This is a genomic window from Longitalea luteola, assembly GCF_017356035.1.
Lineage (GTDB): Bacteria > Bacteroidota > Bacteroidia > Chitinophagales > Chitinophagaceae > Niastella > Niastella luteola.
This window is the reverse complement of the sequence record NZ_JAFIQX010000005.1, coordinates 390,054-447,724: the sequence shown is the minus strand read 5'-3', so window position 1 is coordinate 447,724 and position 57,671 is coordinate 390,054. Positions and strand designations below refer to the sequence as shown.

The following is a 57,671-nucleotide window of genomic DNA, read 5'->3' as shown; positions in this document are numbered from 1 at the left end:
GGTTCCTGGAATTTGTGTTTTAGTATTTATTATTTGGTTCTTGGTGTTTGGTTCTTGGTGTTTGGTTCTTGGTGCTTGGTTTTAGTGAATTGATAGCAACCGCCCCCGCATTTTTATCGTATTACCACACACTAAACGCTATATAGTGCAATTACCCGCCAATCGAAAATTGGACAAGTTCCTTGGTTACTGCCTGATCGCTTTGTTGCTGCCGGCAACCCGGTTGCTGGGTAATATCATGCGTAGGGATCACCAACTGCAGGAACCGCCCCGTTACCTTTTATTTATTAAACTATTGGGTCTCGGCAGCCTGATAGTGGCCACAGATCCCATTCAGACACTTCGGCAAAAAATGCCGACCACCCGTTTCATCCTGTTAACCGATTCCAATATTGCCAAAGGCATTGAACCATTCCACGTCTTTGATGAAATATGGCCCGTTGACACGAACAGCCTGGCCATCACCATCCGCAAATCCTTAAAGTATATCTTGTTCTCATGGCGGCTGAAAAAATTATGGGTAGCCGACCTGGAAGTGTATTCCAAACTCACAACCGTGTACGCCTTATTCACGCTGGCCAGAAACCGCTTTGGATTTCATTTACGCCCGGTATTCTTCCGGAAATTCCTCAACACCCATAACATTCCTTTTAACCAGGGCGCCTGCCTCGAAGATAATTACTGGCGTATGGCCCAGGTGATCGCCAATACCGATGATCTATCCATAACCGGACAACCTCCCACTGTTCGTTCAAACGAATGGGAAAAGCCATACATCATTTTAAATAATACCTGTAGTAATCTGGCGCTGGTACGTAAACTGCCCGATAAAACGGTAGCAGCCATTTGCACCTGGATCCTGACGTTTACTCATTACCGCATCGCTTTTCTGGGCACCATCAACGACAAAACCGCCATCAACCGGTTCATTGATCAGTACCTGCCGGCATATAAGCAAGAAGGCAAATTAACCAACATTGCCGGCACACTCGATTTTGAAGCATATTACCACTTTATAGCCGACAAAGCCGCCTGTATGGTGACCATTGATAGCGGCCCTTTACATATTGCCCGTAAACTCGGTTTGCCTACTATTTCTGTATGGGGCCCCACCAACCCCGGGAGTTATCTAAAAATTCCACCTGGGCAGGAAAAAAGACATCTGTATTGTTATAATAAAATCGCCTGCTCACCCTGTGTACATCATCATGAACAATTACCCTGCGGCGGCAACAATGTCTGTATGAAAAAAATAGCTGCTGAAGAAGTCATTGAAAAGATCAGCCGGCTGCTTGCATATCATTCTACAACAGTCAGTCTTCGCAGTGTATAAAATCCAAAACCGCGGTTTTTATCCGAGAGATAGATAATGTCCCTTCCATTTACCAGCATAGCCTGCCGTTTACGATCAGGCGTAGCTGTAAGCTGTTTATTGCCGAAATACACCTGGTTGTTTTGTATGTGCACCTGTTGTGTTGAATAACTGTTTACAATATAATTAGTAAACGTTTCATGTTTTCCTTTATCATCCCGGTAATAATACATCAGTTTATTGTTTGCAATGGTATAATCATAAACCAGGGGTAATTCTTCGGTCAGTAAATAGTGGCTGTTATCCGGGCGACCGATCATTTTACCCGCATCTGCCAGTAATAACAATGCGGCCACTATAAAAAATGGCTTTATTGGAAACCGCATACGGGCTTCCAACATTAATACACCGAACAACAACAGCATCAAATACAACCGGGGAAATTGCAGCAAAACCGGCCAGCCCCTTAACGCCTGTACCGGAATAACGCAAATGAAAAATACCAGCACCATACCAGTGTATAAATAAACGCGTTTGCTGTTGGCCAAAGCAAGCAATGGTATCAATAAAAGGATCAATGAATAAGTGCTGCCATTCGGCGACAACAGTAAGCTGCCAGTTATCCAGGCGGCAAATGCGGCCACATCGGTTACTTTTCTCTGTACTGTAATGCCAATACAGCAAGCCAGGATCAGCGCTTTAAATAAAGCCATGCATACGATAAACAGTGGCGTACTATTAATAACAGCGTGCGGATTTTGAACAGGATCAAATACCAACAAATTCTTCAACAACATAAAAGCCGATTGAAACAGCCATGTATAACTATCATTCAATTCACCACTGTTCGCCCGTGGCAATATAGTAAACACATAATACTGCCACGGCGCCCACCCGTTTATTGATAAAGTGACCAGCGCCAACAACAAACATGCAGCTATACAATACAGAAGCTGCCTGTATTGTTTCTTTGCCAACAGGAATAACAGGATCACCAGGGGAAATAATTTAAAACAAATGGCCCCTGCCCACAAAAATGCTGCCCCCACCATTTTCCCCTTTTTGTAAGCCATGCAGCCTTCGAGCAGCAAGGCGGTCAACAACAGGTAGGCCTGTCCAAAAAAAATGTTATTCCGCAAAGGAATAAAGAAAAGCACCGGTATCAGCCAGCTTATCCACACGGGAACAGCTAAATATTTAATCGTTCGCGCCGCAGCAAATACAAACAGGGCGGCTGATACGATATTAAAAACGATCCTCGCCATCCCTACCGGCAACAACAGGAAAGGCGCCAGCACGATGGACGTAAATGGCGGGAAAGGCGTGTATGATACAAAAATGCCGGTGTAACCTTCGCGGGCGATCAATGCGTTCAACGCCCATGTTTCATAAACCGTGGTATAATTCCCCTTCAACAATTCCCTGCTCCCGAAATAGTAACCGGCAAAATCACCAAATGGCGCATCAGCCGCCTTATAAATAAAATATCCCAGCAATGCCGCCAGGAAAAAGACCGGGTAATATGGAGTGGATGGTTTAATGATTATCAATACGAAGAGCTTATCCGGAAGGTTGTTTGTTGCTGTAGATATCAATGGGTCAATGGCGAAATTAGTTGCCGGTCGCCGGGCTCCAGTTCCCAGGGATCAGCCCGCATTGTCTGTGGATTGCCGGTAACGAAGGCAAAGACAAAGCAACGTTAAACCAACATTCGTCGTACTTCACTAAATGGTAAGCGTCATTCTCACCACATACAACCGGGCGCACCTGGTTATGGAAAGCATTTACAGCGTGCTGCATCAGACCTATGACGACCTTGAGCTCATTATTGCCGACGATGGTTCTGAAGACAATACCGAAGAGCAGGTACGTGCCATTCCCGATCCCCGCATTCGCTATTATAAATTGCTCCATACCGGCCGCACCGCTATCCTGAAGAATTTCGCCATCCGCCAGTCAAAAGGCTCGCTTATCGCCTTTATTGATTCCGACGACTGCTGGACCGAAAACAAACTGGAAAAACAGGTGCAGTTATTGGCAACCCATCCTCAGCTGGGCTTTTCCATTACCGACGCTATCACCTACAAAGCGGGCGAAGTGATATCGCCTCGTACCTATATCAACCGGCAGGGCATAGAATGCGCGAATATTTTCAATCGCCTGAAAGAAAACCGTTTTGTGGTGTATAATCCTACACTGGTGTTGCATCGCTATTGTTTCGAGCAAACCGGCTGGTTCGATGAAAAAATGCCATTCGGCTCGGATTATCATTTCAATATGCGACTGGCCTGGCATTATGATGTAGGAATCATTTACGAATCGCTGTTATGGCGCCGTCTCCACGAGACCAATGAAAGCAGCCAGATCCCGGTTGAAAACTATAAAGGATATGTTGATACTTTTGAATACCTGTACCGCCATAAAATGGTGTCCAGGAAATACCTGCACAAAGCCAAAAGTATCGCCTACCTACATATAGGTCATGTTTTTAAACAACAGCACAACCTGCCGGCTGCCCGCCATCATTACCGCCAGTCTTTGAAATATAATTTATTGCAGCCCTCCTGCTACTGGACCTTATTAAAAACATACGCTTTCATGTAGCCTCATAGCGGATCTTTCCCTGCAAATCATCTACACATCAAGGCATCAACATGCAAGGCTGTACAGCTGATAAGGATAGGTATTGGCCGATCAATAGTGTACCCCGTACATAAGCTATCGGTAACATACAGGCATTTCCGAGATAATCCGGATCTAATAAGAGCTGGAGTATCTCGGAGTCATCTGCGGGATATCTCCGGGATATCTCCGGGATATCTTATTTTCCTCTATGAAAAGAAGCAAAGGTTACCATAGCGTGTAGTAGCATTATGGATACTCAAACCATATTATAAGCCGAAGAGACCGGCATTTGCTTCTTTTTGCCTACAGGCAACTTCACCAGTCAATTATTCGTATGATTCTCAATGACCTGACGGCCTGCCATACAAGCCGGTGGGTCAAACCGGTTTCACATGAATAAAGTATTATTGTTCAATCCGCGCAGCGCTAAAACCAAGCCCAGGATTCCCAACTCCATTCTTTCCATAGCAGCCGCTATTGAAGGCCTGTACGGGTATGCGATCGTTGATGGAAATCTGGAAACTGATCCCTGGCAAAAAATAAGCAGTTACCTGGCCACCGGTGACTTCGGCTATTTTGGCTGCACCTGCATGCCGGGGCCGCAATTGCGGCAAGCCATTCCGATTTCAAAACAAATCCGGGAACTATATCCCGCGGTCAGGATTATCTGGGGCGGTTACTTTCCATCCAATCAGCCAAAGGTGGTCTTGTATTCAGGCTTTGTTGATTTTATTGTAAACGGTCCGGGAGAAAAGTGTTTCCCTGCTTTGTTAAATGCATTGGAAAATAATCAGCCATACACAACCATTCCCAACCTCATTTATCGCGGCGAAAACGGAATGATCAAAACCGGCAAAGACGATTTATACGACCAGGATGCACTTCCGCGCCTGCCGTATGAAACGCTCAACAGTTTTTATCCGGTACGGCGTTATTTGGGCAAGACCTATCTTGGCACCCGCACCATCGCCTATCACAGCAGCATGGGCTGCCCGTTCAAGTGTTCATTTTGTGCGGTGGTACCCATTTACAATGCACGATGGCGGGGCAAAAGCGCCCGATTGATCTACCAGGATATTAAATACCTGAAAAACACTTATGGCGGCAATGCCATCGAGTTCCATGACAACAACTTTTTTGTTTCTGAAAAAAGGACCGTCGAATTCTCCCAACTCATAAAGGAAGAGAACATGGTATGGTGGGGCGAAGGCCGAATTGATACGATCGATAAGTACTCAGATCAGTCACTCGAACTGATGCGAGCCTCCGGTTGCAAAATGATCTTCTTTGGCGCTGAGACCGGCAATGATGAAATCTTAAAACGGATGGATAAAGGCGGCACACAAACCAGTGCACAGATCAGGGCTTTTGCCGCCCGCATGGCCAAATTCGATATCATACCTGAATATTCATTTGTATTAGGCACACCGGCCGATACGCCAGAACAGGTGATGAAACAGATTGACCAGGACATTGCCTTCATCAAAGAGATCAAAAGCATCAATCCAAAGACCGAGATCATTATTTATTTATACAGTCCGGTACCAACGGAAGGTTCTGAACTCTATAAAAAAGTGCTGGAGAGCGGGTTCCATTTTCCCGAAAAACTGGAAGACTGGATCAGTCCGCACTGGGAAAATTTCGATCTGCGCAAGAACCCCTTAACACCGTGGTTAACGTCTGACATGGTTGACAAAATAAAAGACTTTGAAACCGTACTAAACGGTTACTACCCTACGGTGTCCGACATCCGATTAAGCGCTTTTAAACGCGGCATCATGCGCAGCGTGTCGGCCATTCGTTACAAGACCGGATTATACCGGAAGCCTTATGAATTAAAAGTGTTGCAACTGTTATGGAAATACCGGCAACCGGAGATTGAAGGATTTTGACCTATTAGGAACAAACTGATACTTTGAAACAAACCATAAAACAAATAACAACGCGGTTTTACAAACCATTGCTGGTAAAATACCTGTCATCCACCCGTGTATACACGTACAAAGGGATCAGACTGGTAATACCGCCGGCCGTATTTCATCCGGGCTTTTTCTTCAGCACCCGGCTACTGCTACAATACATTGCTTCGCTTCCATTGAAAAACACATCATTTCTCGAACTGGGAGCCGGCAGCGGACTCATTGCTTTATATGCTGCCCGGGAAGGAGCAATGGTTACAGCAACAGATATCAATTCTGTGGCGGTTCATGCCCTGGAGATCAACCGGCAAAACAACCGCATTCCACTTACCGTCATCCAGTCTGACCTCTTTATGAATATTCCCCAACAGGCTTTCGACCTTATTGCCATTAACCCGCCCTATTATAAAAAACAACCGACAACACCGGCGGAGTACGCCTGGTATTGCGGCGAACAGGGGGAGTATTTTCAGCAATTGTTCAGAGGTTTAGAAAATTATATACATGCAGGCTCTGTAGTGCTGATGGTCTTATGCGATGGCTGTGACATAACGATGATAAAAGATATGGCGGCAGACAACGGATTCAGACTGAATTGTGTGGTTGAGAAGAGGAATTGGTTAGAAACTAATTACATTTTTAGCATTCAGCATTTGACGGGTTGATAAGGGTGATTCAGTTATTCAGTTAGTAATAAATCTTCGAACAGTAGCGGAAAATAGTAAGTCATAAGTTATGAGCGACTCACCATTGACCATTCACCATTGACCATTCACCATTGACCATTCACCATTGACCATTCACCATTGACCATTCACCAATGAAGCTAACCCAACTATACCACACCTACCAGCGTTACAGGATACTGCAAACCGATGTGATCAGCGCATTTCCGGTGGTGATCCTGATGCCGCACAGCGCCTGTAACTGCCGTTGTGTAATGTGTGATATCTGGAAAGGTAATAAGAACCTGAAGCAACTGACTGAACACGATATTACCGCAATGCTCGGCACCTTCCGTCGATTCGGCACCCGGGTAGTTGTGATGTCGGGCGGTGAAGCGTTATTAAACCCCCATTTCTTCCGCTTCTGCGAAATATTGAAACAGGAAGGCATTGCAGTTACCTTGTTGTCGACCGGCATTGCATTGGAGAAAAAAGCAGACCAGCTATTACAATGGGTGAACGATATTATTGTTTCCCTTGACGGCGATGAAGTTTTGCATGACCATATCCGGCAGCTGCCCGGCGCCTTTCAAAAAATGCAGCAGGGCGTGCAATTGATCAAATCCATTGAGCCCAAATATCGCATCACCGCCCGCACTGTGATACACCGGTTAAACTTTCATCACTGGATATCAATTGTAAACAGTGCTATGGAAATGGGGCTCGATCAGATCAGCTTTTTACCGGCCTATGTAAGCAGCCATGCGTTCAACCGTTCAACGCTGTGGGAAAAAGACCGGCAAGAGGAAGTACTGGTACATGAAGTAGAATTACCGGCTTTACAGGCAGCCGTAAATGAACTGATCAGGTATCACCATACAGCGATTGATGAACATTTCATTGCCGAGCCGCCGGAGAAATTGCAAAAGATCTATGGCTATTATGCGGCTTTTTATGGTAAGAATCCATTTCCTTATAAAAAATGCAATGCACCCTGGGTATCCACGGTAATAGAAGCAGACGGTAATGTAAGGCCCTGCTTTTTCCATGAACCCTATGGAAATATTCATCAACAGCAACTGGATGCCATCGTCAACAGCCAGACGGCGATCGCGTTCCGAAAAAATTTAGATATGAATAAAGATGAAACATGTGTGAAGTGCGTGTGTTACCTGAATCTTTCACCACGTGCTAACCTGTAAAGGTACCTCGTTAGCGTTGCCTTGCAGTGAGTCGATAGGCACCTGACAGGCCGGCGCAATCATAGTTAGCAACCAAAGCAACAACATGAACAACAGCATACTTTTTTCGCATTCATATTTCCTTAGGTTCGATCCCAAACAATGGGCTACCGGGCAGCCCTACCCTCCGCTGGGCACTTTGTATGCCGCGGCCCTGTTACGCAACAATGGCTATTCCGTGTCATTATTCGATACTATGTTTGCTCACAGCGCCCAGGACCTGCTGCCTGCCCTTACCCAGGTTCAGCCGCGCTTTTTTGTATTGTATGATGACGGCTTCAACTACCTTACTAAAATGTGCCTCACCAATATGCGGGAAGCTGCTTTTGCCATGATTAAACTGGCCAAAGCAAACGGCTGCATGGTGATCGTATGCAGCTCAGACAGTACCGATCATTTTGAAGAATACTGCCGTGAAGGCGCCGACTTCGTCATTATCGGCGAAGGCGAATTGACCTTGCTCGAACTGGTGCAGGCGATGGATAAAAACGACAAGAACTTTCAGGATATACCCGGACTGGCATTTTTGCACCAAGGCGCGGTAACTAAAACACCACGCCGCCTGGTCATAAAAGACCTCGATGTTTTGCCGTTACCCGCCTGGGACCTGGTAAATATTACTCCTTACCGCTCTATGTGGTTAAAAAGTACGGGTTATTTCTCCCTGAATATGGTCACTACCAGGGGCTGCCCCTACAAATGTAACTGGTGCGCGAAACCCATTTACGGTAACCGCTATAACGCCCGGTCGCCCGAAAAAGTAGTGCAGGAACTGGTATGGCTTAAAGAAAAATTCCAGTTTGATCATATCTGGTTTTGCGACGACATCTTTGGCCTGAAACCTGGCTGGGTGCATGCTTTTGCCGATCAGTTGCAACAGGCGCAATTGTCGTTCCGCTTCAAGATCCAGGCGCGGGCCGATCTGTTGTTGCAGGAAGACACTATCAAAGACCTGGCCCGTGCAGGCTGCCATAATATTTGGATGGGTGCAGAAAGCGGTTCCCAAAAAGTACTCGATGCCATGGATAAAGGCACTACCGTAGAACAAATTTACAAGGCTACCGCCCTGTTAAAACAACATGGCATTCATCCGTCATTCTTTATACAATTTGGTTACCCCGGCGAAACCAGGGAAGATATCGCCAAAACTATTCGCATGATCAAAGACCTGCTGCCCTTTGAAATGGGCATCTCGGTCTCCTATCCATTACCGGGAACGCCATTTTACGAACGCGTAAAAGCGGAACTCACTACCAAAACCAACTGGACCGATTCTGACGAACTGCTGCTGATGTTCCGCAATACCTATCCTCCTCGGTTCTATAAAAAACTGCACCGTTATGTTCACCACGTATTCCGCAAACAACAGGGCTGGATAGCTTTCCGCCATGCATTAAAAAATCCATTCGCGGTATCGATCAGTGATTATAAAAAAATAGCGGCTGCCTGTTGGCACCTGCCATCCCTGCTGATAGAAAGAATGCAACTAAACCGGTATGCACATGAGTAAAGCAACTCCATTCGATGTACTGGCCGGCGATTATGATGCGGTGTTCACCGGAAGCCTCATTGGTGAGGCCCAACGCCGCACGAGTCACACCTGGTTGCGTCCGCTGTTCACCGGCAAAACCGGATTGCAGGTGTTGGAGATCAATTGTGGCACAGGCGCAGATGCCTGCTGGATGGCTGAACATGGACACTTCGTAACAGCTACTGATGGGTCACCCGCGATGATCGATAAGGCCAAACAAAGATCAGCTACAACTGCTTTGCCCCATCCACCGGTATTTATAACAGCTGCTTTCGATGAATTGCAGACTATATTCCATGGCCGCCGGTTCGATCGTATTGTTTCCAACTTTGCAGGATTGAATTGTATATCTCCCCCGGCGATGAAGAAATTATCGAACCAATTACAACAGCTGTTACAACCGGGCGGTTACCTGGCAGTGGTGGTGTTTGGGAAATATTGTTGGTGGGATACATGCTATTACCTGTTGAAAGCCAGGCCCCGCCAGGCATTCAGACGATGGACTAACAAAGAAGTGGTAGTACCGCTTTCGCCGCAGGCAAATCAACCGGTCTATTACTATTCCATTAAAAACTTTGCCCGGCTCTGGGCGCCCTTACAGCTCGTTGAAAAAAAACCGGTGGGATTATGTATTCCACCTTCCTGGATGGAAGCTTACATGCAGCAACATCTCAATTTATTTCAAACGCTGGTGCGCTGGGAAGAAAAGTTGGGCAGCAAGTCTGTTTTCACCAGCCTGGCCGACCATGCTTTCCTGTTATTCAAAAAAGATGCGATATGAGGATCCTCTTAACACACGGTTATTTTTTAGAAGAAGATGCCAAAGAACAAGCCATCATGCGGCCTTATGTACCGTTGGGCATTCTGTATATTTCGGCCTACCTCGAACAGCATGGTTATGATAACGAGGTATTCGACAGCACATTTTCTTCATTCGATAAATTATGCGCCCGGCTCTTGCAGCAATCACCGCAGGTCATTGGCATTTACACCAACCTCATGACCAAGTTAAATGTGCTGCGCATCATCCAATTTATTAAAGGCACTACCGAACTACAACATACGAAGATCATACTTGGCGGTCCGGAAGTAAGGAATCATGCATTGAAATTCCTGGAGCATGGAGCCGATTTCATTGTTTCGGGCGAAGGTGAACAAACCATGCTGGAGCTGGTGCAATTTATAGCCGGTACATATACCGGTACGGTAAGCGACATTGAAGGCGTATCGTTCCTCGATACAACAAACACCCTGCAACAGAATAAAGAACGCACTAAATTAAAGAACCTCGATGTATTGCCTCTGCCCAACCGCCATAAAGTAAACCTGTCACGCTACTTCGATGCCTGGAAACACCGCCATGGCACCAGCACCATCTCGGTAAGTACCATGCGGGGTTGTCCGTACAGTTGCAAATGGTGCAGCCGGGCCGTGTACGGACAAAGCTACCGGCGCCGCACACCGGTAAAAGTAGTAGACGAAATTGCGCATATAAAAGCGAACTACCCCGTTGACAGCCTCTGGTTCGTGGATGATGTGTTCACTGTTAGCCATATTTGGCTCGAACAGTTCACCCGGGAGATCAACCGCCGGAACCTCGTAATGCCTTATGAATGCATAACGCGGGCCGACAGACTGAATGAAGAAGTGATCATCAATTTAAAAAAGAGCGGCTGTTTCCGGGTATGGATAGGCGCAGAAAGCGGTTCTCAAAAAGTTATCGATCTTATGGATCGCCGCGTGGAAGTAGAACAGGTACAGCAGATGATACAACTGGCCCGCAAACACGGACTGCAGGCCGGCACTTTCATTATGGTAGGTTATCCCGGCGAAACCCAGGAAGACATCTATGCTACTGTACAACATTTAAAAAATGCCGATCCCGACCTGTTCACTATAACAGTGGCCTATCCTATTAAAGGAACACCATTGTATACAGAAGTGGAAGACCGCTTCGTGACCAACTTGCCCTGGGAAACCAGTACCGACCGGGACATTGACTTCACAAGGACCTATAACAGGAAATATTACGATTACGCCATACAAATGATCAACCTCGAAGTACATTTTCACAAGGCCCTGAAAAAACCGGTTGCTAATTTATTCAGGTTGCCCCTATTGAAATTGCGATCAACATTGGCTAAAGGGCATATGTGGATGGAAGCGAGGAAACCAGCAAATTAGCTAATTTGATAATTTGATAATTTGATAATTAACTCAATAACGAATAAACCAAGAACTATGAACTGTAAACTTTGAACTTAAAACTATGAACTATGAACTTTAAACTTTGAACTCGTTCAACTTGGAGGCGAACAGATCAAGCACTTTTTTTTGAAAGAAGTCAGGATTGGGTTTTGAAAAATGTTTACCGGTTTGTAAACCCATGCGATCACCATGTGTGTTGGTCTTATTCAATGATTCTTTCTTCTTCCATCGCCGGGCAGTGATACGCATTAACAGAGTATCAAGGGCGTTGCCCGCCCGATTATCCAGCAACCATTCCAGCGCTTTCTTCAGCCAGCTGCAACGGGCCATTAACATCGATTGCCTGGTGACAGCCTGATTGGGAAAATATTCCACAGTCCAGTTATTCTGATTGTAGAACCTGTCCATAGTACCATTGCCACAAACCGGCAACAGGGTAATCAATTCAGTGGCGGTAAAAATATTTTGTTCTTCAATGCGTAGCGCGTCTTCATCAATATAATAGTTCATGCAATACCAGTGTTGATGGCCTGTGATAAAGGTCAGTTTTTTGAAAAGGTGCATGAATGTGCGGGCCAGCCACAACCGGTTACTGCGGGTGATAACAAAGAAATCAATATCCGTTTCGTTATCAGCAAAGTTCTTTGATAAAGAGCCTGAAATGCCAATCCCCCGTACAAAGGGAAACTGATATAAGAATCGTCCGACCCGGTAGGCCGTTCTTAATAATTGTGCAGCTTTATGATTACCATCAGTCCTTCTGGTACACAAAGCAGGATCGGGTTGCAAAGAGTAAAAATCACCCAATTGGAAAAGGCGCTGATCGTTCACCAACCGCTGCAATACCGGTTCTATAGAATGCATTTCTACCTGCTGATCGAGAAAATGAAAGATCTCCTCCCTGGTTAGCGGATAATTAAAAATATCAAAATAGGCTAATGCCTTTAATATACTTTGATCAGGTTGTACAGGCATTCAGGAAGTATTGTTAATTAAAAAGCAACTGTATAAATATATTGGCCGTATAGTTGTATTAAGAATACTATGATTCGTGAAAAAAGGTTGCCTTTGTTGAAAAGGACCATCCTGCGCAAATACGTTGATACCAAAAGAGGGTATTTCGTTTGTAAACGAATACTGGATGTATTGTTTGCAACGGTCATAATTATTACGGTATTAAGTTGGTTATTACCGCTGCTTGCTTTATTGATAAAACTTACATCGAAAGGTCCTGTATTCTTCCTGCAAAAAAGAACCGGCCGGGGAGGAAAATCATTTACCTGTTATAAGCTGCGTACGCTCATTCATAACCCGGTCGAACATCCCAAGCACATGCCTATACTTGAGGAGCCTGTTACAGCCCTGGGGCGGTTCCTGCGGCAGTCGAACCTTGATGAACTGCCCCAGTTTTTTAATGTATTGTTCGGCTCAATGAGCATTGTAGGCCCGCGCCCCCATATGCATGCCGATTGTAACGCTTTTGGGGAATTAATTCCCGGCTACAAGTTCCGCAACCTGGTAAAACCGGGCATTACCGGACTGGCGCAGGTAAAAGGTTACCACGGCAAGGTGATAAGCCGGGAATGTATCATTAAAAGGTTTGAATGGGATGTCTGGTATGTTCGCCACGCCGGCTTTTCATTAGACTTATATATAATAACTACTACCGCCTTGAACCTGGTGCTTTTTCTGGTGGGCATGAAAAAAAGGACGGCAGAGCCACTGGCCACCGGCCAGGACAAGATGCTGCAAACCCCGGGTTTTAAACCCACCCTGGTAAACCGCCCGGACGGGCTGCAGGCCATTGCCGAAAAAGAACTGCAATCCCAAAACACTGGGCTTTCCAACTTAAATTAGTGATTACCTACATGCATTAAGCCGCTTTACCCCGGAGCGTGGCCGGTATGCGAACGGCTTACTGTGGTATCACCCAGTTTCCGATTATATGTTCAGGGAATAACGAACAAGTGCATTTTCTCTAATGCAAATGATTGGCTGTTGGTTTTGAGGCTGGTAATTGGGAAGAACCGGCAACTGGCAACGTAAACCGGTGACTAAGCACTTAAAACCCATTCATTTATAGTAACTTTAGCCCGATAACCGGGATTGCCAGGTAAAATTCTGCATATATGGTATATGTTTTTGCCATTTTTTTGAAATAAGCCTTACCTGTTTGCCTGAGAATCCCTACCTTTGCAAACTCTTTAAAAGGGTAGTTCATGAATAGCCGTCGGAATTATGATATTGCTTTTGTAGGATTGAAACCGGGCAATCATGAGTTTGAATATACCGTCGATGACAAGTTCTTTGTAGAATACCAGGAGCAGGATTTCCGGAATTGCACCGCGCTCGTAAAACTGGCACTGGAAAAACAGAACGGTTTTATGCTGCTGAAATTTGAGATCGGTGGCAAACTGGAAGTTACCTGTGACCGCTGTGGCAACAACCTGCCACTGGAATTGTGGGATGAGTTCAACATTGTGGTTAAAATGGTAGATGAACCGGATGTAATGAATGAACAGGAGGAAGATCCCGATGTATATTACATTTCAAAAGGGGAAAGCCATTTACACATTGCCGACTGGATATATGAATTTGTGAACCTGAGTATTCCCATGCAAAGGATGTGCTCTGATGATGAAATGGGCGGACCGCACTGTAACAAAGAAGTGCTGGAAATGCTTAAAAAACTCGAGGAGCAGAAACAATCATCCAACAATCCACTATGGAAAGGATTGGAAAAGTTTAAAGACCTGGAAGACAGTTGATTTTTTAAAAATTGAAGTTATAAATCTGAGTGTATGCCTAATCCAAAACGGAGACATTCCCAACAACGGGGTGCTAAAAGAAGAACACACTATAAGGCTGAAAAAGTAACCTTGAGCAAAGACAGCACTACAGGTGAAACGCATGTACGTCATCGCGCTCACGTAAGTGAAGGTAAGTTATATTATAAGGGAAAAGTAGTTATTGAAAAGGCTTAATGATCAAGCCCGTTTATAATCTCCTTTATTATTATAATATAATAAGCCTCGTTGCCGGAAAATGACTATCTGTTTAGACATGATGGGCGGAGACTTTGCACCACTGGAAGCAGTAAAGGGCATCCGTGAGTACCTGACAGAAGCTGATGATCCGGCTCTGTTATTTCTGGTGGGTGATGAAGCGCAGATCAATCCATTGCTGCAGCAACATCAGATCCCGGCCGATAAGGTTCGTGTCTTTCACGCCCCTCAGGTAATTGATTATAATGAATCTCCTACCAAAGCACTGAAAGAAAAGCAGCAATCATCAATTGCTGTAGGCTTTCACCTGCTGGCATCAGGAAAAGCGGCCGCTTTCATCAGCGCCGGCAATACCGGAGCCATGCTGGTGGGTGCTATGTATAGTATCAAACCCATAGAAGGCGTTCAGCGCCCTACCATCTCAACCATTATTCCCAAAGACAACGGGAACACCGGTCTGTTGCTCGATGTTGGCCTTAATGCCGACTGTAAACCCGAGCACCTTAACCAGTTTGCCCTGCTTGGTTCGCTGTATGCGAAACACATCCTTGGCATTGATAATCCGCGTGTTGCTTTGCTGAATATTGGTGAAGAAGAAGGCAAGGGTAACCTGCTGGCTCAAAGTACCTATCCCCTGCTGAAAGAAAATGAGCAGATCAATTTCGTAGGTAATGTGGAAGGTCGTGATATTCTGCTCGATAAAGCCGATGTAATGGTATGCGACGGGTTTACCGGCAATGTGATCCTCAAATTGGCCGAGTCGTTATATGAGATCACACACCGAAAAGAGCTCAAGCATGAATACCTCGACCGCTTTAACTTTGAGCTCTATGGCGGAACCCCGGTCCTGGGTGTTGCCAAGCCGGTGATCATTGGCCATGGCATTTCTCACGCCCGGGCATTCTGCAATATGATCCACCTGGCGCAGAAAATGATCTCCACCGATCTGCTGGGAAAAATGAAAGCCAGCTTCGATTCCAAATAGGAACATGATACATTAAAAATATAAACGCCAGTCCCGATCATCTTGGGCTGGCGTTTTTTTTGGTTTAATGGCAAATATGGTTCAACCGGCAGCCTTGTACCTTATACTTGTACTTGTACCGTCAATTTGAAATTTTATCCGATGAAAGAGATCATTGGTTACCTGAAGAATTATCTCCAGTCTGTAAACCGCGTAGTCTTCCTGCTCACTACCCTGCTTGTAGCCATTGCCGTAACCTGCAATTACACCCTGGGTATCGAACGGGCGATCGTAGCCCTACCTTCCTGGCCGATGCGGTTGGCGGGCTTCTTCCTGCTGTTTGGTTTTATCTTTTCCCTGGCCTGGTTCCTTTTATTCCTGGTTGCCAAAGAAACCATTCCCTTAGCCATGGGAAGGCGGTCATTCTTTGTGCTGTTACTGGCTGCCCCGGCCATTTTCGCCTTTAAGATCAGCTTTGACGAAGTTTCCCGTTCCCTCACTGTGGCGATTTCCTTTCCCTGGAACCAATATTGGTACCGGGTGCTCGACTGGCCATTGAAACTGCTGGTGGTAGCTTTTCCCGTCATGGTTATCTGGCGCCTGGGCCGTTTTGAAGGGCCCACAGCGGGTTTGCAGGCCAAAGGGTTCAATGTTCGCCCTTACCTGGTGTTATTGCTGGGTATGGTGCCGCTGATCGCTTTTGCAGCAACCAGGAACGATTTCCTGCACACCTATCCCAGGGTACAGCGTATTGATATTATAGATCAATATGTGACCAATAGCCTTCCCTGGAAGGCCCTGTACGAGCTTTCTTATGGAATTGACTTTGGAACCATCGAGTTTTTCTTTCGCGGATTTTTAGTGCTTGCTTTTGCGCGCTTTGCCGGTAAACATGCCATTTTACCGGTAGCGGCCTTTTACTGTTCTATACATTTCGGGAAGCCCCTTTTCGAATGTATCACCTCTTATTTCGGGGGTATCATTCTTGGCGCTGTGGTGTATAATACACGCAGTATTTGGGGAGGATTAATACTTCACCTGGGCATTGCCTGGCTCATGGAACTGGCAGGTTACCTGGGGCATGTTTATAAAGGATTGTAACAGCTTTTAATTACAGCAAAAACAGATTATGCTGTTTTATATATGCACAAAATGGATATTCCCGGGCAATAGCGTTCAAACGTGCTATTGTTTCTTCACTGGGAGGTGTGGGTTGTGCGTTCACCGGCAGGAGCTTCTCTGCAGCGTTCTTGTTTTCTAAGGTAAGTGTTGCCGTGCTGTTCGTAGCAGTTCCTAATTTGAAACTTGTCTTTTTCATGCGCCAAATTTTACAGGTGTGAATAAATGTAATTAAAAGGCTTTCCGTGGGATACGTTGCTACTTAAAAAATCAGGACTGAGACTTCATACGGCAGAAAAAAGAAAGCAATCGAAATTCGTTTGATCAATGGCAAGGAGGAAACAAGGAAGAAAGTATATATTATAGGAAACTGATCTATTCAAAGATAGATCAAAAAAGGGAAACCAGAAACCTTTTAACAAAAAATATCGGCGCCCCGACAAGCTAAAACGGGTTTGTAAAGAAAATTACTTACGGAAACCAATAGTTCTTTATCCATAAGGTCATAATGGATCATTGACTTTCTGCCTGTAGTATACGCAGAAAGGATATTCCTGGGCTATCCGGTTCAGCTGCTGGATAACCTCTTCACTGGGTGGCGAAACTTTATTTGCTAACTTAACCGGCTCCTCGCTGATCCTTCTCTTGTTCAAACGGCGAGTATACTTCCGGGTAATAGCGGGCAACTCCAAAGCAGGAGAATAGATAGTTGCCGATGTTTTTTTCATGCGTCAAATCTTTTAATATGGTTATAAGATGGTATTGAAACAGTATGTATGCGCAACAACATCTGTGCACTTGCAACTACAAAACATCAGGCAAACCAGAATGTTCAAAGGATACCGACGGAAGAGGACTATTGCGTGAGGATTAACAATTCCAAATTAAAGTTCGAGAATTGAGCTGTAATAATTGCGTTTCGAAAGTTACCAAATTTATACCATTTTAATATATATTCAATATAATTTGACCAATTCAGCTAATAAAAAAACCGGATGATAAACAATGATCATCCGGTTCATATAAATACTGTCATTCGTAAAACACCATTGTTCACACGCCGACCTTAATCAGCCGCCTGCAGTACTCCCACCCCTATTTGATTATTGCCTGTTCCACCTTTAATTCCTTTCAGGTAAATCGTATAAGCCTGCCCCTGGGCCAGAAATACTGAATGCTGTTGAGCGATCACTGAGTCAGAACCCGCCTTCTTTACAGTAATACTATATGTATTAGCTGTAGCGCCCGTAAACTGGTTATGGAAATCGCTCTGGGTGTTATCAGCATGCTGACGGTCGGGATCTATCATATTATTATCAAAATAAAGATCTACCGCGCCAATATCGGGACTCATATGAAAGAACCGGTAATATGCCTTATCCATGGTTAGCACCCGGTAATCGTCCCTGATCCTCACGGCTCCTGCATGGGTAGAATCGATATTATACAGCAAAAGGGTATAATATTGAACAGAGTCATATAAAGCGGTACCCAGGCTGGCCACTACACTATCGCTGCCCGTTTTCTTAAAACTGATACCATAAGCACCCGGTTCCAGTGGAGAATAATAGTCTGCTACCGAACCCGACGGGATCATTCCGGAGGAGGGTTCACTATTTCCATTGAAATATACCTGGACCGCAGGAGCCCTGGGCGCCAGATGCATTAATGACATATATGTTTTGGGAGTAGGTGTTGTTGGCTCAACCTCTTTCAAACAACCACTTAACAACAGGGTTAAAAAAGACAGTGCCCCCAAAACCAAAAAAGCATTTTTTCTTACTTGCACAGTTTTCATTTTTAGTTTACAATAATAATTAGGTGTTATAGACCTGGCGCAGCTCCACAAACTGGCCCGCTTTCAGACCGCGAATTTACCAATTAGTTTAGCTGGATACGATGATTTTCCGGCCTTTATGACAATGACCCAATCACCTTCGTTGCACCTGGTTGTATATTATAAGGGATTATAAAGCAAAAAGGGCTCGTTTAGCCCTTTTTGTAACTCAAAAAAATCATATTACCCCTGCCGCATCCAGCCGCCGCGCCCCTGTCCGCGTTCGCCTCTATCCTCGCCGCCCTGGGAAGATGGCCGCTGTTGCTGGGGATGTCCGCGAAAACCGCCAAAACCGCCACCTCTGTTCGGCTCGCCCCGTCGTTCAAACTGGGGTTGTTGTTGCGGCCGTTCCCGGATCATTTGTTCCCGTTGCTGCCGCCTTTCTTCAAACTGCCGTCGGCTGTTTTCCGCCTGCACGTTCCTTTCCTGCATCTTCCGTTGCTGCCGGTTGCGCTCTTCAAACATCCGGCGACTGTTTTCCGCCTGCACGTTCCTTTCCTGCATCATCCGTTGCTGCCGGTTCCGCTCTTCAACAATTCGCCGATCGTTTTCCGCCCGGATATTCCGTTCGCGCATCAGTTGGGCCTGCTGCCTTTTTTCTTCAATGGGTCGCCGGCTGGCTCCTTCATTTCTTTCCCTGATCATTCCCTCCTGTTGCCGTCTCTCTGCAAATCCCCGGCGGCTGTTTTCGGCGGCAGTATTCCGGTCGCCTGCGATCCGTTGTTGCTGCGCCCTGTCAGAAAAGCCACGCTCATTAACAGGGCGGCCGGTTTCAAGTCGCCGGTTCTCGCGCCTTGCGGAGTAATCGGCGAAACCGTTGCGTTGATCCCGGCTGAACCGCTGTACCCTTTCCGGCGCATAACGTGCGTTCTCACGATTCACCCGCGGGCGATAGATAGCCACTTCATTATTCCGGTAATTGGTTCTGCCCGGTCTGGCTGCATCCCGCACAGCTACGGTTCGGATCGGATCGCGCGAGTACCGTTCTACCTCACGGCGGCCGGGACCGGTCCTGAACACATTCCGCTCATGGTGGTAATTATTTATAATGGTGGTATTGTTGATGATGGTAGTATTTCGTTGCACGTTTACATAATAATTGGAAACGCGGGGCGAAGCAATATACCGACGGTCAACAAAACACCAGTAATTGGCAGGAGGAGAATAGCGGCCGAAAGAAAGATTTACGTTTATGCTGAACTGTGGACCCAATGGCGCCCAACCATAATAGTCACCGCCACTGCGCCAGCAAACCCAGGCCGGCGACCATTCATAACCGGGCATCCATAACCAGCCATAATAATCGTCGTAAAACCAGCGGCCGTAATGAAAGGGCGCCCAGCCCCAGCTATAGTTCGAAACCCACATCCATCCGTAATCATCGGTAAAAACCCAATGCCCGTTGGTGCTGTAAGGCCTGAAGCCGGCCCCTATATCAGGGCGCCATACATAACCGTATTCAGGGTAATCGATCCAGTATCCATATGGCTCCAGCTCGTTATAGAACGTCTGGTACGAAACCTGCACCGATACCTGGGCAGTTGCTTTATGAAGGGCACTGCCAAACAGCAATACCAATAGTACTGCTGAAGTGCTGATCGCTTTGAATCGTTTCATTTAGGTGTGATTTAGAATACACAATCGGGAGAGAAGTCAGCTTGCGGCCTATTTCTTCCTATCAGGATAAAACGAATACAATGCCAGCATAGAGGCACTTATGTCTTTTACAAATACTTTATGTGAAGAAAGGTATAAAACTAATTAGCTAATTAGCGGATATGCTGATGTGCTAATGCTGTAATGTGATAATTCAATACTGTGATAATGAAATATAATGGAAATGTTAAAAGGCAGGGAATGGTAAACGGGTTACAGGTTAAGTGGAAGAAAGCCTGTTTAAATGTCAAGCCCTGCAACCTGAAACTCGAAACCTGTAACCCGGAAACTGGTAACCGGTAACCGGTTACGCAACGGTATCGATTAATAATATTTGAATCCCTGGCGCATGGCTTTGTATAAAGCAGCGGGTTTCATGGCCGGTACAATGATGCGGCGAATAGTGAACAACGGATCCTGTTCGTCGCGTGGTGCATACAACTGGAAAGCTGCGATCATGCCTCTTTTCTTCAGCTCAGGGATCGCCTGGGGATTCCACAAACCAAAAGGATATGCAAAGTATTTGATGGGTTTACCGGTAATAGCTTCCAATTGTTTGGTAGGCTTTTCAATTTGCGTTACCCAGTCGGCCCCCTGGTATTTCTTCACATTGTGATGATCCCAGGTATGTGAACCAATGGTATGCCCTTTATCAGAAAGGTCTTTGATCTGCTCTTTGGTCATGTACCTCGGGCGGCCAATAGAAACAGTCATCACAAAGAACACGCCTTTGAAGTTATACTTATCCATGATGGGTTTGGCCACAGTGTACTGATCCAGGTCGGTATCATCGAAGGTGAGCATTACCGGTTTGGAAGGTAATGGTGTACCTTCATTCAGATAAGCATACAATTGATCGGGCAGAATGGTGTGATAACCACTATCCGCCAGCATTTTCATTTGTTCAGCAAATGAAGCGGGAGGAACAATGTATGCCTGGGCCGTTTTGGAATCAGTAGGCTTCCAGTCACGAATTTGATGATAACATAAGATGGGAACTTCGGGTCTGTTCAAAATTGTTTTGGGATCAGCCACTTTGATTCCCTCAACAGAAGGCATAGGCGCCGGCTTTTCTTCGGCGGCGGGCTTCGGCTTTTCAGGGGTAGATCCAGCGTTTACATCAGCGGCTTTTGCTGAAGAATCAACCTGGCAATTGGCTGCCATAAAACAGAAGAAAGCAATTACCAGAATAGCTATCAATTCAGGCTTCGAGCGAAAATTATGTGTTTTCATAGAACGACGCAAACTTACGTAAAATAGGCATTGCTTAAACGGACAATACCGCTGATTTGTTGTAAAATGTACTATATAGCTGTCATTTTTTTTGCACATTTACTGCACTGCCAACAACTTTGCAGTTTTTACGATAAAGAATCAAAAATACACTTAACCGAATTGTGAAAATACCATTACGACAAATGTGCTAATGAACTAATTTGCTGAAGAGCGAGTGGTGACCAGGAAGCGGCAAATAGGGAAAGGCAGAAAATGGCGCGAAAATCGCTGAATGTCGCAAGTAACGAATAAAAGCCCCACCAGCCACTAACTACTAATCACTGGGTGTTTTAAATGACGAGAATGAATCAGGTAAAGGACTATTATAAAATACTGGAGCTGCCAACTACCGCCTCCCCGCAGGAGATCAAACGCTCTTTCAGGCGACTGGCGCAGCAATACCATCCCGACAAACAAGGAGGTAGTCATTTGGCTGCAGCGCAGTTCCGCGAAATACAGGAAGCTTATAAAACATTAAGCGATCCAAAAAAGCGGGAAGCCTACCATTATCAACGTTGGTATGTACGCAGCACCGGCAAGTCATTTACCAGTGCACCCCTCACCCCTGCCCACATCTTACAGGAATGCCGGTTGCTGCAACGATATGTTGCCTCCATGAATGTCTTTCACCTTCGCTATGATGCAGTGAGCCTGCACATACGTGAATTGTTAACAGATAACGCCATCGGCATTTTGCACGAACACAATAATAGAACCATTAACCTGGAGATCATTCAAAGCGTGTTGACCGCAGCCCTGCCCCTGCCTAAGAAGTTCTTTGTGCCCATTGCTGAACGGTTGCTGCAAGTGGCCGGTGACGATGCCGCCACCCAATTGACTATACAACAGGCCCTTGTCAACAAAAAACAACGCCATGTATGGGATAAATACAAATGGGTGCTCATGCTGGTGATCACGGCGCTTATTCTGTGGTTGATCTACCGGTATGGACAATAACAGGGCGATAAACCATTTAAGCGAATAGCTGTTTATAAAAAGGCGCTTGTATTTTTACTGTACACTTTATACATTTCTTATGGCACGCACTCCTTCTGTTATGACACCGCTGGGTACAAAAGCACCCGACTTTACATTGCCTGATACGGTTAGTGGAAAAGATCTTTCCCTGCAGGCCCTGAAAGGCGCCACCGCCACGGTGATCATGTTCATCTGCAACCATTGCCCGTTTGTAAAACATGTGAATGCCGAACTGGTAAAACTGGGTAACGACTATAAAAACAAAGGCATCGGCTTTATTGCTATCAGCTCCAATGATGTGGCGGGTTATCCGCAAGATGGTCCTGACCAAATGAAGCTGGTGGCAGAACAATTGAATTATCCCTTCCCTTATTTATACGATGCGTCGCAGGAGGTGGCCAAAGCATACCAGGCGGCCTGCACACCCGATTTCTTTATTTTCGACAGCAACCTGTCGCTGGTATATCGCGGACAGCTCGATGATTCACGGCCCGGCAATGAGAAACCGGTCACCGGGTGGGATATACGCCAGGCATTGGATCACCTGATCCAGGGAAAGCCGGTACCGCCGGTACAAAAACCAAGCATTGGTTGTAATATTAAATGGCGCGAGAGTTAACGATGGTCAGCCACGTTGAGGCGCGAGCCTTGGAATAAGCATGGGAACATTTTGTTTATAACGGCGGTATTGCTCACCAAACTGAGCTACCAGTTTTTTTTCTTCCAGCCGGGCTCCTACTACCGTGTACAGGCTTATAACAAAGCAGGATAACCCGTTATTCAGGTAAGGGAACAACAGGAACAGCGACCAGATAAATAATAAGGTCCCAAAATACAGTGGATGCCGCACATACCGGTGCAGTCCACCCTGCTCCAGCACCATGGGCGGCTGTTCTTTATAAAAAACGCTGATGCCGCTGAGTGAGAAAAAGTATTTTTTGATCACCACTAACATGATGAGCAACCCGGCCAGTGCAGGCAAACAAAAGAACAGCTGTGCCCAGACAGGCGCTGTAAATAAAAGGCTACTGTGAATGGAGTATTGAAATACCAGGATCCCCGTCAGTGTAAGCGCAGCGAAAACAGAATAAGCAAAATGATAATATTTAAAGCCGGCGCCCAGCCACCGCTGCATCAATCGTTTCCACCCATTGGCCGCCAGTCCGCTATGAAGGATGCCGAACAGCAGCCATAACAATACGAGGATACTATGGTTGATTATGGATGTCATTTGTAATTCCTGTAAGTTACGGGCTGAAAGGCAATAGGCAAGCAGGAACAGTTACAAGTTGCAGGTTACAAGTTTCAGGGGCTAAAATCAGTTGTAACCACCTAAAATAAGGGCCCCTGGAACCCGAAACTTGTAACCTGTAACACATCGCCTGGTAACCGGCAACTGGTAACTGGAAACCGTTTTCACTATCTTTGCGCCATGCATTATGTATCTGTAGAGAATCTCGGCAAGTCGTTTGGCGTAAAACCATTATTTGAGAATATTTCTTTCCACGTTGAAGAAGGCGATAAAATAGCGCTGGTAGCCCGTAACGGTAGCGGCAAAAGTACCCTCTTGCGCATTCTGGCCGGAAAGGAAACAGCCGATAACGGTACTGCCTGGATCAATAAAGAAGTGACCGTGGCCCTGTTTGAGCAGGACCCTGCATTTGATGAAAAAGGCTCGGTGCTGGATAATATCTTCTACTACAATCACCCCGTTATCAATGCCATCAGGGAATACGAAGCCATCAGCGAAGAAGGCAACCCTGAAAAACTGGGCGCAGCCATTGTAAAAATGGATGAACTGGGCGCCTGGGACTTCGACGCCAAAGTAAAACAGATCCTGGGCAAACTGAACATCCATCATCTGAACCAGCCTGTGAATACCCTCTCGGGCGGCCAGCGTAAACGCGTGGCACTGGCCAAAACCCTCATCGATATTGGCTTCGAACATAAACACGTGCTGCTGATCATGGACGAGCCTACCAACCACCTGGATATTGAAATGGTAGAATGGCTCGAAAATTACCTCGATCAACAAAATGTTACGCTGCTGCTGGTGACCCACGACCGCTACTTTTTAGATTCCGTCTGCGAAGAGATCTGGGAACTGGATGGCAGTGAGCTGTTCGTTTACAAAGGCGATTATGAAAATTATATTGAGAAGAAAGCCGCCCGCCAGGAAAGCGATGCAGCCAGCATAGAAAAAGCGCGCAATACCTATCGCAAAGAACTGGAATGGATGCGCAAGCAGCCCAAAGCCCGCACCACCAAAAGCAAAAGCCGACAGGATAATTTCTATAAAATAGAAGCCAAAGCCAAAAAGCGTATTGAAGATGCGCAACTGGAACTGCAAATGAAAATGAACCGGCTCGGCGGCAAAGTGATCGAACTGAAAAAAGTGTACAAGAGCTATGGTCAGAAACCGATCCTGAAGGGTTTTGATTACACTTTCAAAAAAGGCGAACGCATTGGTGTGGTAGGCAAAAATGGCGTGGGTAAATCAACCTTCCTCAATATCCTGCAGGGTTTGGAACCTGCCGACAGCGGCAAGATCAATATCGGCGAAACCGTCGTCTTCGGCAACTACTCGCAACAGGGTCTGGTATTAAAAGAAGATATGCGGGTGATCGAGTTCGTAAAAAGTATGGCCGAAAGTTTTCCCCTGGCCAGCGGTGGTTCTTTAAGCGCCGCGCAGTTCCTGCAACTGTTCCTGTTTCCACCTGAGCAGCAGTACACTTATATTTCAAAACTCAGCGGGGGCGAAAAAAGGCGGTTGCATTTACTATCTATCCTGTTCCGCAACCCCAACTTCCTCATACTCGACGAGCCAACCAACGATCTCGATCTGCCTACCCTGGGTGTGCTGGAGAACTTTCTCAGCGAATACCCGGGCTGTTTACTCATCGTTTCGCACGACCGGTATTTTATGGATCGCCTGGTAGACCACCTGTTTGTATTTGAAGGTGATGGTGTCATTCGCGACTTCCCCGGCAACTATTCGCAATACCGGTTATGGCTAAAGGATAGAGAAGAAGAGGAAAGATCAGAAACAAAGACTGCAAAAACAGAAGTAAAACCCACCGCGGCGGCGGCGCCTGAAAAAAGGAAATTATCGTACAAGGAGAAACGGGAGTTCGAACAGCTGCAGCAGGACATTGCCGGCCTCGAAAAAGAAAAACAAACCATTACCGAGCAATTGAACAGCGGCTCCCTGCCCTTCGATCAGTTGCAGCAATTATCGGTACGCATCAGCGAGATCACTAACCTGCTGGATGAGAAGGAAATGCGTTGGCTGGAATTGAGTGAGTTCGAAGGATAAAGTTGTGCGTTACAAGTTCCAGGTTACATGAAATTCAGTTACCTGTTGCCAGTTACCAGTTGCCGGGGCACAAACCAATGGCAGGCTGAGTATTTGCAGACTTGCTGCATTAAGGACCTGGTAACCGGCAACCGGAAACCGGTAACAACACCATTCACCATTGCCCATTTACCATCCACCATTCAACAAACTTTCCTTTAAAAATAACCGAACTCATTTATTTTTGATTTTAAACAAAAATCACACTATGAGAAGGATCTTCCTGGTTATGGCTCTGGCGGCCACTGCTGCTGCTCATGCACAAAAGATCGCCGACCCCAGGCCATTTGCCAATTCAATAACCCCTGATGACCTTAAAAAACACCTGTACATTGTAGCAGGTCCCGGCATGGAAGGCCGTGAGACCGCTACCGAAGGACAACGCAAAGCAGCGGCTTATCTGGAAAGTCAATTCAAGTTACTGGGATTGCAGCCGGGCAATAAAGGTAATTACCAGGCGGGCTTCCCTGTTTACCAGGATTCTCTGCTAAGTTCAACAATAGAAGTGAACGGAAAACAGTTTGCATTAGCAACCGATTTCTTCATAAACCTGGGCATGTCACACACCAGCACTTTATTAAGCAGTGAAGTGGTTTTTGCCGGTTTCAGCACCGATAGCAGCAACAATAGTTATAAAGATCTGAATGCACAGGGCAAGGTGGTGCTGGTGATGCCGCCCGCTTCCACTTCAGGAGGCGCCAGCACCGGCAACCGCAACCGCTTCAACCCATTCGCCATGCTGGAAGCTGTTCAGAAAAAAGGGGCAGCGGCCGTATTGATGGTACAAAGTGGTTTTCCCCGCCGTAGTATGCCCGCCAAAGGTCCCCAACACCTGCATGCATTTAAAAATACCGTTTTACCAAATACTTATTATATTTCTGAAGAGGTTGCCAAAGCCATCATGGGCAATGACTATGAAACAGCTAAAGAAGCAGGTAAGAACGGGGACGTACAGCCTAAAACGTATGCAGCCAATATCAAGCTGGAAATAAAGAAAGAATTGAACGAGTTGACCAGCAGCAATGTGATCGGCTACCTGGAAGGCAGTGATAAAAAAGACGAGTATGTTTTCATTACCGCACACTATGATCACCTGGGCAAACGCGGTGATTCAGTGATCTACTATGGCGCAGATGATGACGGATCCGGCACGGTAAGTATCCTGGAATTGGCCGAGGCATTTACCAAAGCGAAAGCGGCCGGAAAAGGTCCCCGCCGCTCGATCGTATTTATGGCCGTTTCAGGTGAAGAAAAAGGTTTATGGGGGTCTGAACATTACAGCGACCATCCCCTGTTCCCACTGGAAAAAACAACGGTTGACCTCAACATAGATATGATCGGCCGGATCGATCCCAAACGCAAGGTGGGCGATAGCACCAACTATGTGTATGTAGTAGGCGATGACAAGCTCAGCTCTGACCTGCGGCCCATCAGCGAAGCCATGAATAAAAATTACACCAAACTGGAACTGGATTATAAATACAATGCACCCAAAGATCCTGAGCGTATTTATTATCGCAGCGACCACTATAATTTTGCCCGTAAAGGTGTACCGATCATTTTCTACTTCAACGGTACCCATAACGATTACCACCGGCCCACCGATACGCCCGACAAGATCAATTATAAGCTAATGGCCAAAAGAGCGCAGCTCATATTTTATACAGCCTGGGAAATGGCCAATCGCAACGATATGCTGAAAAGAGATCTTCCGCTAACGGAACAGTAATTCATCTACGTTAACGCCAAATGCCTAACGCAGCACGCTGCATGCAGCCCTGCGTCAGGCATTTCGCTTTTCAGGCTGATGTTGAGCTATAAAGTTTCAGCTATGAATAAAGCAACCGTCTTTCGCTGCCGTTCGTATCTTACTACAAACACTATTTAATATGAAAAGATTACTGCCCTTAACGGTAGCAGGTTTTGTAGTGCTTGCTATGGTGTTTTCCGGCTGCGATAACGACGATGACGACGGTCCTGCCATTGTAAGAGAGTGGCATGTAGACATAAAAGCGATCAATGAAGTGCCTGCACCGGCGGGCAGAAATGAAGAAGGCGAAGCTACCATTGAACTCCTCTCCGACAATTCGCTGAAATACAACCTGCACATTCACAACCTCTCCCCCAGCGACCAGTTGACCAATGCCCATATTCACACCGGCGATGCCGGAACTTCCGGCGGTATATTGATACCGTTCAATCCCACATTTACCGGAGCCGGTTCCATGGGTATTGTTACCGGATTACGCCAGGGACAAATAGATACACTTTTAAGCAGACCCGTGTATGTGAATGTTCACTCACAGCAGGCGCCTGCAGGTATCGCCCGTGGGCAGCTCGACAAAGAAGTTGTTCTTGCAAGAGACATAGCCCTGACAGGCGCAAATGAAGTGCCGCCCGTTAACACCACGGCCACCGGAACGGCAATTTTACGGCTCACCCACGATAAGGTGCTTTATTCGATAGTAACGGTAAACAACCTCGAAAGCAACGACACACTAACGGTAGCCCATATTCATCCGGGTGCCGCCGGCACCAATGGTCCACCGCTTATTTTCCTTTGTAATGCTCCCACCGATTTTGGCGTGTTGAAGATCTCGAATCCGCTGGAAGATGCCCTGTATAATCAGGTGTTGAATACGCCCATGTATGTTAATGCCCACTCGCGCCGCCACGGACCGGGGTTGGTTAGAGGACAGATCAGATAACCAGTGGAATAATTTGATGATGTGATAATTTGATGATGGAGTACAGAGCTGTGATCGTGGCTTATGCTGAGGCTTCTATTTTTAAGGACGCCCGACCTTGAAACATTATCACATTATCGAATTATCACATTATCACATTTGTCTTTAAAAGTATCATTTCTTTAGTTTAAAACAATATCTAAACAGCTTCCCTTCAAAATCAAAGGGTGTGGTAGCGCGGGTAATGTCTTTTATCTCGCTCGCATGGATCTGTTCGCGGTCCAGTTCAAACTTGCGGTAATTGGTACTGAAATAGATCACACCCCCGGGTGTAAGTGCGCGTAATGTTTTATTCAACAGCCCCGCATGGTCACGCTGAATGTCCAGGAAATCTTTCATGCGTTTACTGTTGCTGAAAGTAGGCGGGTCCATGATCACCAGGTCGAATGAAGCAGGTGGTAATGTATCGAGGTACTGCTTTACATCGGCATGTATATAGTGGTGCTTTTTTTCATCGAAGAAACTATTCAGCCGCATATTCTCTTCGGCCCATTGCAAATAGGTTTTTGACAGATCAACAGAAGTGACCTGCGCTGCGTTGCCAGCTGCTGCATATACCGAAAAAGAACCGGTATAACAGAAGAGGTTCAACACCCGCTTGCCACTGGCCTCATCGCGCACCATTCCCCGCGTAATACGGTGATCGAGGAATAGACCGGTATCGAGATAATCGCTCAGGTTTACTTTAAATTTCAGTCCGGCTTCTTCGACAATGAAATTGGCGCCTTCCGCTGATACCCGCTGGTATTGACCTAACCGGCCTGGTTTGCGTTGCCGTTCTTTGATATAAACGTTATCAACAGGCATTTCCAGCACCTCACAGATCAGCTCGATGGTGGCTTCGAGCCAGGCCTCGTGCTCGGCCTCTGCCATTTCAAACTTCCGCTTGTATTCTGCCAGGTATAAATTGTCGCCGTATCGTTCAATACAAAGGGCAAATTCCGGCAGGTCATGATCATAGATGCGATAACAGGTTATACCCTGGCGGCGCGCCTGCTTGCCAATATGCCGGTATACTTTGGTAAGCCGGTTGCGAAACATCTGAAATTTTTCGGGAGACATGGCGCAAAATTAATGTGATAATGTGATAATGCGATGATGTGATAATGTCTTACGGGTGATTACACCCTGGACACTTTCTGCAACCACATAAATCCAATAGCTGTCAACATGCTTGTTACACCCAGCACCCACCACAACACATTGAATCCTGCATACTGTGCGATCTGTGACCCAAGGAAGGGGCCTGCCGTTTGGGCTATCGACCAGGCCATAGTGTACAGTCCGGCATATTGGCCCCGGTTATGGTCGGCACTGCGCGAAGTCCAGAAGTTATTCATAAAAGGCAGTACAAGAATTTCACCCATGGTCATTACCACCATCATTACCAGGGCCATAATATAATTGATATGAAACACATTCAACATTAAATAGGCGATGCCTACCAGTATGGAACCTCTTGCGATATAAAAAAGGCTCGATCGCCGGCCTTCCAGTTTGAAGATGAGGACCATTTCAATAATAGCGATCATAACCCCGTTCAGCGCACCAATTAACCCAATGAAAGCTTCATTGAAATGCAACTCTATTTTATAGTATGCATTCAGGTTAGTGAACAGCTGGAAGAAACAACCTGCAAATAAAATGGTAAGCAGAATAAACCACAGGTAAATGGTATCGCGGTAAGGTGAATGGAAAGGACCGGCCGCTGTTTCCTTTTTTGGCGGCTGCACCTGTTTTGATGGATGCAAAAAATACCATAACAACAAAGCGGCCGTAATATTGGTTATACCATCGACCCAAAATAACAATTCATAATTGATGGCTGCGAGCACACCACCCAAAGCGCTCCCTATGGCCCAGCCCAAATTAATGGCCAACCGGTTAAGGGCATACGAACGGGTACGGGCGCCTTCCTTACTATAAGCAACAATGGCCGTTGAGTTGGCAGGCCGGAATGCTTCATTTACCAGGCTTAACAAAAATGTAAACAAACAGATCAGCGGAAATGATCGCATTTGCCCAAGCACCATGAACAACACACCCCCACCTGATAATGTAATGAGTTGAACAGGATGAAAGCCCAGGCGATCTGTCAATTTTCCGCCTACAAACCCACCGGTTACTGAGCCCAAACCAAACAAGGCCATTACGATACCTGCCTCACCAATGGTATAGCCCATTGAAGGACTGGTAAGATAGATAGTCATGAACGGTAATACCATGGTGCCGCTGCGGTTAACTAACATAACAAACGACAGCCACCAGGTAGAAGGAGACAAACCGCTATAAGCACTTTTGTAGAGGGAAAGCGTTCTCGAGATCATGTGACTGTATTATAAAAAAAACATCCCGACTAAGGTCGGGATGCAATTTATAATAAATCTCAAAGCAGACGGGAGAAATATTAACTGCCAAACACTTTTTTCAAAATGTCAGAAACACGGGCAGCAGGATCTTTGCGGATCTTTTGTTCTTCCTGTGCAACCTGGTAGAACATGCCACTCAACGACTTCTCGGTTACATAACCTGCTAAGTCTGGGTTAATTTTATTGAAGGTCGTTGGCAGTTTATTGTATGTTTCAAATACTGTTTTCCAGTATTGGGTAGCCGATGTTTTTTGCAAAGCCGTATCAATTACGGGACGGAATGCAGTGGTAAGCGCAGAAACTGTTTTACTGCGCAGGTAGCCCGTAGCTGCCGTATCACTGCCTTTTAATATGCCCAACGCATCCTGGATGCTCATGGTTTTAACTGCATTTACAAAAATAGGCGCCGCTGATTTGCTGGCTTCTTCCGCAGCCCGGTTCATCGACAAAATCGCGTTGTCAACCAGTTTGCCCATGCCGGCGGTACGCAAGGCGTTTTCTACTTTTTTTGCTTCGGGAGGCATCAGCACTTTGATAGCAGCATTGGCGAAAAATCCATCTACTGCAGATAATTTATTAGCACCATTGGTTGCACCAACTGTCAATGCTTCTTTTAGACCGGCAACGATGTCATCATTGCTTAAAGCAGAAGTGTTACCACCAGTAGCCTTATTTAAAATGCCACTTGCTTTCTTCAGGAAGCCACTTTGTGCGAATGAAGCAACACTGGTAAGTAGTAACAGGGGTAATACAAATCTTTTCATAGTGATATTCATTATATAATTCAGCTAAAATAACGTGTTAAATGGTAAAAAGTTGTTAAGCCTGTGCTTATTTATCCCATACAAACTGTTCAGCCTTAGGCATTTTCTCAAATACATGTTTTACTGTATCGGGGGGAACGGTGAGTTTACGCTGCATTACATCCATCCAGGCTCCGTCTACAGTAAGAACAGCAGCGATTTCATCGCCATTTTTCCTAATATAATGTTGAATGCTCCATCGCGAAAAATCCGGCCGCGTTTTCAACAATTGAACATCAATGGTAATGGCATCGCCCATCTTTAACTCCCGCCTGAACACGCATTCTTCCCTGAACAGGATAGGCCCAAACTGGTGCTTTATCATGAACGAAGGCGTTAGCCCGTGTTCAGCCAGGAACGACACCCGTACATAAGCCCCAAAATCATAATATACGGAATGGCGTAAATGAAAATTGGGGTCCAGGTCAGACCAGCGGATCTCCAAAGGTTTAATATAGGCACTCATAAAATTTAGCAAAATTGATGGGTATCAAAATTAGTCAGTTCTCACTATTATCAGTATTTTTTTGCTTCAGCCTTCAGCCTTTAGCCTTCAGCCTTTAGCTTTCAGCCTATCAGGTCACAGGCCGGCAAGTGGCAATAATTCAACGACGAATTCGTTTCATTCACTTACATTTGATCCCTAAAATTTAGATAATGAAAAAATCTGTGCTGTTGGTCTTAGCCTGTTTACCCGCCACTGCAATGCTGGCCCAGGCTCCAGCCAAGAAAAAGCCTGTTACAGCTACTCAAAAACCCGCCACGACGAAAAAACCCGCTGCTACCGCCCCATCTGCGCCCGCTTTGAAAAACGCTGCCGATTCGTTTAGTTATGCCATTGGCCTGAGCATCGCCAGTTTTTATAAAGCCCAGGGCATAAGCAATATAAACAACCAGCTGGTGGTGAAAGCCCTTGCTGATGCAAAAGTTGATAAAGCCCTGCTGAATGAAACCCAGGTGAACAACTGCATTGTTAATTACATGCAGAAAGCGCGCAGCGATAAAGCTTTACCAAATAAAAAAGCCGGAGAAGCATTTCTGGTTGAAAATAAAAAGAAACCCGGCGTAATTGCTTTACCCAGCGGATTGCAATACCAGGTAGTGAAAGAAGGTACCGGTCCTAAACCAACCATTGAAGACCAGGTAAAAGTTCATTACCATGGTACCCTGATCGACGGCTCTGTATTCGACAGCTCCATTGAACGCGGACAACCCATTACGCTTGGTTTAAAGAATGTTATTCCCGGTTGGACGGAAGCGTTACAATTAATGCCCGTTGGCAGCAAGTGGAAGTTGTTCATTCCTTCTGACCTGGCCTATGGCGATAACCCCGCCGGCGCTATCAAGGAAGGCTCAACCCTGATCTTTGATGTTGAGCTGATAGAGATCGTAAAATAAAACCGTTTAATAAATGAAGGATCCCTCCCGAATGCATCGGGAGGGATCTTTTATTTGTACCCATTACAAATTGATCGTCCTGTCTTTCGGATATTTCACGCTATAGCTTACACGGTATTTCTTTATTTCACCCGGCGCCAGTTGCGCTTTCCAGGTTAAGATGCCCGTTTCTTCATGTACGGCAGCGCCATCGTGTTGCAGCAGCTCCACTTCAATGTCTTTATTGGTTGACACAGGGTACTGGTCGCGCAACTCCATTTGAATGGCTTCTTTCTTGTTGTTGCGAACCGTTATTTCGTAGGTCAATGTCTGCTTCTTGTTAGCCCCCAGAAATTTTACACTGCTGAAATCAGCCAGCCTTTCGCGGTTAACCACTACCCTTTTGTCACGGCCCAATGTAAGATCCAGTGTATCCAGTACAGATGCCGCATCAATAGATGTTTTACCAATATAGGTGCCCTCAAAAATAATATTGGCTTCGCCCGGTAACAGGTTCAATGCTTCCCAGTCAACTATTTCGCCCATCAGGTAAGCATCTTTATCAAGCCGGGGCGCGCTGTAATATTTATATTGGGCCGGTATCTTGTAATCTTTCAGATTTACATTCTGCTCCTTGCCATTCGACGGTACATCGTATGGCAGATCAATATCAAAGACCACATTCAACTGGTTGTCTTTTACCGCTACATAATCGCCCATCTCCTTCAGGGTCACCACTACCGCTCCGCCATTAGCCCGGCTTCCGTAAATAGCTGTCGCCTGTGCGTCTTTTAACACTTCCATATTTTTTATAGCGTTCTTGTTGATCTTCTTAAACTCCGCCTTACTCATGATCGTTCCATTCACTACATAAACGGGCTCCGCTGCCTGCCGCTCGCTTTCTGAAGCATCGTTGTTGCTGTTACCGTATCCTGCTATCACCACTTCCTGTAACGCAGAAGGTGCAGCCACCCCGGCTATCCTGTTGCTGTAGTAAGGAGCCACATAACCAACCGGATCAACATACGCAAGGAACCACGCTTTTACATCGGGCGCATTGCTATGTTGCGATGGCACTGAAGTAGACAAAGCCAGCTTCACCTGCCGCCAGTCGATCCCGGTACTTTGCACCAGCCTTGCTTTGTAGGCCAGGGAAACCGGTTTATTGATATTCTCTACCCGCAGATCGTAGGAAGGATTCCAGCCGGCTGCCGGCGTTACATACGATATATTGAAATCATACTGACCGGCCAGCGGAGAATACAATTGCAGCAAAAGCTTACCGATCGTTTTATTATTTTTCTGCTCTTCTTCTTTTATCTGTTTGGTGAGCTTACCCGAAATGCTAATTAATCTGGATTCTCTTTCTTTGTACCGGCTGATCTCATTTTGCAATTCCAGCGTCTTGTTCTTATAGTAATCCATCATTTTCGTTAACTCGGTAACGCTTACACCCGTTTGATCGCCCCGGATCTCTTTATTTGCTTTTAACAGTTCGAGTAACTCCTGGTCGGTCTTTAACACTACCTGTACCCTGGTAATTTCATCTTTAATGATGTCCAGCGAATCTTCCAGTCTTTTTACAACAGGCGATTTTACTTCAGGCCTCAAAAAATCAGTAGAAAATTCAACAGACAGAATCGTAACATTACCATTGCTGCCTATTTGCAGGCTGTTAATATCGATCCGGTTGCTGATATTATCTATCACCAATTCATTATTACCCTGGTTTAACGAAACTTTGGCGGTATGGGTTAATTCGGCGCCGCTACGATATACCATAGCAGCTCTCAATACCGAGGAAACAATATTCTTATCGTCGCCGGCTTGTACGGAGGCGGCCAAAAACAGGGACATTAAAACGATCAGTATGCCTTTCATATACTTCATTTTAGTGAGTGATTTTCATAGTGGATGCACACGGATTAAAAATTACATAAATGCAGATTACTTGACGGTTGCCGGTTACCGGTTACCCTGTTGCCAGTTACAGGTTACAGGCTTCAGGTTTCAGGCGTAATAAAATCCTGTTTCGAGCTTCATAATAAAGCCCTGTAACATGTACCTTGTAACCTCTAACCATTGTCACAAAAAAGGACCACCTGTAACCAGATGATCCTTTAATATATTTAACACCTCGTCTTCCTGCTTTCACCGCATACTTCAGCCTCTTTGAACGATGATTTTACTTATAAAGTAATTCATAATATTCGTTAGCCATCCGCCCCGAGTCGAACTGGAAGCGAACATCGCGCATGCCGTTTTTGGCGATCTGGCGCCAGGTATCGTAACGCTCATAGTACATGGGCAGAATATCGTGCTCCAGCAGGTCATAGATCTTGTCCAGATCATACTGATCCTGTTCCTGCACACTCATTTTGTTGTAATCAGGTTTAGGCACCACGAAACCATTATGGCCCTGGTCAATAAATTCAGGGATCCAGCCATCGGAAGTAGAGAAGTTAACGGCGCCATTCATCGCAGCCGTCATACCGCTGGTACCTGAAGCTTCGCGTGGCACGCGTGGATTGTTGAGCCAGATATCAGCGGCCTGCTTCATCCGTTTGGATAACCCCAACTCATAACCGACAAGCACGGCTATATTTTTGTACCCTTTGCTGAGGTGCACAAGGTTGTTAAATTCATTGATAGCGGGGTAATCCATTGGGTAAGGTTTTCCTGCCCAAATGATCTGTACCGGGTATTTTGTACTGTTCACTAATTTTTCGAACCGCGCTTTATCGCGGGTAATCAGCTCAGACCGCTTGTAACCGGCAAAACGGCGTGCCCAGACAATGGTAAATACATTCGGACTGAAGAGTTTGCCGGTTTGATCGGCTACTATATCAAAAGCCCTGCGCTTCAGGTATTTCTTGCGATCATCCCACCAGCTGTCATTTCCTTCCTCGGCGGCCCGGTATAATTGTTTATCGGCCCAGTAACGCCAGTTCTGTGCATTGGTAATAGAAATGATCGGACAAATATTTTCATACTTGCCCCACATTTGCCGCGACACTTCGCCATGCAGCTTAGACACACCATTTGCAAGGTGAGCAAAACGCAAAGCTACCAGTGAGTGATTGAACTGATCATCCTGGATGCCGGTGAGCTTGCGCACTTCATCGATGCTCAGGCCACAGAAATAACTCATTTTATGGCACAGGTGAATATCGTGCTTTTCGTTACCGGCTTCTTCGGGAGTATGCGTAGTGAACACGAGGCGCTTCTTCACTTCATCAACCTGGTTACCGAATTTTTTATATAAATAGAAAACAGATGAAACAGCATGCGCTTCATTCAAATGATACAACTCCGGATTAAAGCCAATTTCATCCATAAGTTTGGCGCCCCCTACTCCCAGCAGGATGAACTGGGCTACTTTGGTTGCCACGTTGGCATCGTATAACCGGTGCGTAATGGTTTGCGAAATATGATCATTCTCCGGCAGATCGGTGCTCAGCAAAAAGAGCGGCGCCGTTTTAAATGTCTCCGGATTCAGATAATATGCTTTCACCCATACCAGGTGATCATGAATAGTTATTTGAAATTTAATACCAGTATCTTCCAGGAAATGATAATTCTTTTCGAGCCAGGTTACCTGCAGGGAATGATCCTGGTTACGTGCCTGATCATAATATCCATACTTCCACAAAATACCTACGCCCACCATATTTTGTTGCAACTCGTATGCACTGCGCAAGTGAGAACCGGACAGGAAACCCAAACCGCCGCTATAGATCTTCAACGGTTGATGAACCGCAAATTCCATTGAAAAATAGGCTACCCGTTTGCTGTATTTACCTTCTATTGGGTAAGGAACTGTAAAATTGGTAAAACTCATATACACTGATCATTTTAACATCCAGGTACTAATATGTATTTGTTCCTGACTGTGTGATTCAATAAGCTACAAAATCGGGGCGAATATAACGCAAATTCAAATCCCGGGCTGTTTGTTATCACTAATGAATGTTAGTATGTGATGGTGCGCGATATTAATGCTGCTACTGCTTTTTAGCTTTTGACGCTTTCTTTTTCGGATAACTTCCACTAAAAAAGCATTGTATATCCCGGTATGTACCACACCCGCCTTTTTCTTTCAGGGTCACTTTACTGCTGGTAAACGTAAACTCCAGCGAACAGGGATTATCACTTTTAACAAATTGTGCCACAGTTGGTGAAATAAAACGGCCGGTTCCTTTCAATTCGCCATTGCATTTTCCGCCACTTTTCTCAAAATGAATAAAGAATACCATTTCGGAGGCATTCCTTCCATCTCTTATGGAAACGAAATTCTTTTCATTAACTATATAGTCGCCTGAAAATTTATTGCTGGCCGGCAAAGTATCAATAGGATTCACTACATCCTCAATTATGTCTTCATTGGGCTCTGTAACAATTAGGGTAAAATTATCCCCGTTCCGGTCATAGAAGTAAACGTTCCGTTTATACCGAATTTCATCAGCAGAAGCCCTGGTTTCCCGGTATGTGGTGATCTGGAATTTTGAATCGAGCAGGCCGTATGCAGAAGTATACCTGTCAAAGCCGGTCTTGAGAATGGGCATGGCCTGTAAGAACTTGTTCTCCTTATTGAAAGTGGCCAGGTACACCACCTTTTTGCTGCCCGCTACAACAGCCGTGAACAAATAACTTTCTTTCTCTTTTTCTTTTGTTCTTCCCAATGCATAAAATTTAGGCGTGGCCGTTTTGCCAAAGTCTTTTCGCCATATACTATCAGGAATAAATTTCGAAAACGTATTCAACGCTATAGCCATTGAGTCGTTCTGCTTCTTTGCCAGCATGGTATCAGCTACAATAAAGGGCAGGGATGCTTCGGGGTAAAAGGCAACGAAATCTGCAGCTGTTTCTATATCACCTGCCTGTAAAGTTGTTTTCTCGTCCTTGCATGCAAATAATAACAATATCAAACCCAGACTTAATAGATACTTCTTCATACAATATCCGATAGCTATTGATGGATAAAAATACGCATTCATTATCACTTCCGAAAGAAAAGGGCCTCTTCCACGCCTGCGCACCAATTAGGGTATCACTCATAATTTATGCCACTGCCGGGAAGCAACGGAAGGGCAGCAACGTGTTAATTACCGCTGCATTGTTTGGATGTAGGAAATTTATTTTTTAGATTTGTCTAAATTTTATTTTAGGTAAGCAATAAAAGCGGGTGTATTCGTTATATAAAACAACAAGCGTATGGGTCCTAAATATTCGAGCAGCAGAGAAAATTACCTGAAAGCGATCTTTCACCTGCAGGAGATACATGGCACGGTAACCACGAACGATGTTGCCAGTGAAATGCAAACCCGCCCTGCTTCGGTGACCGATATGCTCAAAAAGCTGAAGGCGCAAAAATTACTATTGTATGAAAAATACAAGGGCTTTAAGCTGAACACCGAAGGACGCAAAGTGGCCCTGCAGATCATTCGTAAACACCGGTTATGGGAATTTTTCCTGGTTGAAAAATTACGCTTTGGCTGGGATGAAGTGCATGAAATTGCAGAGGAACTGGAACACATCAGCAGCAAGAAACTGATCGACCGCCTCGATGAATTTTTAGGATATCCCAAAACCGATCCGCACGGCGATCCTATTCCCGACAGCCAGGGCCGGTGGACGCTTACCCGGCAGGTAGACCTGCTGAACCTGCCCATTAACCAAATTGCAGAAGTGAGCGGCATTGGCGACCAGTCGGCCGAGATCCTGGAACTGCTAAATCATAAGCATATCGCCCTGGGTACGCGGCTGGAAGTAAAGAAAAAATTCGCCTTTGACAATTCGATTGAATTGAAAATAAAGAATCAGTCCCCGGTAACCATTAGTGAACATGTAGCAAAAAACGTATTTGTGAAATATGATGAATAGAATAAAAGGAGATGCTTCGTTAAGTGAGGTGCACGAATCGGTTGATATCAGTAAAAAAAGCGTTGGCTGGCGCCGCATCCTGGCTTTTTTTGGTCCGGCCTACCTGGTGAGCGTAGGGTATATGGACCCCGGCAACTGGGCCACCGACCTGGCAGGCGGCAGCCGCTTTGGTTATGCCCTCATCTGGGTGTTATTGATGAGTAACCTGATGGCCCTGCTGCTGCAAAGCCTTTCGGCCCGGCTGGGTATTGTGCGCGGCCGCGACCTGGCGCAGGCTAACCGCGAAACCTACCCCCGCCCGGTAAACTTTATCCTCTATATCCTCGCCGAAGTAGCTATTGCCGCTACCGACCTGGCTGAAGTGCTGGGTATGGCCATCGGTATTAACCTGTTAACAGGTTTACCGCTGATCTGGGGCGTAGCCATCACCGTATTCGATACCTTCTTATTACTGTTCCTGCAAAGGCTCGGCATTCGTAAAATGGAAGCATTCATCATTGGACTGGTAGCTATTGTTGGCGTTTCATTCCTTGTAGAGATACTTATTGCCAAACCGGTCTTAGGTGAAATAGCTACCGGGTTAGTGCCTACCCTGCCCAATGACCAGGCGTTGTACATTGCCATTGGTATCATCGGCGCTACGGTAATGCCACACAATTTGTATTTACATTCTGCACTGGTGCAAACCCGCAAGATCGCCAAAACAAAAGAAGGCATAAAACAAGCGCTGAAATGGAGTTTCATCGATTCGGCCGTAGCCCTCAATGTGGCATTTCTCGTAAACGCTGCCATATTAATTCTGGCTGCTACCACCTTCTTTAAAAAGGGCATGGTTGAAGTAGCCGAGATCAAGCAGGCCCATCAATTGCTGTCGGGTTTATTAGGCTCATCGGTTGCGCCGGTGCTGTTTGCCGTTGCGCTGATCGCCGCCGGACAAAGCTCTACGGTGACTGGCACGCTGGCCGGACAGATCGTAATGGAAGGCTATCTTCGCCTGCGCATTAATCCCTGGATGCGACGACTACTCACCCGTTTACTGGCCATTGTTCCGGCCATCCTGGTCATTGCCATTGCGGGTGAAAAGGAAGTGGACGCCCTGCTGGTGTTAAGCCAGGTTATTTTAAGTATGCAACTGGGCTTTGCCATCATTCCGCTCATTCACTTTGTAAGCGATAAAAAGACCATGGGCGACTACGCCATTAAACCTGTTGTACAGGTTATAGCCTGGATCGTTACCACCATACTCGTGTACCTGAATATTCGCATGCTGGTGAATGAAGCCAGTTCCTTTTTTGCCGGGTCAACCAATATTTTCTGGAAAGCACTGATCATTACAGGTGGAGTGGTTTTCCTGGCGCTCTTGCTTTATATTATTTTCTACCCGGTATTCAGCAAACGCCTGAAAGCAGGCAGCATTCAAATGCACCCGCAGATGGAAGGATTAAATACGCTCCATATTCCAACCTACAAAAAGATTGCAGTGGCCCTCGACTTCGGGGAGCACGACGATACGCTGCTGGCGCACGCCATTGGGCAGGGACATGGCAATGCCGAATATGTGCTCATCCATGTTGTGGAAAGTGCTTCTGCCCGAATATTGGGTAAGGAAAGTGACGATTATGAAACCAGGCACGATGAAGCCCGCCTGCAGTCCTATATGCAACAGCTGCGGGAGCAGGGCCTTACAGCAACCTGTCATCTGGGCTTCAGGCACCGGGCCGGGGAGATCATTCGCATTATTAAGGAATCCGGCGCCGATATGCTGGTTATAGGCGCTCACCGGCACAGCGGTATCAAAGACTGGTTATACGGGGAAACAATTAACTCTGTGAGGCATGAATTGAAGATCCCCATCCTTGTGGTTAATCTTTAAGTTGTTCAGTTCATCAGTTATTCAGTTCATAAGTTATTCAGTTTTGAAAAAGGTTATGAGTTCATGAACTAAAGAACTAAAGAACTTAATAACTTAATAACTTAATAACTCAGGAACCAATGAACTATTTTTTTAGATACAGTAAGTGCTTTAACCGGCTGAAAGTTTCTGGTTTTATATTGAGGTAAGAAGCAAGTACTTTTTGAGGCACGCGTTGCAGCATATGCGGGTGCGTGTTCATGTATTCGATAAAACGCGCGCGGGTAGATGTTTTTAACTGCTCGAAATAGCGGCTGTCTTTTTTAATGAACATCTGCATGATAATGGCGCGGCCCAATGTTTCGGCTTCCGGCACTTTATCCATTGCTTCCTGCATACGGTCGAACCTGACCGACACCAGTACGGTTGGTTCCAGGGTTTGAATAACCACTTCAGAGGGAACCCGGTGATGGAAGGAAAGTTCTGATTGAATAAAATGGCCTTCGGTGGCCAGTTGCAGGGTTACTTCACCCCTTATGGAAGATGGAATGTATTTGCGTACGAGCCCTTTGATCACGACATTTAGATAATCCTCCATGTCGCCCTGGTTTACCAGTTTCTTTTTTTTATCGAAACGGCGGATCTCCAGGTAAGGTATTAATTGTTCAATCCCTTCGCGGCTGATTGGCGAAAACCGCTGCAGGTGTGCCAGTAACTGTTCGTAGCATTCCCTGGCAACAATATTTTTATCCCCCATAAAAAAACATCATTTAAGATAAGGAGCATCTGAGCTTTTTTTGGTTCTCAGCAAATGCTTCAGCCGGCTGAATGTTTCCGGTTTTATGTTCAGGTAGGATGCCAGGTATTTTTGCGGCACCCGCTGAAACAGTTCCGGATTATCGGTCATAAAACGTAAAAATCGTTCTTTTGTACTGAACCGGATGCGTTCCAGCTCCCAAACCTCTTTTTGCAGGAACAGCTCGGTAATGATCAAACGGCTGAGGCGTTCGAGCTTAGGGTACCGGCTATACAACTGTTCTGCCCTGTCATGGTGAAGCGAGTAAAACGTAGTGGGCTCAATGGTTTCTACCACATATCCTGAAGGCATTCCAGAAAAATACGACACGGAGGAGGAGATCAATTCACCTTCTTTGGCTATCTGGGTAATGATCTCTTCTTTGCCTTTATAGAAAAACTTACGCGCCAGCCCTTTAATTACGAAATATAAGTACTTCTCCGTTTCATTAACATCGGTGAGCCGAACTTTCTTATCAACAGATCTTACTTCAATGGAATTGATGAGCGCTTCCAGTTCTTCAGCCGGAAGATCAATGAACTGGTCTATATATTTTTGTAATATAGCAACCATATTGCAAGTTATAGTTTATCAACAATTGTTGTAGCCGTTTAGCCGGGAGCTTCCCTTTTTTAGGTACTACTATGTACCGGCGCTATGGAAAACATCATACACCTGTACTGGTTGGGCGCTAAAAAGCCTTTTGCACATTTGGCCATTCTGCTGTAGGTTTGCACCCTTATTTGAAGGCAAAAAAAAGCATTTATGGCACAAAAAATCAATGTACAGAATCCTGTTGTAGAACTGGATGGCGATGAAATGACACGCATTATCTGGAAGTTCATCAAGGATAAACTCATCCTTCCCTACATTAACGTCGATATTAAGTATTACGACCTGGGTATTGAATACCGCGACAAAACCAATGACCAGGTAACTATTGATGCCGCCAATGCTATCAAACAGTATGGTGTTGGAATCAAATGTGCTACTATCACACCCGACGAAGCCCGCGTAAAAGAGTTCTCCCTGAAACAAATGTGGAAGAGCCCCAATGGTACCATCCGTAACATTCTCGATGGTACTGTATTCCGTGAACCTATCGTAATCAACAATATTCCCCGCCTTGTTACCAACTGGACCGCTCCGATCATCGTTGGCCGTCACGCTTTTGGCGACCAGTACCGCGCTACTGATTCCGTGATCAAAGGAAAAGGTAAACTTACTATGACCTTTACCCCTGAAGATGGCGGCGAACCACAAACGTTTGAAGTATTCAACTTCAAAGGCGATGGCGTGGCCCTCACCATGTACAACACCGACGAAAGCATCAAGGGTTTTGCCCGCAGCTGCTTCAACATGGCCCTGAACAAAAAATGGCCGTTGTATTTGAGTACAAAAAACACCATTTTGAAAAAATACGATGGCCGTTTCAAGGATATCTTCCAGGAGATCTTTGACAATGAGTTCAAACAGGCGTTCCAGGAAGCCAATATCGTGTACGAACACCGCCTGATCGATGACATGGTAGCCAGCGCCCTGAAATGGAACGGTAATTTCGTTTGGGCCTGTAAGAACTACGATGGCGACGTTCAAAGCGACACCGTTGCACAAGGATTTGGTTCTCTGGGCTTAATGACCTCAGTATTGATCACTCCTGACGGCAAGACCATGGAAGCCGAAGCAGCCCACGGTACTGTTACCCGTCACTACCGCGACCACCAGGCTGGTAAACGTACCAGCACCAACCCCATCGCTTCGATCTTTGCATGGACAAGAGGTTTGGCCTTCCGCGGTAAACTGGACGGCAACCAGGCCCTTATCGACTTCTGCAACACATTAGAGTCTACCTGTATAGAAACAGTTGAAAGTGGCAAAATGACTAAAGATTTGGCCGTTTGTATTCATGGAAATAAAGTAGAACATGGAAAACACTACCTGTATACTGAAGAATTCCTGGATGCGATCGATGCTAACCTGAAAAAGAAAATGGCTTAATAAGCCGCCAGCTTAACAAAATAAACTGGTTACACATATACAAAAAGCGTTCTGGCCCCGCCGGGACGCTTTTTTGTTGCTTCTGCCCTGCCTGAACGAAAAAAGGCCCTCCCGGAAAAACCGGGAGAAGCCTTTGTGATGATAATACCCCTTAACTTACCTATTTGAATATTGTTGTTTTTAGTAACTACACCAAGGCTACATTATTTGTGCCTGACCACAATTCGGCCAATAAACGCTGTTAAGGAAACTGTAAACCCCAAACTGACGCCATTTCAACAATTGTAGTGACTGTCAACCTGAGACATTATTTCTACAAAAAGTCCCGACGGGTACCGCCAGGACTTTCGCAATGATTGATTAATCGTAACCCGTAAAAATACAGATGCAGAACCACTATGTCAGCTTAGCGGTTAATCATCACCTTGTTATACAGGGCCGATGATCTTTTTAATTGACACATCATGCAATAAATCCGTTGCGCCTTCAGTTAACTATTCGGGTTACCTGTATAGATCGCATGTGCTAACATTAATTTTGCAGGGCAAAGCTGTGCAAAAACAGCAGGTAAATCGCTCAATCATGCCTGTAAAAACTTAGCATAATCATCATATTAGATATTAGGACAAATAATATTTTGCCGTTAACTTGAAAAGGCCGAACGTTATTTTTTAAAATCGATTTTACTTTTCTAGTATAAAATATCTTCTTGCCAGGGGAACGCCCATGTACACGTGAAGGATTAAACATAGTACGGCCGGCGTTCCTATTTTATTTTTAAATACAAAAGATCCGATGGCCCTGGCCATCGGATCTTTTGTATTATCAGATTACCACATTATTTTTTCTTGTCAGCACGTTTTCTTAGCTCAGCCACCGGAATTGTGATCATGCGGCCGGCAGGTTCTTTTCCTTTATACGTGATCACCCGAACATTTACCGCATCCCTGGGGATCTGTACCGGCTTGGTATACCTGGGATAAAAACGATCGGGGAATGAATTATCGAAGCTGTAATAAATGTCCAGTCCTTCCACCTCTGTGCTCATCGTCAGCTTCAGCAGCTCGCCATCTTTGCTTACATCGAAAATAGGTTCGTACATGCTGGGCGCATACTTGATCTCGGCCACATCGAACCGTTCAAAATGATCTTCCACGCGGCGGATGAAATCGTTCCAGTTCTTTTTTTCTGCGGGCGACCAAACACTTTCTGCCACTGCAAAGGCACGCGGCCACACCATATATTGCAAATGGCGCATATTGTAGATCTGTTCCGTCCATAAATTGGCTTGTCCGCCCTTGATGAATTTGGGATCTACACCTGCGGGCACCGGTTCAAACTGGTAAGACGATTTCAACCGTACGCTTTTATAAACGGGCGGTTCAATAGCCGGATCGCCCTGCATCAGGTCTATGTAAGTATGATTGTTTGGGCTCATTACAACCTCATGTTGCAACCTGGCGGCTTCTGCCCCACCCTTCGATCCGCGCCAGCTCATAACAGCCGCATTGGGCGCCAGGCCGCCTTCGAGGATCTCATCCCAGCCTATCATCTTTTTGCCTTTCGATTCAATGATCTTCTCTACTTTTTTTACAAAATAACTTTGCACTTCATGCAGGTCTTTCAGGTTCTCCCGCTGCATCAGCTGTTTGATGGCATCGCTCTTCTCCCAAAAATTCTTGGCGCATTCATCGCCACCCATATGAATATATTGGAACGGGAACAGTTGGGCTACTTCCGTAAACACTTTATCAAGCGCCTCGTATACTTTGTCATTGGCCGGACAAAGCGTATTATCTATCAGTGCATAAAAGCCGGTATCGGTCCACTGCATGAATTTTTCGCCCGAGTTAACGCGGTAGGTGCCCGGTGTGCAGGAGAGTTCCGGGTAAGCAGCAACCATTGCCATGCTATGGCCGGGCACATCCACTTCAGGCAGGATGTTCACATAACGGTCGGCCGCATATTGCACCAGCTCTTTAATATCGTTATGGGTATAGAAGCCGCCGTAAGTGCGTGGCTCATTTTCAGCAGGGGGTGTGAATGTACCGAATGTACCGGTCTTATCAACCCGCCAGGCGCCCACTTCGGTCAACTTAGGCAGCGATTTGATCTCGATGCGCCAGCCCTGGTCATCAGTAAGGTGTAAGTGCAATAAATTGTATTTATACCGCACCATATCGTCTATGAACTGTTTTACCTGTTCTTTGGTGAAGAAGTGCCGGGCTACATCGAACATCAGTCCGCGCCAGGCAAAGCGCGGATAATCGGTTATCTGCACTCCGGGAATGGTCCAGGAGGCTTTTTTGACCACCGATTCACTTACAATTTCCTTGGGCAGCAACTGCAACAGGGTTTGCACGCCATAAAACAAGCCCGCAGCGTCGTTGGCAGCAATCTGCACGCCGGTGGCGGTTACATCTAAAGTGTAGCCCTCTTTTCCAATTGATTTATCAGGGGTGCGGTTCAGCGAAAAACTGATCACATTTGTTTTAGCTGCCGGTGCTGCCTGCCCCAGCGCAAAACCGGTAGCTTTTTTTACCTGGCCTGTAAAGAAGCCGGCGATACGCTGCACATCGGCATTTTTACTATCGGCCGCTATTTTGGTTTGAGCGTTCAAAACAAAGCGGGTGTTCTTTTTTTCAAGGGAAACCGGCTGCGGGATAATGGATATCTCCTGCGTGGTTTGGGATACGGCGGAAGCAATCATCCAGAAACTGGCAAATAACAAACTGATCTGTTTCATATTAGTCATTGAATATTTACGATTATGGCGGTTTTAAAATTAGGGAAATTATCAGCTCTCCAGCTTTTAAAATTAATGCAAACGATTGATCCTCTTTATTGAATGATCATTAATTTGTAACTTCCCAAAAACAATCAAATACATGAAGAAACTGCTGGTTCCCACTGACTTTTCCGATACATCGAAAAATGCAGCCCGTTTTGCTGCACAAATGGCGGCAGACATTCAAAATGCAAAGCTCATCCTGATCCATGTGTCTGACAAGATCACCGGCGGGTCAGACGGTTCACCGCTAACCGAAGACGATGACGACCGCCGCCTCATTCTTAGCCAGGCGCTTACTCAATTGAAAGAGGAATTGCTGGCGGTGGCACAGGTGCCCATTGAGTTTGCAATGGAAAAAGGTTCCTCCCTCGTGGAAACCCTTAGCCGCTACGTTCGCTACCAGGCTATTGATATGGTGATCATGGGCATCACCGGCGCTACCCGGCTCGAACAGATCTTTATGGGCAGCAACACCCTCGAAATGGCTAAAGAAAGCGTTTGCCCCGTGCTGATCATTCCGCCGGATGCAAAATACCGCAAGATCAAAAATGTAGTGCTGGCCAGCGACTTTAAAGACGTGGATACTACCATTCCCGTTGCACCGCTGAAAGCAACCCTCGACCTGTTTAAACCCGCCCTGCATATTGTGAATGTAGATAGTGAGCACTATGTTGAGCTTACTGATGAGTTCAAGGCGGAAAGAGCCAAACTGGAACTGATGCTGAAAGACTATGGCCCCGAATTCTATTTCATCAGGCAGTACGATTTCTTTGACGCCATCAGCCAGTTCGTCGATGATAAAAATATCGACCTCATCGTTATCGTTCCGCGCGAACGCTCTTTCCTCAGTGGACTGTTCAAGACCAGCCATACCAAAAAGCTGGCCTACCACAGCCACATACCCATTGTAGCTATACATGAATAATATCGCGTTACCAGTTACCGGGTGCCAGTTACCGGTAACTGGCACCCGGTAACTGGCATACTCAACATGCTCAGTTATAGTCACGAAGTATTTTTTGAAGTAGCCACCCATCTCAGCTTTTCCAAAGCCGCTGACATTTTATATATCAGTCAGCCGGCTATCACGAAACATATACAATCGCTCGAAAAACATTATAAAGTAAGTTTGTTCGAACGCAAGGGCAATACCGTTTCGCTCACCAGCGAAGGCAAAATACTGCTTGAGTATGTAGTACAGGGCCGCGAACTGCAACGGCAGCTCGAGTTCGATATCACGAAACAAAAGAACCTGCAACAGGCAAAAGGCTCGCTCACCCTGGGCACCAGCACAACGATCTCCCTGTATGTTATTCCACCCGTTTTTTCCGCTTTTCATCAGCAATATCCCAACATTGAATTGAAACTGGTAAACCGGAACTCCGAGAATATTCTCAAAGCGCTGCTCGACCATGAAATTGACCTTGCCATTACTGAAGGACGAAACACCATCACCTCAGTAAAATATCAGTTCTTTTTAACAGATGAAGTGATTCCCGTTTGCAGTGCCAAAAGTGAGCTTGTGAAAAAAAAGAATATTGCGCCGGAAGAATTAAAGACCATTCCCGTTGCGCTGCGCGAAAGAGGATCAGGCACTTTAGCCGCCGTAACCGAAGCCCTGCAAAAATGCAGGATCAGCATCGCCGATATTAAACATAAGATCGTTTTGGGAGGAACAGAAGCGCTGAAGAACTTCCTGCTCGATGATGTATGCCTGGGCTTTTTACCTTTACGATCTGTAGCCCGGCAGCTTAAGAACGGCGAACTCGTTCGGTTAACCATTCCTGGTTTACAAATTCATCGTGCGTTTTATTTTATGCAACGGCGCGGATCGGAAACAGATCGCATCAATCAACTATTCATAAAACTGGCTACCAGTTACTATAACAAAAAGTTATAGTGTATAAGCAAACGGTATCGTTCTCCTTGCAGCAGCTTGCTACTTTTACCCTGTCATAAAACTACAATGAGAACAATACGATCACTTACCTCGTTAACGCAACTCGCGTGTTCGCAATGCGCACAGACCTATAGTGCCTTTCACCCGCAAACTTTCTCCCCGTGTTGCCGGCAACCGTTGGTGGCCCAATATAATCTGGCGGAAGTGCCGGCTAAAACGGTAGTGTATAACCGGCCTGCTACGATGTGGCGGTATAAAGAGGTACTGCCCGTTCTGGAAGAAGAAAATATTGTGAGCCTGGGAGAAGGCATGACGCCCATTCTTGAACTAAAACGTTTACAGGCAGCTTACGAATTGCCTAATCTGTTTTTGAAGGACGAATCGAAGAACCCTACCGGTTCTTTCAAAGCCCGTGGCCTGAGTGCCGCCGTTTCCAAAGCAAAAGAGTTTGGTTTGCCAGCCTGCATTATTCCCACAGCCGGTAATGCCGGCGGCGCGCTGGCAGCGTATTGTGCCAAGGCCAACATGAAGGCCGTGGTGGTAATGCCCCGGCATACGCCGCAGGTGTTTAAAGATGAGTGTGAATTATACGGCGCCGAATTGGTACTGGTAGATGGATTGATCAGCGATTGTGCTAAAAAACTGGCGCAGTTAAAAGAATCGAACCCATACTTTGATATTTCTACCATGAAAGAACCTTACCGCCTGGAAGGGAAAAAGACCATGGGTTATGAAATAGCTGAACAATGCAACTGGACACTACCCGATGTGATCCTGTACCCCACAGGTGGCGGCACCGGGCTGATCGGCATGTGGAAAGCGTTTAAAGAAATGCAACAAATGGGATGGATAGGCGAAAAACTGCCCCGCCTGTATGCGATACAGGCCGAGAACTGCCAGCCGGTAGTGCAAACCTGGAAGGGACTGCAACCCAATGCCAGGAACTATGTAGGCCGCCCTTCCGCCGCCAATGGACTGGCCGTGCCCAACCCGTTTGCAGAAGACATGATTCTGCGGGTTTTGCGGGAATCAAAAGGGCAGCCCCTGGCCGTAAATGACGCAGATATGGTAAGTGCTGTAAAAGAAATTGCCCGCAAAGAAGGATTGATCGTTGCTCCGGAAGGCGGCGCCCTTTGGAAGGGACTGCTGCAGCTGGTTAACGATGGAACTGTTCAACGGGCGGAGAAGATCCTGTTGTTGAATACGGGTAGCGGCTATAAATACCTGGAGAATATTCTTTAAAAGCTATAAGTTGATAAGTTTATTAGTTCCTGAGTTATTAAGTTACCATAACAAAATAAGCCATAATATAATATGGCTCAGCTTTTAGCTAAATTTGTAAACGTTGGAACTAACTGACAAACTCAATAACTGAATAACTAAGGAACTTAAACGGCCGGTTCCTGCTGGCTTAAACAGTGGAAACTGCCCAGTCCCCAGATGATCTCCGTAGAATCGATACCGATCACTTTACGATCAGGGAAACATTGCTGAATGATCTGCAGCGCTTTGTCATCCTGTGCACAACGATAAGTAGGCACTACAACAGCCGCATTGGCAATATAAAAATTGGCATAGGAAGCAGGCAGGCGCTGGTCTTCAAATACCACCGCATCGGGCATAGGCAGCTCGATGATATTCAGCTGCTGGCCATTCAGTAACCGCATCTGTTGTAACTGACGCAGGTTATGCTGCAGCAATTCGTAATTCTCATCCTGCTTATTTTCTTCTACTACGGTCAATACGGTATTCGCATTTACAAAACGAACCGTATCATCAATATGTCCATCGGTATCATCCCCAATAATGCCTTCATCCACCCATAACACCTGTTCTACCCCGTAGTATTGATACAGGTATCCTTCAATTTGCTGCTGATTAAGGTGTGGATTACGGTTAGGGTTCAACAAACAGGCCGTAGATGTAAGTAAGGTGCCCTGTCCATTAAATTCAACAGAACCGCCTTCCATTACAATACCGGGATGATATACCGGAATATTATAGTGTTTACCTATTAAAGTAGGAATAACATCGTCGAGATCATAAGGAGGATATTTATTACCCCAGGCATTATAACCCCAGTCAACGATCACTTTTTTGATCTCCGCCTGCGGATTTATCAAAAACGCCGGACCATGATCACGGCACCAGGCATCGTTCGTAGGATGAATAAAGAACTGAATATTGCTCATCTTCGCGCCGGCTTCCATAAGGCATTTTTCTGCAAATGCTTTCATCGCGGCATCGACCACATTAATGCACACTTTTTCACCCAGCGCCACTTCCTTTACAAACTGGCTGTAAAAAGGATAAATGGTTTCAATCTTTCCAGGCCAGGATGCTTCTTTATGCGGCCAGCTAAGCCAGGTAGCCGTATGCGGCGCAAACTCAGCTGGAAAATAATAACCTAGTTCTTTGGGAGTGGGACTATCCTTCATTATAATGCTCCAGTTTACAGTTCAAAGTTTACAGTTCAAAGTTCAAAGTTCACAGTTCAAAGTTCACAGTTCAAAGTTCACAGTTCAAAGTTCAAAGTTCAAAGTTCACAGTTCAAAGTTCACAGCCTGCCTCCCGTGCCTTCGCGGAGCGTCGGCTAAGCAAGCCGGCCCACTTTCGGGTTAAAAGTCCACCGGCTGCAGGTTTCAAGTTCCAGGTTTCAGGGGCTTTTATTGCGAATTGCATACTGCTCTTTGATCTGCTTGTGTTGCAGCATCCGCGACGGTGGTATTCCCTGCAACATGTAACCTGAAACCTGAAACTCTATTTTTGATTTGACGTTTCACAATAATTACGCTTCATCATCTATGAAGCGCTTGGTGATCGGCTGGTAGGAATCTATCCGGCGGTCGCGTAAGAACGGCCAGTGGGTGCGATAGCGATCGCTCAGCTCGGTATCAAGCTCTATCACATGCACTTCTTCCTGGTCGTGCGGGGCCTGGTATAAAATGGTGCCGAACGGATTGCTCACAAAAGAACCACCCCAGAATTTCATGGCGCCATTCTGCTCCAGTCCAACCCGGTTCACACTCACCACATGCACGCCATTGGCCACGGCATGGCCGCGCTGAATGGTTTGCCAGGCGTTGTACTGCTCGGTATTGGTAACTGAATCCTGCGAAGTAGCCCAGCCGATAGCGGTGGGATAGAACAAAATTTCTGCGCCCATCAGCGCCGTAATGCGCGCTGCTTCAGGATACCATTGATCCCAGCAGATCAGCACACCGATAGTGGCGAATTTTGTTTTGAATACTTTATATCCCAGGTCGCCCGGCGTGAAATAGAATTTCTCGTAGTATGATGGATCGTCCGGAATATGCATTTTGCGGTATTTACCCAGGTAAGTACCGTCGGCATCCAGTACAGCCGTGGTATTGTGGTAAATGCCCTGCGTTCTTTTTTCAAACAAAGAGGCAATGATCACGACGCCCACTTCCGCAGCCACCTTGCTCAATGCTTCGGTCGACGGACCAGGGATCGGCTCTGCCAGTTTGAAGTTGTCATAATCCTCCACATCGCAGAAATACAGCGAAGTGAACAATTCCTGCAGGCAAACGATCTGCGCACCTTTGGCTGCCGCCTCACGTACTTTAGCGATCGCTTTTTGCAGATTAGCTTCTTTGTCGTTGGTGCAGCTCATTTGCACCATGCCTATTTTAACTTTTGTCATTTTCTTTTAGTTACCAGTTGCCAGTTACCGGTTACCGGGAACTGGTAACCGGTAACCATTTTAGTAAAAAGCCTGTTTACTCTAAATTTCAACTGCAATAAAGACGGCATTCACGTCCGCATTATAACAAGGAACCATACAAATTGTTAACCACTACCCTATTAACTTGTGAACTCGTCAACCGGTCAACTCGTGAACTTCCAGCTTAGGTTTCAACCTGCAACAAAGCATCCAGGTTGCTGATCCCGATCTTTTTTTCACAAATAAATCCTTCCGCATATTTCACGCCAATACGTTTGCCCATCATGCGGGCTCTGCCGATGATGCTATCCAGGAAATCGGGCGATGAAATATAGGTCTGCGGACCATCATGCCCGTTTACCGGGTTGAAGAACTGGGTCGTATAAGCCTTAATCGCCTCCATCCGCTGCTCAAAAACGTCAGAAATATCTATGAGCAGATCGGGTTCATGATACCAGTCCTGCAAATAATGCAGGATGTATTTAGGGCGCCAGCGTTCCTGTGGTCTTCCGCTTTCGTCGGTGGTTTCAATTTTTGCCAGTCCCGATAAAAAACAGGCGGTGGCGATCAATTGCCCCGCGCGCCCATGATCAGGATGGCGGTCTTCCAGGGCATTCGCCAGCACCACCTCAGGCTGGTAGGTCCTGATGGCACGGATCAGCTGTAACTGATGTTCTTCGTCGTTCCTGAAAAAGCCGTCCCGCATTTTCAGATTGGCGCGCATATGCACGCCCATGATCTCAGCCGCTTTTGCAGCTTCTGCATACCGTGTTTCAATGGTTCCCCGGGTGCCGAGCTCTCCTTGTGTAAGATCAAGGATCCCGGCCTTCTTGCCCCGCTTTATTTCATTCAGGATCGTTCCCGAACAGCTCAACTCCACATCGTCAGGATGAACGCCTATTGCCAGTAAATCCAGTTTCATAGTAAAATTTGAGCCGCAAAGGTAATAAAGAGTTTGTGGTTTATGGTTTGTGGTTGGTTGTTATTTCCGCTGTTGATAAAGCTTTAACAATCGCTTACTTCCGGAAACTCAAGCAATTAACGGGTTTGTTGTTTGTTGTTTGTGGTTTGTGGTTTGTGGTTTGTTGTTTGTGGTTATTCCGCCCTTCGTAAAGGTTTACCAATCGCTTGGAACGGTTTGTGGTTTGTGGTTTGTTGTTTGTGGTTATTCCGCCCTTCGTAAAGGTTTACCAATCGCTTACTTCCGGAAATTTAGGGCAGAAAGAAATAGTTTAGATGGCCGGATAGTAAGCAACCATAAACCACAAACCATAAACCATAAACTCTATCCCCATAAACAAAACAACCAATTTAGTAAAACAACATTCCCCACCGAATCAATGCATCTACCTCCGCCGGCGCATTGTCGATCCGCTTTTCCGAGCGCTTTTTTCCCAACCGTACAATGACTGTTTTCTTGGAAGGAATTACTATAACGTATTGTCCCAGGATCCCGCGGGCATAAAAGATCTCGGGTGTGCTGGGCATGATCCACCATTGATACCCATAGTAGTTACAGGGTTTACCTTCCGTATCTGGAATCATACAGGGTTTTATCGAGTTCAGATAGTAATCCATGGGAATGATCTCATTGCCCTTCCACCGGCCACTATCGAGCATCAGTTGTCCCAGCCGGGCAAAATCGCGGGCGTTGGAATTGAAACAACAGTAAGCCTTTTCAATGCCGCCCACATCATCGGTGCTCCATAGGGCCGCGTGTTCTGCCCCCAGGGGCTGCCATAACTTCTCCGCCGCATAGGCGCTGAGCGATTTTCCGGTGGCTTTTTTGAGCACCAGCGCCAGCAGCTGGGTATCGCCCGATTTATAGGAATGCACCGAACCAGGCTGATGAATAATGGAAACGCCGGTAGCCGTTTTATATGCATTATGCCCGTAATATAACTCGGTGGTCACCGAAAATGGGTTGGCATACGACTCTTCCCAGTTACTGCCGCTGCTCATGGTAAGCAGATCGATGATGCGCAGTTTGGCCTTGTCGCCGGTCCTGAACTCCGGTACATAATTGCCCACCGGCTCGTCGAGCGACCGTATCTTTCCCTCCCTGAGGGCAGCGCCGATCAACAGGCTGGTAATGCTTTTGGCCATGGAAAAAGAACCCGACAAAGAAGAATCGCCATAACCGTCCCAGTAAAACTCATACAGGATGGAATCATTCTTAATGGCCAGCACAGCAACGGTTTCCAGGTCTTCGAGCATTTTTTTCAATTCGCCCGGCAAAGGATTCCGGTTATAATTGGCTGAAAGCGGCCAGGGTTGCGGCTCCCCGGTGGTAACGGTGTTGTTGGAAAACTTTTTATAATCATCAATATCGGCAAAATTGTACCATAGCGCCTCAAACAGGTAGGTACGGCCTGAGATAAAGGCGTATGCAGTAAAAACAAGAATAATCGTCAGGAAAACATATACAAAAACGCGAATAAACTTTTTCATAGCGGAGGTTGTTAGATGAAGGTAATAAATTGAAACAACCTGATCACACCAGTGACTGGTTATTAACTATTTTCTGAGGCCTGTGTAAAAAAAAGGAATATGTAACACAATAAAAATAATTACATAAGCCCCCCGAAGGACATCATCCCTTTTTTTTGCTCTTTTCTCATTTTCAAGTAGCTTCGCAGGTCTTTATTAGAAAGTGAAATAGAAAGTCAGTAATAGAATACTGCCGGAAGAATCAGTAAATCGTAAAATCTAAAATCGTAAATCGAAATGGCATACGACGTAGTAGTTCTCGGAAGCGGCCCCGGCGGATATGTGGCAGCTATCCGGGCATCTCAACTGGGATTCAAAACCGCTGTAATTGAAAAAGAAAGTCTGGGTGGAATTTGTTTGAACTGGGGCTGTATTCCCACCAAAGCCCTGCTGAAAAGCGCCCAGGTTTATGATTACATCAAGCACGCAAAAGATTATGGTATTGAAGCCAGCGGTACAGCTGATTTTTCGGCAGTAATTAAACGCAGCCGCGGTGTGGCTGATAAAATGAGCAAAGGCGTTACCTTCCTCATGAAGAAGAACAAGATCGATGTGATCATGGGTTTCGGTAAACTGAAAGCCAAAGGTCAGATCGAAGTAAAAGGCGCCGATGGCAAAACGCAGATCGTTGAAGCTAAACATATCATTCTGGCTACCGGCGGACGCAGCCGCGAACTGCCCAGCCTGAAAATTGATGGTAAAAAGATCATTGGCTACCGCGAAGCAATGGTGCTGCCTCAGCAACCCAAGAGCATGATCGTGGTAGGTAGTGGCGCCATAGGTGTTGAGTTCGGTTATTTCTACAACGCCCTCGGAACTAAAGTTACCATCGTTGAGTTCATGGATCGTATCGTGCCTGTAGAAGATGAAGAGATCTCAAAAGAACTGGCCAAGAACTTCAAAAAAGGCGGCATCGAGATCATGACCAGCTCTGAAGTGACCAGCGTAGATACCAGCGGCAATGGCGTTAAAGCCAAAGTAAAAACCAAAGATGGCGAAGTTACCCTGGAAGCTGACGTTGTACTGAGCGCTGTTGGTGTTGCTGCCAACATCGAAGGCATTGGCCTCGAAGAGCTCGGTGTAAAAACAGAGAAAGGTAAGATCGTTGTTGACAAATACTACAAAACCAATGTACAGGGCGTATACGCTATTGGCGACTGCGTACCCGGACAAGCTTTGGCACACGTAGCTTCCAAAGAAGGTATCATTTGCGTAGAGAGTATTGCTCATGGCGAAAAGAAATTCAACCACCAGCCTGAGCCGCTCGACTACGGCAACGTTCCGGGCTGTACTTATTGCACACCTGAAATTGCTTCTGTTGGTTTAACAGAAAAACAGGCCAAAGATGCCGGTTATGAGATCAAGGTTGGTAAATTCCCGTTAAGCGCTGCCGGTAAAGCTACTGCTGCCGGACACAACGAAGGTTTCATTAAAGTTATCTTCGACGCTAAATACGGCGAATGGCTCGGCACCCACATGATCGGCTACAATGTAACCGAAATGATCGCCGAAACAGTAGTTGCCCGCAAACTGGAAACTACTTACCATGAAGTGCTGGATAGCATTCACCCGCACCCAACTATGAGTGAGAACGTCAAAGAAGCTATCGAAGTAGCTTATGGCGAACCCATTCACATTTAATAGGATTTCTCTTCCATAAAAAAAGACCATCTGCCAGCTGGCGGATGGTCTTTTTTTATGCCGTGAATCGTGAATCGGAAATCGTGGATCGGCACGCCCGATTCATGACCTAATAACTCAATAACTATGAACTTTGAACTATGAACTATGAACTTTGAACTATGAACTTTGAACTTTGAACTTTGAACTATGACCCCTGCGCCTGCTTGCTTCCAAACACTTTCTTCAGCAGATCAGTCACCCGCGCAACAGGATCCTTACGTATCTTTTGCTCTTCCAAACCTACCTGGTAAAAAATGCCGTCAATGGCTTTACCGGTTACAAATCCCGACAGATCAGGATTCACCTTGTTGGTAGCAAACTTATTGTAGGCATTAAATACATCGCCCCAATATTTGGTTGCACCTACCTTTGACAGCGAGTTCTCGATGACAGGTTTGAAAGCGGTCGTTAACGATGTAGTGGTCTTTGATTTCAGGTAATTGGTAGCCGCAAAATCTCCGCCTTTCAAAATGCCCAGCGCATCCTGGATGGTCATGGTCTTGATAGCATCAATAAAAATAGGCGCAGCAGATTTGGCAGCATCCTCAGCCGCCCGGTTCACCGATAAGATCGCTTTATCTACCAGACTGCTCATTCCCAGGTCGCGCAGGGTCTTCTCCACTTTTTGCGCTTCCGGCGGTAATAATATCTTTATAGCGGCATTTTTAAAGAAGCCGTCCAGGGCAGACAGGCTGTTGGCAGAATTCTGGGCGCCTACTTCAAGGGCCTGCTTTAAGCCAGACGCTATCTCTGAAGTGGTTAACTGGCCATTAGCGCCGGCAGCATAAGGTTCCAGGGCTTTCACGATCTGGTGCGTATGTTCGCAACTGGTGAAAAAGGTCAACAGGATTACACAGGATAATAATTGGATAATTTTTTTCATCATCAATTGTTTACTGATTAATTTTTGCAAGAATAAGCCGTAAAATTATAAAAATGCAAATATCAATCTGGGAAAAAGAAAGTTTTTATGCACCAAAAGATGTGATCATCGTGGGCAGCGGCCTGGTTGGCTTGTGGTGCGCCTGGCATCTTAAAAAAAATGATCCCACACTTTCTGTTGCCATCGTAGACCGGGGCATCATTCCCACAGGCGCCAGCACGCGAAATGCAGGTTTTGCCTGCTTTGGCAGCGTTACAGAACTGGTTGAAGATGCCGCCCGATTTGGCGAGGAAAATATGCTTCAACTGGTTGAAATGCGCTATAAAGGATTGCAATACATCCGCAAAGTGTTTAAGCCGGTTACCATCGACTTCGAGCTTTGCGGCGGTTATGAGCTGTTCACCGGTAACGAAAAAGCGCAAATAACTTCACTTGACCACGATATAGAGCATTTAAATACTTTACTAAAAGATATCACGGGCAGAAATCAAACCTTTAAACGGGCCGATAAAAAGATCGCAGCACAGGGATTGCATCATGTAACGCATCTGATAGAGAACAAGCTCGAAGGTTATTTGCATTCCGGCAAATTATGCCAGGCATTATTACAGACGGTACAATCGATGGGCGTCACCGTTCTGAACGCCATTGAGATCAGCGGTTTTGAAAAACAAAACGATCACATTGAACTGTACACCAACCAGTTTGTGCCCCTGCGTAC

At 46.0% G+C, this 57,671-nt stretch carries 51 protein-coding genes (1 of these 51 only partly in view); 28 read left to right on the top strand and 23 right to left on the bottom strand.

Features of this window, described 5'->3' with window-relative positions:
- Positions 1-169: 169 nt before the first annotated feature.
- A complete protein-coding gene (locus tag JUB15_RS15925; RefSeq protein ID WP_207513478.1) occupies positions 170-1,333 on the top strand; it encodes a glycosyltransferase family 9 protein in 1,164 nt (387 codons plus the stop codon).
- On the opposite strand, the gene JUB15_RS15920 is transcribed toward JUB15_RS15925, so the two are convergent.
- The gene (locus JUB15_RS15920; protein ID WP_207513477.1) at positions 1,300-2,862 is read right to left on the bottom strand and encodes a glycosyltransferase family 87 protein; all 1,563 of its coding nucleotides are present in this window, start codon (positions 2,860-2,862) and stop codon (positions 1,300-1,302) included. The genes JUB15_RS15925 and JUB15_RS15920 overlap by 34 nt on opposite strands.
- 178 nt (positions 2,863-3,040) lie before the next feature.
- Here JUB15_RS15920 and JUB15_RS15915 point away from each other — a divergent pair, with 178 nt between their 5' ends.
- The 7 genes from JUB15_RS15915 (at position 3,041) to JUB15_RS15885 (ending at position 11,477) form a co-directional block, all read left to right on the top strand.
- Positions 3,041-3,916: a glycosyltransferase family 2 protein gene (locus JUB15_RS15915; RefSeq protein WP_207513476.1), complete on the top strand. Its 876-nt coding sequence runs from the start codon at positions 3,041-3,043 to the stop codon at positions 3,914-3,916.
- Positions 3,917-4,329: 413 nt separating this feature from the next.
- Positions 4,330-5,829 (top strand): B12-binding domain-containing radical SAM protein, encoded by a 1,500-nt coding sequence (locus JUB15_RS15910; protein ID WP_207513475.1) that lies wholly within the window; start codon positions 4,330-4,332, stop codon positions 5,827-5,829.
- A gap of 23 nt (positions 5,830-5,852) precedes the next feature.
- Positions 5,853-6,521 (top strand): methyltransferase, encoded by a 669-nt coding sequence (locus JUB15_RS15905; RefSeq protein ID WP_207513474.1) that lies wholly within the window; start codon positions 5,853-5,855, stop codon positions 6,519-6,521.
- Between the two features lie 155 nt (positions 6,522-6,676).
- On the top strand, positions 6,677-7,723 hold the full coding sequence (locus JUB15_RS15900) for a radical SAM protein (RefSeq protein ID WP_207513473.1): 1,047 nt from the start codon (positions 6,677-6,679) through the stop codon (positions 7,721-7,723).
- Between the two features lie 85 nt (positions 7,724-7,808).
- Positions 7,809-9,272, top strand: a complete 1,464-nt coding sequence (locus JUB15_RS15895) for a B12-binding domain-containing radical SAM protein (protein WP_207513472.1) — start codon at positions 7,809-7,811, stop codon at positions 9,270-9,272.
- Complete coding sequence (locus JUB15_RS15890; RefSeq protein ID WP_207513471.1) at positions 9,265-10,074, top strand: class I SAM-dependent methyltransferase; 810 nt, start codon at positions 9,265-9,267, stop codon at positions 10,072-10,074. The genes JUB15_RS15895 and JUB15_RS15890 overlap by 8 nt, the downstream gene beginning before the upstream one ends.
- Positions 10,071-11,477: a B12-binding domain-containing radical SAM protein gene (locus JUB15_RS15885; RefSeq protein WP_207513470.1), complete on the top strand. Its 1,407-nt coding sequence runs from the start codon at positions 10,071-10,073 to the stop codon at positions 11,475-11,477. Before JUB15_RS15890 ends, JUB15_RS15885 begins: the two co-directional genes overlap by 4 nt.
- Positions 11,478-11,576: 99 nt before the next feature.
- Here JUB15_RS15885 and JUB15_RS15880 read toward each other — a convergent pair whose 3' ends face one another.
- Complete coding sequence (locus JUB15_RS15880) at positions 11,577-12,476, bottom strand: hypothetical protein (RefSeq protein ID WP_207513469.1); 900 nt, start codon at positions 12,474-12,476, stop codon at positions 11,577-11,579.
- A 69-nt stretch (positions 12,477-12,545) separates the two neighbouring features.
- Here JUB15_RS15880 and JUB15_RS15875 point away from each other — a divergent pair, with 69 nt between their 5' ends.
- From JUB15_RS15875 to JUB15_RS15855, 5 genes are all read left to right on the top strand, one after another.
- The gene (locus tag JUB15_RS15875; protein ID WP_207513468.1) at positions 12,546-13,358 is read left to right on the top strand and encodes a sugar transferase; all 813 of its coding nucleotides are present in this window, start codon (positions 12,546-12,548) and stop codon (positions 13,356-13,358) included.
- Positions 13,359-13,720: 362 nt separating this feature from the next.
- The gene (locus JUB15_RS15870; RefSeq protein ID WP_207513467.1) at positions 13,721-14,269 is read left to right on the top strand and encodes a YceD family protein; all 549 of its coding nucleotides are present in this window, start codon (positions 13,721-13,723) and stop codon (positions 14,267-14,269) included.
- 33 nt (positions 14,270-14,302) lie between these two features.
- Positions 14,303-14,485 (top strand): 50S ribosomal protein L32, encoded by a 183-nt coding sequence (gene rpmF, locus JUB15_RS15865; protein WP_205512863.1) that lies wholly within the window; start codon positions 14,303-14,305, stop codon positions 14,483-14,485.
- Positions 14,486-14,546: 61 nt separating this feature from the next.
- Positions 14,547-15,491, top strand: coding sequence for a phosphate acyltransferase PlsX (gene plsX / locus JUB15_RS15860; RefSeq protein ID WP_207513466.1), 945 nt, complete (start codon positions 14,547-14,549; stop codon positions 15,489-15,491).
- Between the two features lie 141 nt (positions 15,492-15,632).
- A complete protein-coding gene (locus JUB15_RS15855) occupies positions 15,633-16,571 on the top strand; it encodes a CPBP family intramembrane glutamic endopeptidase (RefSeq protein WP_207513465.1) in 939 nt (312 codons plus the stop codon).
- Positions 16,572-16,581: 10 nt separating this feature from the next.
- Here the strand turns inward: JUB15_RS15855 and JUB15_RS15850 are convergent, their stop codons facing one another.
- The 5 genes from JUB15_RS15850 to JUB15_RS15830 form a co-directional block, all read right to left on the bottom strand.
- Complete coding sequence (locus tag JUB15_RS15850; RefSeq protein ID WP_207513464.1) at positions 16,582-16,788, bottom strand: hypothetical protein; 207 nt, start codon at positions 16,786-16,788, stop codon at positions 16,582-16,584.
- A gap of 304 nt (positions 16,789-17,092) precedes the next feature.
- Positions 17,093-17,317 carry a hypothetical protein gene (locus JUB15_RS15845; RefSeq protein ID WP_207513463.1) on the bottom strand — a complete coding sequence of 75 codons (225 nt, stop codon included), beginning with the start codon at positions 17,315-17,317 and terminating at the stop codon, positions 17,093-17,095.
- A 338-nt stretch (positions 17,318-17,655) separates the two neighbouring features.
- Positions 17,656-18,264 carry a DUF4397 domain-containing protein gene (locus tag JUB15_RS15840; RefSeq protein WP_207513462.1) on the bottom strand — a complete coding sequence of 203 codons (609 nt, stop codon included), beginning with the start codon at positions 18,262-18,264 and terminating at the stop codon, positions 17,656-17,658.
- Positions 18,265-18,609: 345 nt separating this feature from the next.
- Positions 18,610-20,043 (bottom strand): DUF6600 domain-containing protein, encoded by a 1,434-nt coding sequence (locus tag JUB15_RS15835; protein WP_207513461.1) that lies wholly within the window; start codon positions 20,041-20,043, stop codon positions 18,610-18,612.
- Between the two features lie 363 nt (positions 20,044-20,406).
- The gene (locus JUB15_RS15830; RefSeq protein ID WP_242696363.1) at positions 20,407-21,315 is read right to left on the bottom strand and encodes a polysaccharide deacetylase family protein; all 909 of its coding nucleotides are present in this window, start codon (positions 21,313-21,315) and stop codon (positions 20,407-20,409) included.
- A gap of 345 nt (positions 21,316-21,660) precedes the next feature.
- Here JUB15_RS15830 and JUB15_RS15825 point away from each other — a divergent pair, with 345 nt between their 5' ends.
- Together JUB15_RS15825 and JUB15_RS15820 are read left to right on the top strand one after the other, a co-directional pair.
- On the top strand, positions 21,661-22,314 hold the full coding sequence (locus JUB15_RS15825; protein ID WP_207513459.1) for a J domain-containing protein: 654 nt from the start codon (positions 21,661-21,663) through the stop codon (positions 22,312-22,314).
- A gap of 79 nt (positions 22,315-22,393) precedes the next feature.
- Positions 22,394-22,954, top strand: coding sequence for a thioredoxin family protein (locus JUB15_RS15820; protein WP_207513458.1), 561 nt, complete (start codon positions 22,394-22,396; stop codon positions 22,952-22,954).
- Between the two features lie 6 nt (positions 22,955-22,960).
- Here the strand turns inward: JUB15_RS15820 and JUB15_RS15815 are convergent, their stop codons facing one another.
- A complete protein-coding gene (locus tag JUB15_RS15815) occupies positions 22,961-23,566 on the bottom strand; it encodes a methyltransferase family protein (RefSeq protein WP_207513457.1) in 606 nt (201 codons plus the stop codon).
- 201 nt (positions 23,567-23,767) lie between these two features.
- Here JUB15_RS15815 and JUB15_RS15810 point away from each other — a divergent pair, with 201 nt between their 5' ends.
- The 4 genes from JUB15_RS15810 (at position 23,768) to JUB15_RS15795 (ending at position 28,398) form a co-directional block, all read left to right on the top strand.
- Complete coding sequence (locus tag JUB15_RS15810) at positions 23,768-25,651, top strand: ABC-F family ATP-binding cassette domain-containing protein (RefSeq protein ID WP_207513456.1); 1,884 nt, start codon at positions 23,768-23,770, stop codon at positions 25,649-25,651.
- Positions 25,652-25,678: 27 nt separating this feature from the next.
- Positions 25,679-25,852, top strand: a complete 174-nt coding sequence (locus JUB15_RS15805; protein WP_207513455.1) for a hypothetical protein — start codon at positions 25,679-25,681, stop codon at positions 25,850-25,852.
- A 46-nt stretch (positions 25,853-25,898) separates the two neighbouring features.
- Positions 25,899-27,419 carry a M28 family peptidase gene (locus JUB15_RS15800; protein ID WP_207513454.1) on the top strand — a complete coding sequence of 507 codons (1,521 nt, stop codon included), beginning with the start codon at positions 25,899-25,901 and terminating at the stop codon, positions 27,417-27,419.
- A 160-nt stretch (positions 27,420-27,579) separates the two neighbouring features.
- Positions 27,580-28,398: a CHRD domain-containing protein gene (locus tag JUB15_RS15795; RefSeq protein WP_207513453.1), complete on the top strand. Its 819-nt coding sequence runs from the start codon at positions 27,580-27,582 to the stop codon at positions 28,396-28,398.
- A gap of 153 nt (positions 28,399-28,551) precedes the next feature.
- On the opposite strand, the gene JUB15_RS15790 is transcribed toward JUB15_RS15795, so the two are convergent.
- The 4 genes from JUB15_RS15790 to JUB15_RS15775 form a co-directional block, all read right to left on the bottom strand.
- Entirely contained in the window at positions 28,552-29,499 is a 948-nt protein-coding gene (locus JUB15_RS15790; protein ID WP_207513452.1) for a class I SAM-dependent methyltransferase, read from the bottom strand.
- A gap of 59 nt (positions 29,500-29,558) precedes the next feature.
- The gene (locus JUB15_RS15785; RefSeq protein ID WP_207513451.1) at positions 29,559-30,764 is read right to left on the bottom strand and encodes an MFS transporter; all 1,206 of its coding nucleotides are present in this window, start codon (positions 30,762-30,764) and stop codon (positions 29,559-29,561) included.
- Positions 30,765-30,844: 80 nt separating this feature from the next.
- A complete protein-coding gene (locus JUB15_RS15780) occupies positions 30,845-31,570 on the bottom strand; it encodes a DUF4197 domain-containing protein (protein WP_207513450.1) in 726 nt (241 codons plus the stop codon).
- A gap of 67 nt (positions 31,571-31,637) precedes the next feature.
- On the bottom strand, positions 31,638-32,075 hold the full coding sequence (locus JUB15_RS15775; protein WP_207513449.1) for an acyl-CoA thioesterase: 438 nt from the start codon (positions 32,073-32,075) through the stop codon (positions 31,638-31,640).
- 191 nt (positions 32,076-32,266) lie between these two features.
- On the opposite strand from JUB15_RS15775, the gene bamJ reads away from it, so the two are divergent.
- On the top strand, positions 32,267-33,007 hold the full coding sequence (gene bamJ / locus JUB15_RS15770) for a BamJ family beta-barrel-assembly machinery protein (protein WP_207513448.1): 741 nt from the start codon (positions 32,267-32,269) through the stop codon (positions 33,005-33,007).
- 63 nt (positions 33,008-33,070) lie between these two features.
- Here the strand turns inward: bamJ and JUB15_RS15765 are convergent, their stop codons facing one another.
- The 3 genes from JUB15_RS15765 to JUB15_RS15755 all read right to left on the bottom strand — a co-directional run bounded on the left by JUB15_RS15765 (position 33,071) and on the right by JUB15_RS15755 (position 37,941).
- A complete protein-coding gene (locus tag JUB15_RS15765; protein ID WP_207513447.1) occupies positions 33,071-34,867 on the bottom strand; it encodes a DUF4139 domain-containing protein in 1,797 nt (598 codons plus the stop codon).
- 304 nt (positions 34,868-35,171) lie between these two features.
- Positions 35,172-36,827 (bottom strand): alpha-glucan family phosphorylase, encoded by a 1,656-nt coding sequence (glgP, locus tag JUB15_RS15760; RefSeq protein WP_207513446.1) that lies wholly within the window; start codon positions 36,825-36,827, stop codon positions 35,172-35,174.
- Positions 36,828-36,990: 163 nt separating this feature from the next.
- Entirely contained in the window at positions 36,991-37,941 is a 951-nt protein-coding gene (locus JUB15_RS15755) for a hypothetical protein (RefSeq protein ID WP_207513445.1), read from the bottom strand.
- Positions 37,942-38,200: 259 nt separating this feature from the next.
- Here JUB15_RS15755 and JUB15_RS15750 point away from each other — a divergent pair, with 259 nt between their 5' ends.
- Together JUB15_RS15750 and JUB15_RS15745 are read left to right on the top strand one after the other, a co-directional pair.
- Complete coding sequence (locus JUB15_RS15750) at positions 38,201-38,869, top strand: metal-dependent transcriptional regulator (protein ID WP_207513444.1); 669 nt, start codon at positions 38,201-38,203, stop codon at positions 38,867-38,869.
- Complete coding sequence (locus tag JUB15_RS15745; RefSeq protein WP_242696362.1) at positions 38,859-40,742, top strand: Nramp family divalent metal transporter; 1,884 nt, start codon at positions 38,859-38,861, stop codon at positions 40,740-40,742. The genes JUB15_RS15750 and JUB15_RS15745 overlap by 11 nt, the downstream gene beginning before the upstream one ends.
- A 124-nt stretch (positions 40,743-40,866) precedes the next feature.
- Here JUB15_RS15745 and JUB15_RS15740 read toward each other — a convergent pair whose 3' ends face one another.
- Positions 40,867-41,478, bottom strand: coding sequence for a Crp/Fnr family transcriptional regulator (locus tag JUB15_RS15740; protein ID WP_207513443.1), 612 nt, complete (start codon positions 41,476-41,478; stop codon positions 40,867-40,869).
- A gap of 9 nt (positions 41,479-41,487) precedes the next feature.
- Positions 41,488-42,090 (bottom strand): Crp/Fnr family transcriptional regulator, encoded by a 603-nt coding sequence (locus JUB15_RS15735; RefSeq protein ID WP_205512888.1) that lies wholly within the window; start codon positions 42,088-42,090, stop codon positions 41,488-41,490.
- A gap of 192 nt (positions 42,091-42,282) precedes the next feature.
- Here JUB15_RS15735 and JUB15_RS15730 point away from each other — a divergent pair, with 192 nt between their 5' ends.
- On the top strand, positions 42,283-43,515 hold the full coding sequence (locus tag JUB15_RS15730; RefSeq protein WP_207513442.1) for an isocitrate dehydrogenase (NADP(+)): 1,233 nt from the start codon (positions 42,283-42,285) through the stop codon (positions 43,513-43,515).
- Between the two features lie 838 nt (positions 43,516-44,353).
- Here the strand turns inward: JUB15_RS15730 and JUB15_RS15725 are convergent.
- A complete protein-coding gene (locus tag JUB15_RS15725) occupies positions 44,354-46,261 on the bottom strand; it encodes a beta-N-acetylhexosaminidase (RefSeq protein ID WP_207513441.1) in 1,908 nt (635 codons plus the stop codon).
- Between the two features lie 142 nt (positions 46,262-46,403).
- Here JUB15_RS15725 and JUB15_RS15720 point away from each other — a divergent pair, with 142 nt between their 5' ends.
- The 3 genes from JUB15_RS15720 (at position 46,404) to JUB15_RS15710 (ending at position 49,448) form a co-directional block, all read left to right on the top strand.
- Positions 46,404-47,231: a universal stress protein gene (locus tag JUB15_RS15720; protein ID WP_207513440.1), complete on the top strand. Its 828-nt coding sequence runs from the start codon at positions 46,404-46,406 to the stop codon at positions 47,229-47,231.
- Between the two features lie 66 nt (positions 47,232-47,297).
- Positions 47,298-48,206, top strand: coding sequence for a LysR substrate-binding domain-containing protein (locus tag JUB15_RS15715; RefSeq protein WP_207513439.1), 909 nt, complete (start codon positions 47,298-47,300; stop codon positions 48,204-48,206).
- Between the two features lie 66 nt (positions 48,207-48,272).
- The gene (locus JUB15_RS15710; protein WP_207513438.1) at positions 48,273-49,448 is read left to right on the top strand and encodes a threonine synthase; all 1,176 of its coding nucleotides are present in this window, start codon (positions 48,273-48,275) and stop codon (positions 49,446-49,448) included.
- 146 nt (positions 49,449-49,594) lie between these two features.
- Here the strand turns inward: JUB15_RS15710 and JUB15_RS15705 are convergent, their stop codons facing one another.
- From JUB15_RS15705 to JUB15_RS15690, 4 genes are all read right to left on the bottom strand, one after another.
- Complete coding sequence (locus JUB15_RS15705; protein WP_207513437.1) at positions 49,595-50,644, bottom strand: agmatine deiminase family protein; 1,050 nt, start codon at positions 50,642-50,644, stop codon at positions 49,595-49,597.
- Between the two features lie 350 nt (positions 50,645-50,994).
- Positions 50,995-51,873 (bottom strand): carbon-nitrogen hydrolase, encoded by an 879-nt coding sequence (locus tag JUB15_RS15700; RefSeq protein ID WP_207513436.1) that lies wholly within the window; start codon positions 51,871-51,873, stop codon positions 50,995-50,997.
- A 205-nt stretch (positions 51,874-52,078) separates the two neighbouring features.
- Positions 52,079-52,816, bottom strand: a complete 738-nt coding sequence (gene bshB1, locus JUB15_RS15695; protein WP_207513435.1) for a bacillithiol biosynthesis deacetylase BshB1 — start codon at positions 52,814-52,816, stop codon at positions 52,079-52,081.
- 389 nt (positions 52,817-53,205) lie between these two features.
- Positions 53,206-54,345 carry a serine hydrolase domain-containing protein gene (locus tag JUB15_RS15690; protein ID WP_207513434.1) on the bottom strand — a complete coding sequence of 380 codons (1,140 nt, stop codon included), beginning with the start codon at positions 54,343-54,345 and terminating at the stop codon, positions 53,206-53,208.
- Positions 54,346-54,621: 276 nt separating this feature from the next.
- On the opposite strand from JUB15_RS15690, the gene lpdA reads away from it, so the two are divergent.
- Entirely contained in the window at positions 54,622-56,025 is a 1,404-nt protein-coding gene (gene lpdA / locus JUB15_RS15685; RefSeq protein ID WP_207513433.1) for a dihydrolipoyl dehydrogenase, read from the top strand.
- A gap of 187 nt (positions 56,026-56,212) precedes the next feature.
- On the opposite strand, the gene JUB15_RS15680 is transcribed toward lpdA, so the two are convergent.
- Positions 56,213-56,950, bottom strand: a complete 738-nt coding sequence (locus tag JUB15_RS15680; RefSeq protein ID WP_207513432.1) for a DUF4197 domain-containing protein — start codon at positions 56,948-56,950, stop codon at positions 56,213-56,215.
- Between the two features lie 20 nt (positions 56,951-56,970).
- On the opposite strand from JUB15_RS15680, the gene JUB15_RS15675 reads away from it, so the two are divergent.
- On the top strand, positions 56,971-57,671 hold the 5' portion of the coding sequence (locus tag JUB15_RS15675; protein ID WP_369411545.1) for an NAD(P)/FAD-dependent oxidoreductase. It continues 466 nt past the right edge of the window; the window shows 701 of its 1,167 coding nt (coding positions 1-701); it begins with the start codon at positions 56,971-56,973; its stop codon lies off the right edge, out of view.

Bases quoted from the DNA above. Each gene is read 5' to 3' on its own strand.
- JUB15_RS15915 (WP_207513476.1), top strand. From the start codon at position 3,041: ATGGTAAGCGTCATTCTCACCACATACAACCGGGCGCACCTGGTTATG.
- JUB15_RS15910 (WP_207513475.1), top strand. From the start codon at position 4,330: ATGAATAAAGTATTATTGTTCAATCCGCGCAGCGCTAAAACCAAGCCC.
- JUB15_RS15900 (WP_207513473.1), top strand. From the start codon at position 6,677: ATGAAGCTAACCCAACTATACCACACCTACCAGCGTTACAGGATACTG.
- JUB15_RS15895 (WP_207513472.1), top strand. From the start codon at position 7,809: ATGAACAACAGCATACTTTTTTCGCATTCATATTTCCTTAGGTTCGAT.
- JUB15_RS15890 (WP_207513471.1), top strand. From the start codon at position 9,265: ATGAGTAAAGCAACTCCATTCGATGTACTGGCCGGCGATTATGATGCG.
- JUB15_RS15885 (WP_207513470.1), top strand. From the start codon at position 10,071: ATGAGGATCCTCTTAACACACGGTTATTTTTTAGAAGAAGATGCCAAA.
- JUB15_RS15880 (WP_207513469.1), bottom strand. From the start codon at position 12,476: ATGCCTGTACAACCTGATCAAAGTATATTAAAGGCATTAGCCTATTTT.
- JUB15_RS15875 (WP_207513468.1), top strand. From the start codon at position 12,546: ATGATTCGTGAAAAAAGGTTGCCTTTGTTGAAAAGGACCATCCTGCGC.
- JUB15_RS15870 (WP_207513467.1), top strand. From the start codon at position 13,721: ATGAATAGCCGTCGGAATTATGATATTGCTTTTGTAGGATTGAAACCG.
- rpmF (WP_205512863.1), top strand. From the start codon at position 14,303: ATGCCTAATCCAAAACGGAGACATTCCCAACAACGGGGTGCTAAAAGA.
- plsX (WP_207513466.1), top strand. From the start codon at position 14,547: ATGACTATCTGTTTAGACATGATGGGCGGAGACTTTGCACCACTGGAA.
- JUB15_RS15855 (WP_207513465.1), top strand. From the start codon at position 15,633: ATGAAAGAGATCATTGGTTACCTGAAGAATTATCTCCAGTCTGTAAAC.
- JUB15_RS15850 (WP_207513464.1), bottom strand. From the start codon at position 16,788: ATGAAAAAGACAAGTTTCAAATTAGGAACTGCTACGAACAGCACGGCA.
- JUB15_RS15845 (WP_207513463.1), bottom strand. From the start codon at position 17,317: ATGAAAAAAACATCGGCAACTATCTATTCTCCTGCTTTGGAGTTGCCC.
- JUB15_RS15840 (WP_207513462.1), bottom strand. From the start codon at position 18,264: ATGTCATTAATGCATCTGGCGCCCAGGGCTCCTGCGGTCCAGGTATAT.
- JUB15_RS15835 (WP_207513461.1), bottom strand. From the start codon at position 20,043: ATGAAACGATTCAAAGCGATCAGCACTTCAGCAGTACTATTGGTATTG.
- JUB15_RS15830 (WP_242696363.1), bottom strand. From the start codon at position 21,315: ATGAAAACACATAATTTTCGCTCGAAGCCTGAATTGATAGCTATTCTG.
- JUB15_RS15825 (WP_207513459.1), top strand. From the start codon at position 21,661: ATGAATCAGGTAAAGGACTATTATAAAATACTGGAGCTGCCAACTACC.
- JUB15_RS15820 (WP_207513458.1), top strand. From the start codon at position 22,394: ATGGCACGCACTCCTTCTGTTATGACACCGCTGGGTACAAAAGCACCC.
- JUB15_RS15815 (WP_207513457.1), bottom strand. From the start codon at position 23,566: ATGACATCCATAATCAACCATAGTATCCTCGTATTGTTATGGCTGCTG.
- JUB15_RS15810 (WP_207513456.1), top strand. From the start codon at position 23,768: ATGCATTATGTATCTGTAGAGAATCTCGGCAAGTCGTTTGGCGTAAAA.
- JUB15_RS15805 (WP_207513455.1), top strand. From the start codon at position 25,679: ATGAAATTCAGTTACCTGTTGCCAGTTACCAGTTGCCGGGGCACAAAC.
- JUB15_RS15800 (WP_207513454.1), top strand. From the start codon at position 25,899: ATGAGAAGGATCTTCCTGGTTATGGCTCTGGCGGCCACTGCTGCTGCT.
- JUB15_RS15795 (WP_207513453.1), top strand. From the start codon at position 27,580: ATGAAAAGATTACTGCCCTTAACGGTAGCAGGTTTTGTAGTGCTTGCT.
- JUB15_RS15790 (WP_207513452.1), bottom strand. From the start codon at position 29,499: ATGTCTCCCGAAAAATTTCAGATGTTTCGCAACCGGCTTACCAAAGTA.
- JUB15_RS15785 (WP_207513451.1), bottom strand. From the start codon at position 30,764: ATGATCTCGAGAACGCTTTCCCTCTACAAAAGTGCTTATAGCGGTTTG.
- JUB15_RS15780 (WP_207513450.1), bottom strand. From the start codon at position 31,570: ATGAAAAGATTTGTATTACCCCTGTTACTACTTACCAGTGTTGCTTCA.
- JUB15_RS15775 (WP_207513449.1), bottom strand. From the start codon at position 32,075: ATGAGTGCCTATATTAAACCTTTGGAGATCCGCTGGTCTGACCTGGAC.
- bamJ (WP_207513448.1), top strand. From the start codon at position 32,267: ATGAAAAAATCTGTGCTGTTGGTCTTAGCCTGTTTACCCGCCACTGCA.
- JUB15_RS15765 (WP_207513447.1), bottom strand. From the start codon at position 34,867: ATGAAAGGCATACTGATCGTTTTAATGTCCCTGTTTTTGGCCGCCTCC.
- glgP (WP_207513446.1), bottom strand. From the start codon at position 36,827: ATGAGTTTTACCAATTTTACAGTTCCTTACCCAATAGAAGGTAAATAC.
- JUB15_RS15755 (WP_207513445.1), bottom strand. From the start codon at position 37,941: ATGAAGAAGTATCTATTAAGTCTGGGTTTGATATTGTTATTATTTGCA.
- JUB15_RS15750 (WP_207513444.1), top strand. From the start codon at position 38,201: ATGGGTCCTAAATATTCGAGCAGCAGAGAAAATTACCTGAAAGCGATC.
- JUB15_RS15745 (WP_242696362.1), top strand. From the start codon at position 38,859: ATGATGAATAGAATAAAAGGAGATGCTTCGTTAAGTGAGGTGCACGAA.
- JUB15_RS15740 (WP_207513443.1), bottom strand. From the start codon at position 41,478: ATGGGGGATAAAAATATTGTTGCCAGGGAATGCTACGAACAGTTACTG.
- JUB15_RS15735 (WP_205512888.1), bottom strand. From the start codon at position 42,090: ATGGTTGCTATATTACAAAAATATATAGACCAGTTCATTGATCTTCCG.
- JUB15_RS15730 (WP_207513442.1), top strand. From the start codon at position 42,283: ATGGCACAAAAAATCAATGTACAGAATCCTGTTGTAGAACTGGATGGC.
- JUB15_RS15725 (WP_207513441.1), bottom strand. From the start codon at position 46,261: ATGAAACAGATCAGTTTGTTATTTGCCAGTTTCTGGATGATTGCTTCC.
- JUB15_RS15720 (WP_207513440.1), top strand. From the start codon at position 46,404: ATGAAGAAACTGCTGGTTCCCACTGACTTTTCCGATACATCGAAAAAT.
- JUB15_RS15715 (WP_207513439.1), top strand. From the start codon at position 47,298: ATGCTCAGTTATAGTCACGAAGTATTTTTTGAAGTAGCCACCCATCTC.
- JUB15_RS15710 (WP_207513438.1), top strand. From the start codon at position 48,273: ATGAGAACAATACGATCACTTACCTCGTTAACGCAACTCGCGTGTTCG.
- JUB15_RS15705 (WP_207513437.1), bottom strand. From the start codon at position 50,644: ATGAAGGATAGTCCCACTCCCAAAGAACTAGGTTATTATTTTCCAGCT.
- JUB15_RS15700 (WP_207513436.1), bottom strand. From the start codon at position 51,873: ATGACAAAAGTTAAAATAGGCATGGTGCAAATGAGCTGCACCAACGAC.
- bshB1 (WP_207513435.1), bottom strand. From the start codon at position 52,816: ATGAAACTGGATTTACTGGCAATAGGCGTTCATCCTGACGATGTGGAG.
- JUB15_RS15690 (WP_207513434.1), bottom strand. From the start codon at position 54,345: ATGAAAAAGTTTATTCGCGTTTTTGTATATGTTTTCCTGACGATTATT.
- lpdA (WP_207513433.1), top strand. From the start codon at position 54,622: ATGGCATACGACGTAGTAGTTCTCGGAAGCGGCCCCGGCGGATATGTG.
- JUB15_RS15680 (WP_207513432.1), bottom strand. From the start codon at position 56,950: ATGAAAAAAATTATCCAATTATTATCCTGTGTAATCCTGTTGACCTTT.